Genomic DNA, 57,257 nt, shown 5'->3' on the forward strand with positions numbered 1-57,257 from the left:
GCCATGAAGGTGTCCGCGTACGGCGACCGCCACGCACCGCGTGATCTGTTCGACCTATGGGCGCTGGCGAGGTCGGGTTCCATCGGCGCCGACGCGGCGGAACTCATGCGCGCGGCCACCGGAACGGCTCCCGCGCCGCACATGTTCGCCTCGCTGCCGGACATGGAGTGGGAAGCCCAACTCGCCCACCAGACGGGCAACCTGCCGTCGCCGGAGGAATGCCTCGACGCGGTCCGGACCGCCTTCGCGAAGGCACTCGCCTGGCCGGAGCCGTACGACCCCTTCGCCTGACCGGTTCTGCCCGGCGTCCGCCGGTCCGCCGGTCCGGCCACAGGGTGGATCATGGCACCGTGGAGAAGCGAACGAACAGAGCAGCCGCAGCCGAGCGGACAGCCCCTGAGCCGGACCTGGAGAGGGAGCCGGAGCCGGAGCCGGAACTCCCCACCTACCAACAGAAGTTGCGGGCACGGCTTCTCGACGCTCCCGTGGTACCGGCGCCCGCCCCCTGGGTGCGCGTCGCTTACACCCCCGTCGGCGGACTCCTCGGAATCGGCTTCGCCTCGCATCCCGAGGACGGCCGCGATCTGGTCCTGGTCGTCTCGCACGACGGTCACGGCCTCTTCGACGCCGTCACCGGGGAGAAGATCGCCAGGGACCGCGACCCCGACCCCGACGACGGCGTCCCGGACGCGGTCTCCGATCTGTCCTGCCCCGGTCTCGGGCCGATCAGTGGCACCCGCGTGGCCATCGCGGGCCTGTTCGGCGGAGGGCTCCACACCACCACCGCGGACGGTTGGACCCTGGAGGCCGTCACCCCGGCCTGGCCCAACGACCGGGTCCTGCTCTCCACCGACGGCGGCCTGCCCCACTCCGGCCCGCACGGAGAACAGTGGTGGCACATCTTCCACGCCGACTACTCCGAACTCCGAGCCTCCGGCTTCTCCCCCTCCGGAACAACCATCGCCGTCGCGACGAGCAGCGACATCTCACTGTGGACGCGGGGGGCTGCCCGAGGCTGAGGCCGCGCTGCGGCCCGGGCCGGTCTACTCCACCTCGATGCCGTAGTCCTGGACGAGTTCTTCCAGGCCGCCCCTGTAGCCCTTGCCGCCGAGGACGAACTCCCAGTCCCCGCTGGCCCTTCGGCGGAACGACCCGAGTACCAAGGCGGTCTCGAGCGGTCGCCCGTCGGAGACTTCGAGCCGTCCCAGCTCCGACATCACCGGGTCGAGCAGCCGGATGCACGCATCCGTGAAACCCGAGAGATCCGCGTCCGGGTTGACCTCCGGATCGATGGCCGCCACCAGCACGAACCGATCCGCCTCCGCCGGCAGCCCGTCGAAGGCGACACAGATCGCGGCCTTGTCGGGGGCCGTCGCGGGAAGAGCACGCACAGAGCCGTCGGGGGTCTGCGGATTGTTGAAGAAGACGAAGTGATCGTCGCTGAGGACGCGATTGCCGTGGCAGACGAGCGCACACACGTCCAAGGCGACGTTTCCGGTCCACGACATTCCCAGGACGTTGTAGTCGTCGGGGAGCCGGGTGCTCGGGTCCGGCTGGGCCGGCTGGGCCGGCTGCGGTGATGCTTGCCGACCGCCCTCCCCCTCGCCCAATCGGCCACGCAGTCCGTGACGATGCAGCAGGTCGACGAGTTCGGTGCCCGAGATGAGCTCCAGCGGCTTGCCGTTGGCGAAGGTGTGCGAACCGGGGCCGAACCCCGACGTCGTCACCAGGACGCCTTTGTTGGCGCCGGCGCCCTGCGCGGTCCCGTACAAGTCGCGCACGGCGGTGGGCGGCACCGTGTTGCGATAGCGCTTCACCTGGACGACGATCTTGCCGCCACGGATCGGTGTCGGATCCAGCGCGTCGACGTCCACACCTCCATCGCTTGAACGCTGGGTCGTCACGGCCTGCATTCCCATGGCCCGGAAGAGGTCCGCGACGAGATTCTCGAATTCCACCGGGTCCATGTCGTAAAGATCCGGCTCCTCGTCGCTGCCGTGCGCGACCACGCGGTTTCCGACTTCTTGTGGCCTGCGGCTCGGCCGAACCGGTGTGAGTTGGTCCGGCCTGGTCGATACCTGGCCTCTCAGCGCGCCGGTCAGGCAACTACCGGCATCCACCTGCGCCAAGTGCAGCTCACGGAACGAAGAGCGCGAGGCCATGACCGTGGCAAGGAAGATGTGGCCCGGCCGGCCGGTCGCGGGGTCATGTCCGTCGACGAATCCGTTGAGGGCCACCGACTCCAGCGCGCCCTGTTCGTCCGCGGCGAAGAGCTCGTGCAGGACGAGCAACATGCACTGCGCGAGAACCTCCTTGTACAGGGCCCGACGCTGGCTTTCCGGGCGGGCGGTCTCCTTGTCCTGGTCGGTCCCGGACATGTATCGGACGGACTTGACCGCGGGGACGATGTCGTAGGCGGGCAGCTCCCAGTCGAGCACCAGCTGTCGGGCGGCGGAGTCGTACGCCGCTGCTATCTGTCGCGGGAAGTCTTCGGGCCAGGCCGTCGAGGCGTAGAGAGCGGCGGAGAAGTACTCGACCGCGGAATCGGGATCCCGGCGCCGTACGCCTTCGGATATCGCGGACACTCCGGCGTTGTGCTCACGTACCTCGGTCAGCTGGGCGTCGGCCCATTGCTGGTACTCCCGCTGATACGAATCCAGCTGCCGCCGGCGGTGAGCCTCCGCTGCCTGTGCGGCCTGTAAGTCCCGCTCGAAACGCGCCCGCGCCTCGGCCTGTGCATGGGCCCGGCGACTCGCGGTCCAACCACTGGTCGCCTGATATTGGTCGGCATCCGGCATGGGGACCGGCTGCGCCAACGGACCCGGAGCGAAAGGCTGGACGTCTTCGGCCCGCATGAGTGAGGACGCCCTGAAAGCCGGAGCCTCGCATCCTGCGGCCAGCAGGCTTTGCAGGGTGGCGATTACCGCGTCCAGTTCCTCTGTGCGACGTAACGCCTCCGCCTGCCTGTATTCGCGGTGGCTCTGCGCCGCTCGTCGTTGGTAGGCACGGGCTTGCTGAGCGGCTTGTCTCCGCTGTCTGGCTTCGGCTTCCGACTGGCGCTGCTGCTGCCGTTGTACCTCAGCCCACACGCCGACAAAGCCGGTTGAACGACGACTCATTTGCTGCTGGCCCTCCCCAAGGACGTTGGCAGCCGAAAGACACTTCGGTTGTCCCCACAACCAACTGCCCCAAGACGACTTTAGCCAGCAAATGCCGTCACGCATATGCATTCGTCAAAGGCTGGGATTCGTGCGCGGCGAAGGCCCGACGGGCAGCTTCAGGAACCGATCATCCCTGTGGCCGCGCCCACCGGGTCCGTGTCCGCTTCTCCCTCCGGCCACCAGTCGTTGCGGCCCGGATCGCTGCGGTACGGGTACCAGCGGGCGTCTCTGCCGTAGCGGAGTTGGAGGGAGCCGGGGGTGTTCGTGAGGTGGTTGTGGTGGATGGTCATGCGGGGGAGATCTGCTGCGATGAGGGCGCCCCGGGCTCGGTCGAAGGGGCCTGCCGGGGGGTCCCAGGGGGATTCGAGGACCGCGAGGCCTTCCTCGCCGCCCTGGCGCCAGGCCGCCGCGGCGCGGGCGAGGTCGGCGGGGGTGTGGCCCACCGCCTCGGCGAGCTCGGCGAACTGGCGGCTGAAGCTGCGGCGGCCCGTGAGGCCGGGGTGCGATGCGGCGAGGCGGACCGCGTCGCGCCAGGGGTCGGCGGCGGGGAAGGGGTCCGCGCCGGTGGCGAGGTACGCGTGGGCCCGGCTCGCCGTGTCCGTGGCCAGGAACTCCAGGGACGTGGGGTCCGGGGCGCCGGGGACGGACGGGAGCAGCGGGGGCTCGCCCGGGTGGGCGGGGAGTGGGAGCGGGGGCGGGAGCGGCGGGCGGTACGTCGTGGACAGGACGTCCCTGGCCAGGGTTCCGGGGAGGGCCGCGGCGCTCTCGCCGTGCGTGGTGGCGGCTTGTTCGCGGGCCGCTTGGTGCGCGTTGCGCTGGGCCAGTTCGTCGAGGAGCGCCTGCTCGTCGCCGCCGCGCAGGAGAAGGAGTACGAAGGGGTCGGCGTCGAGGAGTCTGGCCGTCTGGTAGGTGAGCGCCGCCGCGTGCTTGCAGGGGCGGCCGTGGTCCGGGCAGGTGCAGGACGGTACCAAGTCGCCTGGTCCTGGGAGGAGTTGGACCCCGGAGCGTTCCGCCGCGTCCACCAGCGCGTGCGGCATGTCCTTGTCCAGGAGCGCCGCGATGTGCGCCGGTTCCGTGGCCACCGCGTCCAGGAAGTTGTTCCAGTCCTCCGGGGTGAGGGTGCGCATGCGGATCTCGGCACGGTACGGGCGGGGCCTGCTGCCGTGCACGTACGCCACGATGCGGCCCGGTGCGACCGTGATGGTGTCGACGTGCCCCTCACGGGCGTAGGCCCGCCCGCGGGCAAGGCGCCCCGCGTCGAGCGATGTCCCCTCCAGCGCACCGATCCAGGCGTTGCCCCACCAGGAGGTGGCGAACGGGGCATGGGGGTCGGGGTGCTGCGGCAGCGGCGGAAAGACGCGCCCACCGCCGGTGGCGCGACTGAGGGCGACCTTTCCGGGACGGTCGACCCGGCTGCCCGCAGCCTTGCCGGTGCGGGCGGGGCGGCTGGCGGGGTTCCTATCGGTGCGGGCGGGGCGGCTGGCGGGGTTCCCATCGGTGCGGGCGGGGCGGCTGGCGGGGTTCCCATCGGTGCGGGCGGGGCGGCTGGCGGGGTTCCCATCGGTACGGCCTGCGCGGCTGCCGTCTCTCGGCTCGGTACCGCCGGCGCCGACACCACCGCTGCCGCCGCCCTCGCCAGGGCGCCCGCCCCTCACGACACCCTCCGCAATGACACCAGGTCCGCCAGCTCCGCGTCCGAGAGTTCCGTGAATGCCGACTCGCCGCCCTCGCCCAGGACCGCGTCCGCCAACGCCTGCTTCGCCGCGAGGAGTTCGGCGATGCGGTCCTCCACCGTGCCCTCCGTGATCAGGCGGTGGACCTGGACCGGCTGGGTCTGGCCGATGCGGTAGGCGCGGTCCGTGGCCTGCTCCTCCACCGCCGGGTTCCACCAGCGGTCGTAGTGGATGACATGACCCGCCCTGGTGAGGTTCAGGCCCGTGCCCGCCGCCTTGAGGGACAGGAGGAAGACCGGCGCCTCGCCCGACTGGAAGCGGTCCACCATCTCCTCCCTGCGCCGCACCGGCGTACCACCGTGCAGGAGCTGGGTGCCGATGCCGCGTGCGGCGAGGTGTGATTCCAGGAGGCGGGCCATCTCCACGTACTGCGTGAAGACCAAGACCGCGCCGTCCTCCGCCAGGATCGTGTCGAGCAGTTCGTCGAGGAGTTCCAGTTTCCCCGAGCGGGAGCGACCCCCTCGGCCCCCGCGGCCCCCCGCACTCCCGCGCCCCACGATCTCGCCGTCCTTCAAGTACTGCGCCGGGTGGTTGCAGATCTGCTTCAGGGCCATGAGCAGCTTCATGACCAGGCCCCTGCGCGCGATACCCTCGGACGCCTCGATGCGCGCGAGCGTCTCGCGTACGACCGCTTCGTAGAGCGAGGCCTGTTCGCGGGTGAGCGTCACCGGGTGGTCCGTCTCGGTCTTCGGGGGGAGTTCGGGGGCGATTCCCGGGTCGGACTTCTTGCGGCGCAGAAGGAAGGGGCGGACCAGGCGGGCGAGGCGCGCCATCGCCTCGTCATCCTCGCCGCCCTCCACGACACGGGCGTGGCGCGCGCGGAAGGATTTCAGCGGGCCGAGCAGGCCCGGCGTCGTCCAGTCCAGCAGCGCCCAGAGCTCGGAGAGGTTGTTCTCGACGGGGGTGCCGGTGAGCGCCACCCGCGCCGCGGAGGGAATCGTGCGCAGCGCCTTCGCCGTCGCCGCGTGCGGATTCTTGACGTGCTGGGCCTCGTCCGCCACCACCAACCCCCAGGGCTGGGCGGCCAGTTCGGACGCGCTCGTACGCATCGTGCCGTACGTCGTCAGGACGAAGCCGCCCGTCAGGTCACCGTCGAGGCTGCGGCCCGTCCCGTGGAAGCGGCGCACCGGAACTCCGGGCGCGAACCGCTCGATCTCCCGCTGCCAGTTGCCCAGCAGCGAGGCCGGGCAGACCACGAGCGTCGGTTCGGGGCGGGCCCGGTGAAGGTGGAGGGCGATCAGGGTGACGGTCTTGCCGAGGCCCATGTCGTCGGCGAGGCAGCCGCCGAGGCCGAGCGAGGTCATCCGGTCGAGCCAGGCCAGGCCCCTGAGCTGGTAGTCGCGGAGGGTGGCGGCGAGCGCGGGCGGCGGGGCGACGGGGCGGAGGTCGTCGGTCAGGCGCTCGCGGAGGCGGGCCAGGGCGCCGGTCGGGACCGCCTCGACCCGCTCGCCCTCCACCTCCGCCGCACCCGTCAGCGCGACGGACAGCGCGTCCACCGGGTCCAGGAGACCCAGGTCCCGCTTGCGCGCCTTGCGTACGAGTTCGGGGTCGACCAGGACCCACTGGTCACGCAGGCGTACGACCGGGCGGTGCGCCTCCGCCAGGATGTCCATCTCCGCCTCGGTGAGGGGTCCCTCTTCCCCGTCACCCGTTCCGTCACCGGGACCGAGCGCCAACTGCCAGCGGAACTCAAGGAGTTGCTCGGTCTTGAAGAAGTCGAAGTTGTCGGCCGCCGTGCCGGGCGCGGGGCGCACGACGGCGGTCGCCGTGAGGCCGCGCGTCAGCTCGCGGGGCCAGTGCACGGCCACGCCCGCCGCGCCAAGGCGGGTCGCCGCGACGCCGAGGAGTTCGTACAACTCGCTCTCGCTCAGCGGCAGTACGTCGGGAACAGGCCGCTCCAGGAGGCGGGCGAGCGGCTGCCACACGCGGGCCGCGCGCCGCACGGCGAGGAGTGTGTCGATACGGGCGCGGGGGCCGAAGTGATCGGCTCCGGACCAGAGTTGGGCGGCGTCCGCGACGAGGGTGGGGTCGGCGAGGCTGTGCACCTGCACGACGGCCGCCGCCGGGCTCGCCATGCTCTCCTGCGGGCCGTCCATGCCCGCGTGGTCGCCGGACGCCGTATCGGGTACGTCGCCCGAGCCTCCCTCGAACACCTCGTGCGCCTGGAGATCGAGCCGCAGCGACACCCGCACCCCGGCGTCCATCCCGGCCGCGACCTCCGCGGCCCACTCCCGCGCGTGCGGCAGCCGCTGCGGCTCCCGTGCGGCGAAGGGGGCGCCGACCGCGTGCGCCGCGGCGGGCGTGCGCGGCAGGGTGTCCACCACCGCGTCGACGAAGGCCCTGACCAGGGCGAACGGCTCGGGAAGCAGGAGGGGCCTGCTGCCGGGCAGCGGTACGGCGTGGGCCTCCGCGGGCAGCGCGGCGGCGATCCCCCGCAGCTGCGTCACGTCGGCGGCGTCCAGCGGCCCCGCCCGCCACGCGTCCAGGTCACCGCCGGTCAGACCGGGCAGCAGCCTGCCCCGCGCGGCGAGGTGCAGGGCGTGCCGGACGGCGGCGGCCCAGCAGGCCACCGCGGGGTGCACGGGGAGTGCGGGGCGCGCGGGGTGCGGAGGGCGCGCGGGGTGCGCGGGGTGCGCGGGGTGCGCGGGCCCGGCGGCGCGCAGCAGGAGCGCGGCGGCTTCGGCCACGGGCAGGATCAGCGCGGGGACGGTACGCGTACGCACACCCTTGCCGTGCGGGCGTACGACGGCGATCTCACCCTCGTACGCACCGGGCAGCCCGCCGTCGCCGGACAGCTCACCCCCGCCCGGCGACTCACCCCCGCCCGGCAGCTCACCCTCGCCCGGCGACTCGCCCCCGCCCGGCAGCTCACCCCCGCCGGACGACTCGCCCCCGCCCGGCAGCTCACCCCCGCCGGGCCACTCACCCTCACCGGGCAGCCCGCCCTCGCCGACCCCAGATCCGGACTCGGACCCGGACTCGGACTCGGCCCCCGCCCCGCCCCGAGTGCGAGCCCCGCCCCCCGAAAGCCCGGCAGGCAGCCTCCCCTCCGGCGCCCAGAACGCGATCCGCCCCTCCCTCGGCACCTCGGCCGGAAGGAAGACGGCGGCGCAGGAACGCAGGAGCTCGCCGAGCAGCCCCGCGGGAGGCAGGGGCGCGGCGGCGGCATCAGCACGCGCGGCAGCAGCCGTCGTCACGTTCACCACCTCGCTCACCCTCGGTCACTCGCACGTCATTCCCGCACGCCAGCCTAGGCCAGCTGTCCCGGGGCGAAAGCTGGTAGGAAACTTTCCTAACAATAGTTCGCCCAAAGGATTGACGCGCTCATGCCACGCCGACAAGATGCCTGCGAATGGCCTCCGCGCCGCTCACGGCCCCCCACGCCGATCTAGGAGACGGACATGCCGCCCACCCCCCGCGCCATGAAATCCCGCACCGCAAAGACCCGCCTGGCCATCCCCCTGGCAGCAGGCGCGTCCCTCGCCCTCGTCGGCGGGGTCCTCCTCTGGTCCCCGGCCGGCGAGGCCGACGCCACACCGAACGGCACGGACACGAAGGCCGCCTTCACCGCGGTGGCCGCAGGTGACATCGCCGAACAGTGCACCTCGGACGACAGCGACTGCGTCCATCCGAAGACCGCCGCGCTCGTCGAGAAGCTCGACCCGTCCTTCGTCATGACGATGGGCGACAACCAGTACGACGACGCCCGGCTGCGGGACTTCGAGGACTACTACGACACCAGCTGGGGCGCGTTCAAGGACAAGACGCGCCCGGTGCCGGGCAACCACGAGACGTACGACCCGGCGGGCGCCCTCAAGGGCTACAAGTCCTACTTCGGCAGCATCGCGTACCCCAAGGGCGAGAGCTACTACAGCTTCGACCAGGACAACTGGCACTTCATCGCCCTCGACTCCAACAGCTTCGACGACAAGGAGCAGATCGACTGGCTCAAGGCCGACCTCGCCGCCAACTCCAAGAAGTGCGTGGCCGCCTACTGGCACCATCCCCTCTTCTCCTCGGGCGAGCACGGCAACGACCCGGTCAGCAGGCCCGTCTGGAAGCTCCTTTACGCCAACAAGGCCGAGCTGGTCATGAACGGCCACGACCACCACTACGAGCGGTTCGCACCGCAGAACCCGGACGGCAAGGCCGACGCCAACGGCATCGTGGAGCTGCTCGGCGGCATGGGCGGCGCCAACCCGTACAAGATCGAGGAAGTCCAGCCCAACAGCGAGAAGCGGCTCACCAAGAAGTTCGGCGTGGTGAAGCTGGACTTCACCGACACCGGCTTCTCCTGGAACCTCGTCGGCACGGACGGCGCGACGAAGGACAGCAGCCCGTCCTACAAGTGCCGTTGAACCGCCGCGATGTATCTGGCATCCACGGACGCGGTCGCCCAAGCCAAGACCGAGGCTGGGACCGCGCAGACCACTGAGCCCAAGACCAAGCGCGGTCGCGTCGCAGGGCCCGTCATCGCCCTCGGCGCGGTCAGCCTGGTCACCGACATCTCCTCCGAGATGGTCACGGCGGTCCTTCCGCTCTACTTCGTCCTCCAACTCGGCCTGTCGCCGCTCCAGTTCGGATTCCTCGACGGCCTCTACAACGGCGTCACCGCCTTCGTGCGGCTCCTCGGCGGGTACGCCGCCGACCGCGGCGGGCGGCACAAGCTCGTCGCGGGCGGCGGCTACGCCCTCTCCGCGCTCTCCCGGCTCGGCCTGCTCCTCGCGGGCGGCGCCACGGCCGGAATCGGCGCGGCGCTCGCCGCGGACCGCATCGGCAAGGGCGTGCGCACCGCGCCGCGCGACGCGCTGATCTCGCTCAGCAGCCCGCCGGACGCCCTCGGCCGGGCGTTCGGCGTGCACCGCGCGATGGACACCACGGGCGCGCTGCTCGGACCGCTCGCCGCGTTCGCGTTGCTCTGGGCGACGGCGGACGCGTACGACGCCGTGTTCGTGGTCAGCTTCTGCTTCGGGCTGCTCGGAGTGCTGATGCTGGTCACGTTCGTCCCGGGGCGGGAGGGCCTGGCCGGCCCGCCGGAGGAGGGACGCTCGGCGGACGCCGGGGGCGAACGGTCGGCGGACGCCAAGGGGGATCGGTCAACAGGCGCCCGGGACATGGCAGCCCGGAGCAAGGCAGCCCAGGACAAGGCAGTCCGGGGCAAGGTGCTGGACCTGCTCCGTCTCCCCGCCTTCCGGCGCATCCTGGGCGCCGCATCACTCCTCGGCGCGGCCACCATCGGGGACGCCTTCCTCTATCTGCTCCTCCAGCGGCGGCTCGACTTCGCGGTGAGCTGGTTCCCTCTCCTGCCGCTGGGCGCCGCCGCGGTCTATCTGCTGCTCGCGGTGCCCGCCGGGCGCCTGGCCGACCGCGCCGGGCGCCGCGTCCCGTTCCTGGCCGGGCATGCGGCGCTGCTCGGCGGCTACGTCCTGCTGCTCTCCCCCGCCGACGGCTGGGCCCTGCTCATCGGCGTGCTCCTGCTCCTCGGCATCTTCTACGCGGCCACCGACGGCGTCCTGATGGCACTCGCCACGCCGGTGCTTCCGCAGGGGCGCAGGGCCAGCGGCATGGCGGTCCTGCAGACGGGCCAGGCCCTGGCCCGCCTCGTCGCGGCTGCCGGGTTCGGCGCGGCCTGGACGCTGTGGGGCATCGGCCCCGCGCTGACCTGCGCGGCGCTCGCACTGACGGCGGCACTGGCGGGGGCGGCAGCGCTCCTCCCCCGCCGGGAAAGGCAGACACAGACATGAAGCCCCCCACCTCCGAACCCGAACCCCACCTCGCCCCCAAGTCCCTGCGCACCCGGCTCATCGCCGTGTCCGCGGCCGCCGCCGTGCTCGCGACGGTGGCCGTCACCTACACCCTCCACGCGGCCGAACGGACGCAACCGGCCTCCGCCACCTCGGAGTTCGCGCTCGACCGAGGCCACCTCTACTTCCGCGGCACGGAAGGAGCTGCCGCAGGCCGCGTCGCCCGCACCATGTCCACCCCTCTTCCGGGGAAGAGCCCCCGCACCACGGGCGGCCCCTCCTGCGAGCGCTTCTACGCCGCCGCGGACACCGCCCTCTGCCTCCAGCGCCGCCCGGGAATCCCGCCCAAGTCGTACGCCCTCGTCCTGGACCGCCAGTTGCGCGAGAAGCGCCGCATCGCGCTCACCGGCGTCCCCAACCGGGCCCGGGTCTCGGCATCGGGCCGGATGCTGTCCTGGACGATGTTCGCGACGGGCGACTCCTACGCGGGGTCCTCCTTCTCCACCCGCACCTCGATCCTGGACACCCGCACGGGCTACCTGATCAAGAACATGGAGGAGATCCCCCTCACCCTCGACGGCCGCCGCTACCACTCCCCCGACGTCAACTACTGGGGCGTCACCTTCGCCCGCGACGACAACCGCTTCTATGCGACGGTCTCGACGAAGGGGAAGACGTATCTGGTGCGGGGCGACATGAAGAAGTGGGCGGCCCGCACCCTGCGCACGAACGTGGAGTGCCCCTCGCTCTCGCCCGACAACACGCGTCTGGCGTTCAAGAAGCGCGTACGGAAAAGCGGTGCGAACCCCTGGCGCCTCTACGTCCTTGACCTGCGCACCCTGCGCGAGCACCCCCTCGCCGAGACCCGCGGCGTCGACGACCAGGCCGCATGGCTGGACGACAAGACCGTGGCGTACGCCCTGCCGGGCGCCGACGGCAGGAAGCAGGACATCTGGACGACACGGGCCGACGGCGAGGGGAAACCGCACCTGCTGGTACAGGGCGGGGCTTCACCGGCGTCGGTGCGCTGAAGCACCCCGGCGGAAGCAGGCTTCCGTCGGTGCCGAGTTACGCCGGGGCGGGCTCACGTCGCCCCGGCGTAATTCGGGTGCGCGCCACCGCCCGCCTCCCCCAGGATCGGCCCCATGACCACCTCTCAGCGCACCGTCGTGCCCACCCTCTTCCCGCCGCCCGGATACGCCCACGCCGCCCTCGTCGAAGCAGGCACCAAGCTCGCCTTCATGGCGGGCTCCGTGCCGCTCGACCCCGAGGGGAATCTCGTGGGAGAAGGCGATGTGGTGCGCCAGACCGAGCAGGTCATCGCCAACCTCGACGAGGCCCTGCGCGCGATCGGCAGCGATCTGACGCAGGTGGTGGCCAGCACGGTGTACGTGGTGAGCGACGAGCCCGGCCCGCTGGGCAAGGCCTGGGAGGTCGTACGCGCCTCCGACCTGCTCGCGAAGGGCCCGCACACCTCCACGCTGCTCGGCACGACGTGCCTGGGCTACACCGGCCAGCTGGTGGAGATCACCGCCACGGCAGTGGTCCCGGACTGACGCCCTAGCCCACAACCCCCCTCCCCCGGCCCCTGACCCCGCCCCCTAACCCCTGGCCCTGCTGGCGAGCCCCAGCGCGTACTCCGGCCACCACTGCCCCGCCGGCGGCCCGCCCCGGCAGGTCCCGTCGGACTCGCCGGGCCGCTTGATCCACAGGTAGGCGTCGAGCGCGGCGTCACCGGTGGCGGTGGTGGGCGGGATGCCGAGGGCGCGGCCCGGCGGGTTGCACCAGGCCTCGTCGCCGCCGGTGTAGGGGCCGTTGCCGTTGCGGCTGCTGTCCACGACGAAGTGCTTGGCGCCGCCAAGCGCGCCCGCGAGGCGGTGCCCGTACGCCGAACTCGCCGCGTTCGTCTGGTAGTTGGAGACGTTCAGGGCGAAGCCGTCGGCCTTGGCGATCCCGGACCGGCGCAGCGGGTCGAGCAGGCGGTCCACGTCGGGGATCCAGCTGGAATTGCCCGCGTCGAGGTACACCTTGGTGTGCGGGCGCGCCTTGATGCGGTCGACGGCGTAGGCGAGCAGCGCGTACCGCTCGTCGGCGTCGGCCTTCGCGCACCCGGCGATCTTCTGCGCGACGGCGTCCGGTTCGACGACGACGTACGCGGCGCGGTCACCGATGCCCGCGGCGAACTCGTCGACCCACCGCCGGTACGCCGCCGCGTCCGCGGCCCCGCCTCCGGAGTAGTCGCCGCAGTCGCGGTGCGGGATGAAGTAGGCGACGAGCACGGGGGTGTGCCCTGCCGCGGCCGCCGCCTCGGTGGCCGCGCGGACGGCGGGGCCGGGCCCCGGGCCGTGCAGCCAGACGGCTTGGGGGCGCCCCGCGATGCGCTCGATGAGCCGGGCATCGGCGGTCCGCCCCTCGCTCCGCCACGCGGTGACCTGCCGGGCCGCGGGGCTGTCCGGGTCCACCCAGAAGGTGGCGCCGGGAGCGACCGCGGGGTCGTCGTCACGCGGCGCGGCCACGGACACCTCCGCTCCGAAGGACGTCGCCGCCGCGCCGAGCAGCAGCGCGGCGGCCAGGATTCGGGTCAGGACGGGACGGCGACGGCGGCCAGTTGGCCGGAAGGGTGGCTGCGGCACCGGGCGCCTCCAGTTGCTCTGCGCCGGACCGGCCCGGCGCGCTCCCCGGAGTCTGCGGCGGCCCGGCCCGCGTCAAGCCTCGTACACCGCCGATCGGGCGGCAGATCGGCGAAGAATCACTCCGACGGCCGCCCCCAAGTACGTACCTTCGGCAGGGGTTTGGCGTAGCCACCGGCGCGGCTCGTGGTCAGGCCGAGTCCTACGAGCGACTCCGCGAGCTTCACCGCGGCGGCCACGCCGTCGACCACGGGCATGTCGAGTGCGGCGCCGACCTTCTCCTGGAGCCCGGTCATCCCGGCGCAGCCGAGCACCAGGACCTCGGCGCCCGCGTCGCGGGCCCGCTCGGCCGCGGCGAGGAAGGCGCGCACGGTGACCTCGCTGTCCCCGAGGTCGAGGACGCCGAGTCCCGTGCCCACGACCGCCGCGCAGTTCTGTGCGACGCCCGCCGTGTGCAGGCTGTCCTCGATCTGGCCGCGGGCCCGGTCGAGGGTGGTGACGACGCCGTAGCGCCGCCCGAGGAGACAGGCCAGATGTGCCGCGGCCTCGGTGATGTCGACGACGGGCACGTCCAGGAGTTCCCGGGCGCCCTCGCGTCCGTGCTCGCCGAACCCGGCCATGACCACGGCGTCGTACGGCTCCTCGTAGCCGCGCAGGGTGTCGAGTACGGCGGCCGCCGAGAGGTAGCTGTCGAGCCACCCTTCGGCGGACTCCGGTCCCCAGGACGGGGTGAGCCCGGTGATCGTGGTGCCGGGGGCCGCCGCGCCCCGTGCGCCGTGCACGATCTCCTCGGTCATCGCCCGCGTCGTGTTGCAGTTGGTGACGACGATGCGCACTAGCCCTCCACCGCGTCCGTGTCCGTGTCCGTGAGCGCCGCCGCCGCGGTCCGCTCGGCGCGGCACAGCACCGCGTAGAGCAGCGCGGCCGTGGCCGTCCCGATGAACCAGGAGTAGGGCGCGACGTAGTCGAAGAACGGCACGAGCGCGCACACCGCGGCCGCGCCGGCGGTCGGCACGAAGGCGCCGAGCGCCTTCGGGTTGACGCCCCGCTTGTAGTAGTACGGCGATCCCGGCTCGGCCTTGAAGAGCGCTTCGGCGTCGATGCGACCGCGCTTGATCCAGAAGTAGTCGACCGCGATGATCCCGAACAGCGGTCCGAGGAAGGCGCCGAGGCCGCCGAGGAAGTAGTTCACGACGGTCGGGTTGGAGTAGAGGTTCCAGGGCGTGACGAGCAGCGCGGCGACCGTGGAGATGATCCCGCCGATCTTGAAGGTGATCTTCTGCGGCCAGACGTTGGCCAGGTCGTACGCGGGCGAGACGAAGTTGGCCACGATGTTCACGCCCATCGTGGCGACGGCGAAGGTGAGCGCGCCGCCGACGAGCACCCAGGTGTTGCCGATCTCGGCGACGAGTTCGGCGGGGTCGGTGATGGCCTTGCCGAAGACCTCCAGGCTGCCCGCGGTGACGACGACGGAGAGGATCACGAAGGCGGTGGAGTTGATGGGCAGGCCCCAGAAGTTGCCGCGCTTGACGGTGCGGTAGTCGGGGGCGAAGCGCGAGAAGTCGCAGAAGTTGAGCATCAGGGTGCCGTACGTGGCGAGGATGAGCCCGATGGCGCCGAACCACTGCCGCACCTGCTCACCGGTGGAGACCGGGTTGGGGGTGCTGGTGAGCGAGATGGTCCAGCCGGCCTTCCAGAGGATCCAGACGGCGAGGGCGATCATCACGACCCAGATGGCGGGCCCGCAGAAGTCCTGGAACTTCCGTACGGATTCCATGCCCCGGGTCATGATCAGCCCCTGCACGAGCCAGAGGGCGACGAACGAACACCAGCCGAGCGCGTGCAGGCCGAGGAAGGAGTGCTCGGTCCAGGAGTCGAGGCCGGGGAAGGCGGCGATCAGCATGACGTTGACCGCGATGGAGGCCAGATAGGTCTGGATTCCGTACCACATGATGGCGATCACGGCCCTGATCAGGGCGGGGATGTTGGCGCCCCAGACGCCGAAGCTGATGCGGCTGACGACGGGGAACGGCACGCCGTGGCGCTGGCCGATGCGGCCCATCATGTTCATCCCGACATAGATGAGCAGGAAGCCGACGAGGAGCGAGGTGAAGATCTGCCAGACGTTGAGGCCGAGAACGAGCAGCCCGGCCGCGAAGGTGTAGTTGCCGAGGTTGTGGACGTCGGACATCCACAGGGCGAAGAGGTCGAAGACCTTCCACTTGCGTTCGGCGGTGGGAGCGAGGTCTTCGTTGGTGAGGCGGGGGTCGGGCACGAAGTCGGTCGCGGCGCCCGGGGCGTCGGGGCGCTGGGTGAGGGACACGGGGCCTCCTGCGGGGTTCCTGCGAAGGGGGAGGGAGGTGCGGCCTGCATGGGGGGACGAAGGTGCGGCGCCCTTTGGTATACCAAAGTTTGGTATACCAAAGATTCCGTCATGCTCCCGCTCCCGAAGGCGCTCGGCAATGTCCGTACGGTTACGAATCGGTAAATCGATGCGGGGTTCGGCAATGATGGACCCCATGACGACCGTGGAACAGCCGCTGGCCGCCGTACGCGAACGTGTGCTCGCCGAGCTGCGGCAGGAGATCATCGCCGGACGCCTCGGGCCCGGCGACCGCCTGGTCGAACGGGAGCTCGCGGAGCGCCTGGGAGTGTCCAGGGTGCCGGTCCGCGAGGCGATCCGGGCCCTGGTCGCCGAGGGTTTCGTCACCTTCGAGACCCCGCGCAGGACCGTGGTCCGCCGCCTCACGCGCACCGATGTGACCGAACTCTTCGAGCTGCGCGAGGCGTTGGAGGTGTTCGCGGCGGGGCGTGCGGCCGAGCGGGCCACGGACGAGGGTCTCGCGGAGCTCGCCGCCCTGCTCGACAGCGCGGCGGTGGCCACGCGCACGGCGGACGCGGAGGCGATCACGGACATCAACACGCGCTTCCACGACCGCGTCCTCGCGATGGCGGGGAACGGGCTCCTGACCTCCGTCATGGAGCCCGTGGACGGACGCCTCCGGTGGATGACGCGGCGCAACGAGGAGTGGACGCATCTCCTCGCGGAGCACCGGGAGTTGTACGAGGCGGTGGCGTCCGGGGACGCGGAGCGCGCGCGTCGCGTGGCGCTGGCCCATGTGCGGACCAACTACCGCTCGACGGTGCGGCATCTCTTCGGCGACGAGGAGAAGGACTAGTCCCCGAGCGCCGGGCGGGCCGGGAGAGCCGGCCCGCCCGGCGCTCGATGACGAACCCGGCGAAGCCGGTGCCACAACGCCGGCTACGAGGCGCGCAGCCCCCGCATCCGCCCGTACGCGTACACGCATCCCGCGAGCGCCAGGTCCGAGAGCAGCATGAAGCCGATCGAGTACGAGTCCTTGGCGCTGTAGATCGCGCCCATGACCAGCGGCGGGACGAAGCCCCCCAGGCCGCCCATCGCTCCCACGATGCCCGTCACGGAGCCGACCTGGGCCTGTGGTGTCACCTGCGAGACGAGTGCGAAGACGCTGCCGCTCGCCGTGCCGAGCCCGGCCGCCATCACCAGGAAGCAGATCGTGCCGCCGGGGTTCAGGCCCGGCTCGAAGGCCTGCACGATGGCGAAGGCGGCGACGACGGCCAGCGCGACCGAGGTGACCGACGCCGGGTGGACGCGGTCGGAGAGCCAGCCGCCGATCGGCCGGAAGATGACCGTGACCAGCGCGAACCCGGCCGCCTTCGTGCCCGCGTCCGTGGGCGAGAGGTCGTACCAGGTCTTGAGGTACGTGGGCAGGTAGACGCCGAAGGCGACGATGCCGCCGAAGCCGATCGCGTACAGCGCGGAGAGTTCCCACGTCACCCGCAGCCGTCCCGCCTGCCCGAGGCGGGTCGTGAGCGGGCTCGTCGGCACCGGACGGTCGGGGCGGTCGGTGATCAGGAGCGCCGCGAGCACCGCGTAGGCCGCGAGGGCGATCGCCACGACCAGGAACGGCAGATTGTCGCCGTGCTTGGCGATCCGGGGCGTGAAGTAGCCGGAGAGGGCCACGCCTCCCATGCCCATGCCGAAGACGCCGAGCGCGAAGCCGCGGTGCGCGGGCGGGAACCACGAGTTGACCAGCGGGATGCCGATCGCGAACGTCGTGCCGCCCAGGCCGAGCAGGAAGCCGACCGCGAGCATCGCCACGTAGCTGCCCTTGGCCGGAATGATCAGCAGCACCGGCACGATCGTGAGCGCCGAGATCAGCGGGAACATCAGCTTGGCGCCGTAGCGGTCGGTGAGCGCGCCGACCGGCACACGGCCGAGCGAGCCGACGATGACCGGCACGGCGACGAGCAGGGACTGCGCGAACGAGGAGAGGCCGAGCCGCTCCCCGAAGTCGCTGCCGAGCGGCGCGATCAGGTCCCACGCCCAGAAGGTGAGGGTGAACCCGATGGTGGCCACGGCGAGATTGCGGTAGGCGGCCGCCGAGGGCTTGGCCGCCACTGCCGCCGATGCGTTCGTTGTCATGTCAGAGCCGCTCCCAGCGCCACGAAGGCGCAGATCAGTACGAACAAGATGGCGAGCAAAGGCCAGACGAAGCGGAGGTACTTGTCGTAGCCGACTTTGGCGAGCGCGACACCGCCGATGGTCACGGCGGTGGTCGGCACCCACAGATTCATCCAGCCGCTGGCCGCCTGCCAGGCCGTGACGACGACCGAACGGGAGACTCCGGCGAAATCGGCCAGCGGGGCGAGGATCGGCATGGCGAGGGTCGCGTGGCCGGAAGTGGACGGGATCAGGAAGGCGAGCGGCAGGTTCACGACGAAGACGATGACCGCGAAGAGTCCGGAGGACGTCCCCTTCACCACACCCTCGATGGAGTGCAGGACCGTGTCCGTGACCTTCGAATTGTTCATGATCACCGTGACGCCGCGCGCGAGCACGATCACCAGGGCGGGCGAGATGAAGTCGGCAGCGCCCTGGATGATCGTCGAGCTGAGCTTCTGCTCGCCCATCCGCGCCACGCACCCGACGAGCACGGCGGCGACGAGGAAGAGCGCCGCCAGCTGCGGGAAGGACCAGCCGAGTTCGAAGCCGTACGGAGTGGCGTCCGCCTTGCCCGTCAGGGCGCTCGACCAGGGCACCACCGAGAAGATCATGAAGGCGAAGACAAGGGCGACCAGGACGAGCAGGGCCTTGTGCAGGCCCGTCAGCTCCGGCACCTCGCCCGCGTCGGCGGCGGTCTGCTCGCGGTCGCCGGGCAGGAAACCGGTGAGGGAACGTTCCGGGTTCTTCTGTACGCGCTTCGCGTAGCGGATGACGTAGGCGATGGTGACCGCGGTCAGGACGACCCACATCACGAACCGCAGCACGATGCCGTCGCCGAGCGAGATGTCCGCGGCAGAGGACGCCACTCCGGTCGCGAACGGGTTGACCGTCGAGCAGAGCACGCCGATCCCGGCCCCCAGGATGATCGCGCCGACCGCGACCATCCGGTCATAGCCGAGGGCGAGCATCAGGGGCACGATGAGGCCGTAGAAGCCGAGCGTCTCCTCCGCGAACCCCTCGACCGTGCCGAGGACGGCGAAGACGAGCATCACGCCCGCGATCAGCATCGCGCCGCGCTCGCGCAGCCGGTGGGCGAGGCGGCCGATGCCGCGGTCGAGGGCGCCGGTGGCGAAGACGACGGTGATGAACGCGCCGATGGCGAGCACGAACAGGAACACGCCCGCGCTGCCGTACAGCTCACCGGCCATGTCGGGCCCGACGAGGCCCGACTTCTCGTCCTGCACCCCGTACAGGCCGTTGACCGGCGCGAGGAAGAGGTCGTTGAGCCGGTCGACGAAGGTCTGGCCCGAGTCGACACGGTGGTAGCTGCCCTCGACGGGCGCGCCCTTGTCGTTGCGGTCGTACGCGCCGGACGGGATGAGGAAGGCGAGCAGCCAGACGGCCACGGTGACGATCGCGAGGATGGTCAGAGCGCTGGGGAAGGTGAACTTCCCTTTGCGCTGCGGCTCTTCCGTACCAGGGTCGGTCGCGGTGGTGCTCATGCGCGGCTCTCCCCGGAGGTGTCGCGGCTGAAGCCGGCGGCGTACTCGCGCACGAAGGCGGCCATGGCGACGACCGTGTTGCGCAACTCGGAGAAGAGGACGCGTTCGTTGGGGGCGTGCAGGTTGCACATGCTGTCCTGGGCGCCGAAGAGCAGGACCTCGGCGCCGGGTGCCGCCTTCGCCAGACCGTTGACCAGGGGGATGGAGCCGCCGGTCGCCACGTACGAGGCTTCCTCGCCCCAGGCTTCCTTGAGGGCGGCGCGCGCGGCGCGGTAGGCGGGGCCTCCGGTGTCCGCCTCGTAGCCGGGTCCCGTGTCGCCGGGCGTGACGGCGAGGTGGACGCCGAACGGTGTGAGCGAGCGCAGGTGCCCGACCAGCTTGCCCATCGCCTCCTTCGCGTCCTGACGGGGGTGGAAGCGGAGGTTCAACTTGGCGCGCGCGTACGGCACGACGGCCGACGCGGCGTGCTCGACGCCGGGCGCGTCCAGGCCGATCACCGTGATCGCGGGGCCGCTCCACAGCCGTTCGCCCAGGCTGCCGCTGCCGACGAGCGGCACGCCCTCGCGCACACCGGCGAGCGAGCGGAACTCTTCCTCCGTATAGCTCGTGCCGCTCCAGTCCTCGCGCCGCAGCCCCTCGACGGCCACATCTCCGTGTACGTCGTGCAGGGTGGCAAGCGCCTTGATGAGCACGAGCAGCGCGTCGGGCGCCGCGCCCCCGAACTCCCCGCTGTGGCGCGGCTCGTCGAGGGTGCGCACCTCCACGACGACCTCGGACGCGCCGCGCAGGGCGGTGGTGAGGGTGGGGGTGCCGGGGCGGAGGTTGCCGAGGTCGGCGACCACCATGGCGTCACAGGCGAACCGCTCCGGGTCGGTGGGCGGATAGTCGTCGAAGGCGCTGCCGTACTCCTCCTGGCCCTCGATGACGATCTTGATGCCGACGGGCGGCCGGCCGCCGTAGGCCCGCAGCATCCCCAGGTGCACGATGACGTTGGACTTGTCGTCGGCGATACCGCGGGCGCGCAGGCCCCCCTCGATCGGGGTCGGCTCGAAGGGCGGCGACTTCCACAGGCTCTCGTCGCCGGGCGGCTGGACGTCGTAGTGGCCGTAGAGCAGGACGGTCGGCGCCTCGGGGGTCGGCGGCGGAATCTCCCCGTAGATCACGGGCGAGGTGTCCGGCAGGTCGAGCCGCTCGACGTGCGACACCCCCGCCCCGCGCAACAGGTCGACCAGCAGGTCGTGCGCCTCCTGCACCGGTGCGGCCGGGAAGCCGGGGAAGGCGATCGACGGAATCGCGGCGAGCCGTTCGAGGTCGGCGCGCAAGGTGTCCATCAGATCGTCGACGGTGGCTTCGAGCTTCATGGGCTGCACCCCTCGGTCTCGTCCTGCTTTGCGGAGATCAGCCCGAATTATCGGACTACGAGGGGATTGGTTCCCGCGCGGCTCGCCGTACGGGCGGGGATGCCGCACTGCTGCCACACCGCACCCGCGTGCTGCACCGGGCATCGCGACCCCGGCCGTGAACCACCGGGCAGGCATTAAAGTCGGGGCATGGCTTCGGAGACTTCAGGCGGTGGCGGCAGCGGAAACGGGACCGGCGGCGCTCCGGCGGGCGCGAAGGCGGGTGGGGGTACGGGCGGAGGCGCGACCGGAAGCGGAGGTACGGCCGGAGGTGCGGGCGGAGGTTCCGTGCGGACCGATGTCTGGATCTGGTCCGTCCGCCTGGTGAAGACCCGCTCCATGGGCGCGGCGGCCTGCAAGGGCGGTCATGTGCGGGTCAACGGCGAACGCGTGAAGCCCGCTTACGGCGTGCACGTCGGCGACGAGGTACGCCTGCGCCACGCGGACGGCCGTGAACACGTCGTCGTCGTCAAACGCCTCATCCGCAAGCGCGTCGGCGCTCCGGTGGCCGTCGAGTGCTACGTCGACAACAGCCCTCCCCCGCCGCCCCGCGAGGCCGTGGCCCCCGCCGGCGTACGCGACCGGGGAACGGGCCGCCCCACCAAGCGCGACCGCCGGGAGATGGAACGGCTGCGCGGCTTCGAGGGCCCGTAGCGACAGCGGTATCGGCGGCGGCAGCGGCAGCGGCAGCGGCAGCGGCAGCGGCAGCGGCAGCGCTAACGGCGCCGCTGACGGCACCGGCAACGGCTCTGTCCCCGCATCGGGGGCACACCCGGCACCGCCCGGTGGACCCTCGACACGCGGACGGAACTCCCTCCCGGTGTACGGACGTTCACGCCCCGCGTCGCAGGAGGGGCCGGACCAGCCGGATCAGCTCCGTCGTCTTCCCGCGCCGCGCCACGGCGATCCACGTCAGCGGCAGGATGAGGATGACCGGCGTGGCGGCGTTCTCCCCGCCGAGCGCGGTCACGCTCACGATGAACGCACCGACCATCAGCCCGACGAGCGCCGTCGCGGCGACGGAACCGAGCACCGGAATCAGCAGCGCGATCCCACCCAGCACCTCCAGCGCCCCGATGACGTACATCCCCGGATCGCCCCACCCGAGCCTCTCGAAGATCTCCGTGGCCGAGGGGTGCGCGATCATCTTCGGCATCCCGCTGGCGAACACGAAGAACAGACCGAGCAACACCTGAACCGTGCGCAACGCGATACGGACAGAGCGGCGACCGGCGGGGGCGGAGGCATCGGGAGCGGGAGCGGAGGCACCGGGAGCGGGGGTGGTGACGGTGCTGGCGTTCGTGGCGGTGGCGGCGGTGCTGGCGGAGGCGGTCACGATGAACTCCTAGGTGAAGAAGCGCTGTTGTGCTGTCACCGTGATAGACCGCCCCGCCCCGCAGAACTCATCGCCCACCGGCACACCACTTCCGCGCACCGGCCCCGCACCCGCCGCCCCGCGTCAGCGCACCGGCACCCCCTCACCCGAACCGCGTCAGCGCACCGGCACCGGCACCGCCCGTACCCACATCCCGTCCTCCGTCAGATACTTGTCGACCCTCAGCCCCGCCTCCCCCAACGCCTCCTCGAACTGCTCCTTCGTGAGCGGGCGGGAACGGAACGTCTGGGTCCACACGGCGTCCGGGAAGACGTACTCCGCGTGCACCTCGTTCACCCCGTCCCCCACCGGCTCCGCCGACACGATCCGCACCGTGTACCCGCCGGGGTCGACCCGCTCCCTCGGCAGGTTCGTGTGGTAATCCGCGCCCTCCCGCTGGATCAGCACGCAGCCGTCGTCCGTCACATGGCTCCGGCAGGCCCGCAGGATCCCGCGCCGCACCGACATGTCGCCGTTGTGCACCAGGAACGAGGCGAGCATCACCACCTCGAACCGCTCGCCCAGGTCGAGCTTCTCGATGGGGCTCTGGATGGTGCGCACCCTGCCGTCGAGCGCGGCGACCTTCTCCAGCATCTCGGCGGACTCGTCCACCGCCGTGACCCGGAACCCCCGCTCGAGCAGCGGACGCGTCACCCGCCCCGCACCGCTGCCCAGCTCCAGGATGTGCGCCCCCGCAGGCACCGCACCGGCGATGACGTCCGGCTCGTCCCCGACGGACAAGCGCGCGTACAGGTCCACCGCGCAGCCGTCCGGCGTGATCGCTCCGGGGCCCGTCCCCTCGTATCCCTCACGCATCTGTGCAGTCATGACCCGTCAACGAAGCGCTCCGAGGGCCCGTTCCCGCCTCTCCCCATGGCCGCGCGGCCTACAGCGGGAACCAGCCACGCCCCCCATACCAATGGCCGCCCGCTCTGAGGTGGTCCCCCACGGCCCTCTCCACCTTCGTCCGTCTCGGCAGTTCGGCCACGGGGCGGTCGCGGTCGCCGAAGACGAAGGCGACGGGAGTGCCGTCGTCCGGCTCCGGCTCATCTCCCTCCACCAGGCGGAAGCGCTCCTGGAAGCGGACGATGTTCGACTCCGCCGGCAGATAGCGCTTCAGCTGCGGATCGAGCAGCCACGAGTAGCACATGGCTGTCTCATAAGGCTCCTCCGGGAAGTGCCGCGCGAAGAACTCCCGCGCCAGCGATATCGACCGGTCGCACGCCTCCGGCGACAGCGGCCCCCGGAAGTCGGTGATGTGGAGGTCCAGACACGGGTCTCCCCGTCTCGCCGGATGCCCCGCCCGTGCCGCCGCAGCGCCCATCCGCTCCCCCAGCACGGACCGCTGGAACTGCAGCCTCCCCAGCTGATAGAGCTCACCCCGGAAATGCAGGGAGTTCCAGCCCGGGTGCAGCAGTCCGGGACCGCCGCGCGCCCTGCGGTGCACCGCCATGTGCCGCCCGAGGTCCGCGAGCGTACGGCGGGAGATGTCGTCCGGGATGCCGCGGCTCCGGTGATACGCCCGTACGTGGGGCAGCGCCGCCACGAAGACATACACGTAGAAGAACGCTCCCAGCGCGCCCGTCTCCGCCGGCAACGGAGGATATTCGGGGCCCGCGTCGATCTTCCCCATGTCCCGCACCGTCCCGTCGACCATGCGGTCGAGCAGCCAGCGCGCCTCCGGGTCCCCCATCAGCCGCCCGCGCAGGGCCACCAGGTCGTTGATGTCCTCGTGCGGCACCGCGAGGTCGAGCAGCACGTCCGGCAGCTCGTCCGCCGGGGGCAGCACCGCCCCGGCCCGCGGCTCCCCCGCGTCCCCAGCACCACCAGGGCCCTCAGAGCCCTCAGCGCCCTCCAGATCCTTCAGCCACGCGGCGAGCCGCTCGTCCGTCCTCGCCCGGTCCCTCAGTACGTCCAGCACAGCCTTACCCCCGATCGATGCACATCTACGATCTTGGAGCCTCAGCCCCTTCCGGTCCACCACCCACGGGTGGATCCTGGAAGACGGAGACAGGTGGAGACGGGTGGAGACAGGTGGAGACGCAGCGGTAGCGCGGTGCGGAGAGAGGTGACCTCTCATGAAGCGCACGGGCAGTGAACCGGTGACCGCGCGCAGTCCGCTGCGCCTGCGCCTCTGGTTCAGCGCGTGGGGCCTGGCCTGGGCCCTGTTCGGCACCATCGCCTTCGCCCTCGCGGGACGCCCCGGCTGGGCCGTGGCCTGCGGGGTGCTCTGGCTGATCGTCACCGCCGACATGGCGATGATCCTCCGCCACATCCGCCAGGGGCCGCACTACCAGCCGGGCCGGAACATCCCGCCGTACGAACCCCCGAATGCCGGTTAGCGTTCAGCGCCCCGCGTCACCCTCGGCCCCGGCCTCACCGGCATCGCCGTCGTCGAAACGCGCCGCCGCCAGATACTCCGGCTGCGGGTCGAGCGCCGCAGCGAGGCGGAAGTGGCGGCGGGCCTGGTCCGGCCGCGCCGAGCGTTCGTAGGTGCGGGCCAGGGCGAAGTGGGCGAAGGCATTGTCCGGCTCACGCTCCAGCACGATGCTGAACTCAAGCTCCGCGGCACGCAGTTGAGCGGCGGCGAAGAACGCACGGGCCCGCAGCAGCCGCGCCGCCGTGTTCTCGGGGTGGGCCGCGATGACCGTGTCGAGCAGCTTCACGGCGCCTCTGGGGTCCCGCGCGGCAAGGAGCTGCTCCGCCGCACGGAAGTCGATGACATGGGTCTCCGGGGTAATTTCGGGCACGCGTGACTCCTTCCCTCGCTGCACTGGGTCAACGCCCCTCACACGGACGCCTATTCCGTTCACACGGACGTCGTTCCGCCAGGGCGACGGCTCCCCCGGCAGGACAGCCCCCGCCGGGCCCCCGCCGGGCCGCCCCCGGGCCCCCGCCGGGGCCCCGCTAGGCCCCCTGCGCCTGCGCCTGCGCCCGCCGCGCGAGATCCGCCCACACGGCGCCCACACGCTCTTCCAGACCCTCCAGCGGACCATCGTTGTCGATCACGATGTCGGCGATCTCCAGGCGCTTCTCGCGCGTCGCCTGGGCCGCCATCCGCGCGCGGGCGTCCTCCTCGCGCATGCCGCGCAGCCGCACCAGGCGGTCCAGCTGGGTCTCGGGGCTCGCGTCCACGACGACCACCAGGTCGTACAGCGGCGCCAGGCCGTTCTCCGCGAGCAGCGGCACGTCGTGGACGACCACCGCGTCCCGCGAGGCCGCGTCTTCCAGTTCGGCGGAACGGGCGCCGACCAGCGGATGCACGATCGAGTTCAGAACGGCCAGCTTCTCCGGGTCGGCGAAGACGACCGAGCCCAGCTTGGGCCGGTCGAGGGTGCCGTCCGGAGCCAGGATCTCCTGGCCGAAGGCTTCGACGATCGCCGCCAGACCCCCGGTTCCCGGCTCCACCACCTCGCGCGCGATCTTGTCGGCGTCGATCAGCACGGCCCCGGACGCGACGAGGAGACGCGATACTTCACTCTTGCCGGCGCCGATACCGCCGGTCAGGCCCACCTTCAGCATGACCGGCAGCTTAGGGGGTGGCGTCCCGCCGCTCCCTCCGGGCTACGCGCCCGTACCTCCTGGGCTACTCCGGACTAGGCGCCCCTGCCCGCCGCGCGGCTACGAGTCGCCCTCACGAGTCGCCCTCACGCTCCGCGAGGAAGCGCTCGAATTCCTGCCCGATCTCGTCGGCCGACGGGATGTCCACGGGCTCGGCGAGCATGTTGCCGCGCGCGTCGCCGCCGGCCGCGGCGTCGTACTGGTGCTCAAGTCCCTGTACGAGCGCGACCAGTTCCTCGTCGCCCTCCTGGATCTGCCGGTCGATCTCGGTCTGGGTGCGGTGCGCCTCGGTGCGCAGGCCGTGCGCGACGCTCGGCAGCACGAGGCCCGTCGCGGCGGTGATCGCCTCGAGGACCGTCAGGGCGGCGTCCGGGTACGCGGAGCGGGCGATGTAGTGCGGGACGTGCGCGGCGACACCGAGCACGTCGTGGCCCGCCTCCAGGAGGCGGTACTCCGCGAGCGAGGCCGCGCTGCCCGGCACCTGCGCCTCGTCGAAGGGGCTGCGGTGGCCCGGCACCAGGTCGGTGCGGTTCCCGTGCGGCGTCAGGCCCACGGGACGGGTGTGCGGCACGCCCATGGGGATGCCGTGGAAGTTCACCGCGAGGCGCACGCCGAGCCGCTCCACGATCTGCTCGATCGCCGCCGAGAACCGCTCCCACTCGATGTCCGGCTCGGGTCCGGAGAGCAGCAGGAAGGGCGCACCCGTGGCGTCCTGGAGCAGCCGCACGTCGAGCGTGGGCACCTCGTAGTCGGTCCAGCGGTCGCGCCGGAACGTGAGCAGCGGACGGCGCGCGCGGTAGTCGACGAGCCGGTCGTGGTCGAAGCGCGCGACCACCTGACCGGGCAGGCTGTCCGTGAGCTTCTCGACGATCTGGTCGCCGGTCTCACCCGCGTCGATGTAGCCGTCGAAGTGGTAGAGCATGACCAGTCCGGCCGACTCCTGGGCGAGCGCCATGTCTACGACAGCCAGGCCCTTCGGCTCCCATTCGTACAAACCCTGCGGATCAAGCACGGTGACCGCTCCTCGCCCTCTTCGTCGTGACTCGTACAGCAGAACGCCGACAACGACGGTGGCATTCCCTCCCTCATCTCTTCACGGCGCCTTCTTACAACACCCCTGCGGGGCGCCGGAGTTCACCGCGACTTCCGGCCGTACTCACAGCGGCCTGGTCCAGACCTTGACGCGGACATGACCCACCTCTACGTTCATGTGCACACCCAGTGTTCACGTACAAGAACCGGAGGGTCACCCCCATGCGCACCCGACGCACCCTGCTCATCTCCGCGCTCGCCGCGACGGCCGCCACCGGAGGCCTGGCCGCCGCGGCCACCGCATCCCCCGCGCCGGCCGCCGCCGGGACCATCGAGGTCTCCACGGCAGCCGAGCTCAAATCCGCCCTGACCAGCGCCTCCCCCGGCGACACGATCCACCTCGCCGACGGCACCTACACCGGGAACTTCAAGACGAGCACGGCCGCGAGCTCAGGCTCCCGCATCACCCTGACCGGCTCCTCGAAGGCGGTGCTCACGGCGGGCGGCGGATACGGCCTGCACCTGAACGGCGCCTCCTACTGGACGGTCAAGGGAGTGACCGTCACGGGCGGCCAGAAGGGCATCATGATCGACTCCGCGAAGGGGGTCGTCGTGGATTCCGTCACGGTCCACGGCCTCGACATGGAAGGCGTGCACTTCCGGAAGTCCAGCAGCGGCGGCGTCATCAAGAACTCGAAGATCTACGACACCGGCAACGACGGCCGCGGCATGGGAGAGGGCGTCTACGTGGGCACGGCCAACACGCTCTCCGACAAGAGCGACGACGTACAGATCCTCGGCAACACGATCGGCCCGGATGTCGGCGGCGAGGCCGTCGACATCAAGGAAGGCACCACCGGCGGCAAGGTCTCCGGCAACACCTTCGACGGCAAGGGCCTGACGGGGGTCCACTACGACGACTCGTGGATCGACGTGAAGGGCAACAACTACGTCATCGAGAACAACACCGGCAAGAACACCACGAACAACGGCTACGAGACCCACTCCCAGCAGTCCGGCTGGGGCTGCGGCACGGTGTTCCGGGGCAACAAGTCGAACCTCTCCGGCTCTACGGGCGACAAACAACTGGCGATCAATGTCACCAACTTCAGCGGCAGCTGCAAGACGACTGTCTACGCGAGCAACACGGTGACGGCGGGCAAGGGCCTGACGAACATCACGGTCACTCCGTAGCGCCTGGGTAGAGCGCCCCGAAGGGGCGCGGGGAACTGCGTGCCCAGCCCCCGCCGAGCGGACACCCGAAAACAAAGAAGCGGGCCCGCACCTCCGAAGAGGTGCGGGCCCGCAACGTTCAGCCGCTGCTACCGCCTAGAGGCGAGAAGTCAGCTCTGGCCGCCCGCGAGCTTCTCGCGCAGCGCGGCAAGGGCCTCGTCCGACGCCAGGGCGCCGGAGTTGTCGTCCGACTCCGAGGAGTACGAACCGCCGCCGCCACCGCTGCCGCCGGCAGCCGGAGCACCGGTGGAAGCCGGGGCGGCAGCGCCCTCGGCCTCGGCCTGGGCGTCCGCCTCGCGGGACTTGATGACCTGGGCCTGGTGCTGCTCGAAGCGCTGCTGCGCCTCGGCGTACTGGCCCTCCCAAGCCTCGCGCTGGGTCTCGAAGCCCTCGAGCCAGTCGTTCGTCTCGGGGTCGAAGCCCTCGGGGTAGATGTAGTTGCCCTGGTCGTCGTAGGACGCGGCCATGCCGTACAGGGTCGGGTCGAACTCGACGGCCGACGGGTCGGCGCCGAAGGACTCGTTGGCCTGCTTCAGCGACAGCGAGATCCGGCGACGCTCGAGGTCGATGTCGATGACCTTGACGAAGATCTCGTCGTTGACCTGGACGACCTGCTCCGGGATCTCCACGTGGCGCTCGGCCAGCTCGGAGATGTGGACCAGGCCCTCGATGCCCTCGTCGACGCGCACGAACGCACCGAACGGAACGAGCTTGGTGACCTTACCGGGAACGACCTGCCCGATCTGGTGCGTGCGGGCGAACTGCTGCCACGGGTCTTCCTGCGTCGCCTTGAGCGACAGGGACACGCGCTCGCGGTCCATGTCCACGTCGAGAACCTCGACGGTGACTTCCTGGCCGACCTCGACAACCTCGGAGGGGTGGTCGATGTGCTTCCAGGAAAGCTCGGAGACGTGCACGAGACCGTCGACGCCGCCGAGGTCCACGAACGCACCGAAGTTGACGATCGAGGAAACGACGCCGGAGCGGACCTGGCCCTTCTGCAGGGTCGTGAGGAAGGTCTGGCGGACCTCGCTCTGGGTCTGCTCGAGCCAGGCACGGCGGGACAGGACCACGTTGTTGCGGTTCTTGTCCAGCTCGATGATCTTGGCCTCGAGCTCCTTGCCCACGTAGGGCTGGAGGTCGCGGACGCGGCGCATCTCGACGAGGGAGGCCGGAAGGAAGCCACGGAGGCCGATGTCGAGGATGAGACCACCCTTGACGACCTCGATGACGGTACCGGTGACGATGCCGTCTTCTTCCTTGATCTTCTCGATCGTGCCCCAGGCACGCTCGTACTGAGCGCGCTTCTTGGACAGGATCAGACGGCCTTCCTTGTCCTCCTTCTGGAGAACCAGGGCCTCGATCTCGTCACCAACCGCGACGACCTCGTTCGGGTCGACGTCGTGCTTGATGGAGAGCTCGCGGCTCGGGATGACGCCTTCGGTCTTGTAACCGATGTCGAGCAGGACCTCGTCCCGGTCGACCTTCACGATGACGCCGTCGACGATGTCGCCGTCGTTGAAGTACTTGATCGTCTCGTCGATCGCGGCGAGGAAGGCTTCCTCGTTACCGATGTCGTTGACCGCTACCTGCGGAGTGGTGGCGGTGGTCTCGGTGCTGCTCGTCATGTGGGAAAGGGCTCCGGTACGGACAGTGAGTCGTAGGTACTGCTAGCGCCGGAACCGATTTCGCTCTGCAGAAGCCGGACAGCCTTGGAAGCGCCGATTCTGTTTCCGGAGAAACGGAAGGCGCCTCGACAACCGAGGGGACATACAACAGACGCGAGCGCATCCCGCTAGGTCTGAGGACGGCAGGCTCGCAGCGCAACTTGTAGCATACGGGGGCAGCCGGACACGGTCAATGCGCGAAGGCGCACACCCAGGGGCGGACCGCCGCATACCCGGCACAAATGTTGTCGCATGAGGCCACACGGGCCGCACAGCGCCCTGTCGCGACCGCTTTTTGGGCCCTCCCGGCACTGTCCGCTGCGCCGAGCCGCGACCAGCCAGACGGAAGAGTACGACGATGGAGCCGATCATCCAAGAGTCCGAGCTGCCCGAGACGCCCGAACCGGAAGCCACCCGCCGTGACGCCGGTGTGACCGAGAGCAGCCGCGCCAATCGCGGGTGGTGGGACAGGAACGCCGACGACTACCAGATCGAGCACGGCACCTTCCTGGGCGACGACCGTTTCGTGTGGGGTCCCGAAGGGCTCGACGAGGTGGAGGCGGAGCTGCTCGGTCCGCCCGAGGAGCTCGCGGGCAAGGACATCCTGGAGATCGGCGCGGGTGCGGCGCAGTGCTCGCGCTGGCTGGCCTCGCAGGGCGCGCGTCCCGTCGCCCTCGACCTCTCCCACCGGCAGTTGCAGCACGCGCTGCGGATCGGTGGCGGGGTGCCCCTGGTGGAGGCGGACGCGGGGGCGCTGCCGTTCGCCGACGGCAGCTTCGACCTCGCGTGCTCGGCGTACGGGGCGCTGCCGTTCGTCGCCGATCCGGTGCGGGTCCTCAAGGACGTACACCGCGTACTGCGGCCCGGCGGCCGTTTCGTGTTCTCGGTGACGCACCCGATGCGCTGGGCCTTCCCGGACGAGCCGGGGCCCGAGGGTCTGTCCGTGGCGGCCTCCTACTTCGACCGCACTCCTTATGTAGAGCAGGACGACGAGGGAAACGCCGTCTACGTGGAGCACCACCGCACCATCGGTGACCGGGTGCGGGACGTGGTGGCCGGCGGTTTCCGGCTCGTCGATCTGGTGGAGCCGGAGTGGCCCGCCTGGAACACGCAGGAGTGGGGCGGCTGGTCACCGCTGCGCGGAAATCTGATCCCGGGGTCGGCGATCTTCGTCTGCGTACGAGACTGAGTGCGTGATCCGTCTGCGTAGCGAAGCCCTGGACCTGCCCGTACGCGGTGCGCTGCCCGCGCTGCGTTCCGCTCTGGAGGGGCCGGGCGGTGCCGTGCTGTGCGCGCCTCCCGGCACGGGCAAGACGACGCTGGTGCCGCTGGCACTGGCCGGGCTGCTCGGGGACGGTCCCGAGCGCCGTGTGGTGGTCGCCGAGCCGAGGCGCATCGCGGCCAGGGCCGCCGCGCGGCGGATGGCGTGGCTGCTCGGCGAGAAGGTCGGCGAGAGCGTCGGGTACACGGTGCGCGGCGAGCGTGTGGTGGGGCGCCACGCGCGCGTGGAGGTCGTGACGACCGGTGTCCTGTTGCAGCGGTTGCAGCGGGACCAGGAGTTGACCGGCGGCGGCGGTGTCGACGTGGTGATCATCGACGAGTGTCACGAGCGGCATCTCGACGCCGACACCGTGGCGGCGTTCCTGGTCGACGTGCGGGCCGCGCTCCGTCCCGAGCTGCGTCTGGTGGCCGCTTCCGCGACGACGGACGCGCAGGGGTGGTCGCGGATTCTGGGCGACGCTCCGGTGGTGGAGGCGCACGGCACCTCGTATCCGGTCGAGGTCGTCTGGGCGCCGCCCGTGCGTCCGGTGCGACCGCCGCACGGGATGCGGGTGGATCCGGCGCTGCTCACGCATGTGGCGTCGGTGGTGCGGCGGGCGCTGTCCGAGCGGGAGGGCGACGTGCTGTGCTTCCTGCCCGGGGTCGGTGAGATCGCGCGCGTGGCGGGGCAGCTGGGGGACGCGCCCGCTGAGGTGCTCCAGGTGCACGGGCGGGCGCCCGCGGCGGTGCAGGACGCGGTGCTGGCGGGCTCGGCGGACGGCACCCGGCGGGTGGTCCTCGCGACGTCGGTGGCGGAGTCGTCCCTGACGGTGCCGGGGGTGCGGGTGGTCGTCGACGCGGGGCTCGCGCGTGAGCCGCGGGTGGACCACGCGCGCGGGCTGAGCGCGCTGACGACGGTACGGGCTTCGCAGGCGGCGGGGCGGCAGCGGGCCGGTCGTGCGGGGCGTGAGGCGCCGGGGGCCGTATACCGGTGCTGGGCGGAGGCGGAGGACGCCCGTCTGCCGCGCTTTCCGGCGCCGGAGATCAAGCTGGCGGACCTCTCCGCGTTCGCTCTCCAGACGGCCTGCTGGGGTGATCCCGACGCCTCTGGTCTCGCCTTGCTCGATCCGCCGCCGGGCGGCGCGATGGCGGCGGCTCGGAGTGTCCTGGCGGCGGTGGGCGCGGTGGATCCCGGGTCGGGGCGGGTCACGGAGCGGGGCACGCGGATGGCGCGGGTCGGCCTGCACCCCCGCCTGGCGCGGGCCCTGCTCGACGCATCTCCCCTCGTGGGGGCGCGCCGTGCGGCGGAGGTGGTGGCCCTCCTGAGCGAGGAGCCTCCGCGCGAGTACGGGGACGACCTCGCGGCGGCGTGGCGTGCGGCCCGGCGGGGCGGGGACGGGTACGCGGCGCGGTGGCGCACGGAGGTGCGAAGGCTCACCGCTGCCGCTGAGGCCTCGGCGGGTGCGGCGCCTGCGACAGCTCGGGCCCGGGATGTCTCCCACCCGCCCGGCCACAGCCCCGAGGCGGCCGGCAGGAGCGACGAGCACGTCGCCGGGCTCATCGCCGCCCTCGCCTTCCCGGAGCGGGTCGCCCGGGGGCGGGGAGACGGCACGTATCTCATGGTGAACGGGACGCGGGCCGAGGTGCGGCCGGGGTCCGCTCTGACCGGCGCGGAGTGGATCGCCGTGGCCGTGGCCGACCGGCCGGTGGGTGCCGGGCACGCGCGCGTGCTGCTCGGCGGGCACATCGACGGGGATGTCGCGCGCGATGCCGCCGCGCCTCTGTACGGCGAGGGGGACGAGGTCGCCTGGGCCGACGGGGACCTCGTCGCGCGGCACGTCGAGCGGTTGGGGGCGGTGGAGCTGGCGGTGCGGCCCCTCAAGAAGCCCGCCCCCGAACTCGTACGGGAAGGGCTGCTCGCGGGCCTGGAGGAAGAGGGGACCTCGCTCCTCAACTGGTCGCAGGGCGCGCGGGAGCTGCGGGAACGGCTCGCGTTTCTGCACCGGCACCTGGGGGCGCCCTGGCCCGACGTGTCCGAAAGCGCCCTCCACGCGCGCGTGGACGAGTGGTTGGAGCCCGAGCTGTCCAAGGCGCGGCGCCGGGCCGACCTGCGGCGCATCGACGCGGGGCAGGCCCTGAACCGGCTCCTGCCGTGGGCGACCGGCGAGGCCACCCGCCTCGACGCGCTCGCCCCGGAGCGGGTGGCGGTGCCCAGCGGGTCGAGAATCCGGATCGACTACTCCGACCCCGGGCAGCCCGTGCTCGCCGTGAAGCTCCAGGAGATGTTCGGGCTCGCCGAGACCCCCAGGATCGCGGACGGCGGCGTGCCCGTTCTCGTCCATCTGCTGTCCCCCGCCGGACGCCCGGCCGCCGTCACCGCCGATCTCGCGTCCTTCTGGCGGGACGGCTACCGCGCCGTGCGGGCGGAGCTGCGCGGGCGGTATCCGAAGCATCCGTGGCCGGAGGATCCCGCGACGGCCGAGGCGACGCGGTTCACCAACGCGCGGCTCAGGCGTTGACCGGTTCCGGCTCGGGCGCCGCCGTGGCCTCCGGGTCGCCGGGCCTGCGGCTGCGGGCCTCCAGCCACAGGGAGAGGGCGAGCAGGAGCAGGCCGAGGCCGAGGAAGCCCCAGGGGAGATAGGACGTGAGGAGGAGGACCAGGACGCGCTGGGACTTCACCAGGTCGACCGTGCTCTCGATGTAGTCCTCGCGCATCTTCACGTGCCCGGCGAAGACCGTGACCTTGTCGCGGCCGCCCAGGAGCGTGCCGCCGCGCAGCTCGTTCTTCTGGATCTCCTCGCCGTAGACGGGCGCCCCGGTGGTGGGGTCGACCCAGAACTTGCGGACGGTGGTGTACCAGCGTGTGGTGCCGGTCTTGGCGAGGGACTCCGGAGTGATGCCCTTGACCGGCATGGTCTTAGGGAAGGGCACCTTGGTCCAGGGGATGGTCTGCTCGAAGTAGTAGACCTCCACGCCGCGGAACGTCTGCGTGCCCTTGTAGTGGATGGGCCGGGTGATGCGGGCCTGGGCGTCGAAGTACTCGTAGTCGCGCTTCTCGGTCAGGAAGGGCCACTTGAACTCGATGCCCTCGCGCTTGACCGGGTCCCCGTCGACCATCTCGCCGGTCGCGTGCACCGGTTCCTGGCTGTGTGCGTCGAAGATGTAGCGCTCGGGGACCTTGGAGACCATCTTTCCGTCGCCGTCCTGGACGTACGAGAGGGCGTCCCAGACGACGACGTCGCGGTCGGCGCTCTTCTCGATCTTCTCGGAGGCCTCCACGTTGCCCTTGAGCGTCTGCACGATGGTGACCTTGTCGATCTTCTTGGCCCGCATGGTGCCGTAGTCGATGAGGGTCGGGTTCTTCGCCTCGAGGACCGCCTCCTGGTACTGGCTGGGCGGGATCTTGGCGAGGCGCGGGAAGGCGTACCAGCGCATGAGCGGGGACATCGCCGTGAAGAACACGGCGAAGGCGAGCAGGATCAGGCTGGCCTTGCGGCGCATCGCGGCGGCCCTCCCTACGGGTGCTTGGGGACGGTGGTGAGCAGCGGCTCGGGTGATGTCTCGCCGGGCGGGGCGCCCATCGCCGTGATCGTCAGGACAAGGGCGAGGGCGACGGCAAGACCGGTCGCGGCGGCGATGAGAGCGCGCATGCGGATCCTCCCGGCATGAACTGACAGGGCGTCAGGGCTGGGGCACCGTAGCAACGCGGCGGCCAGATGAGAACACGTTGCACACACACGAACGCCCCTGCGCCGGGCGGGCGCAGGGGCGTTGCGTACAGGCCGTGCGTGCGGGCCGTGCGTGCGGGACGCGGGGCGGTTGTGCGGCTAGGCCGCGGGGGCCGCCACCTTCAGTTCGACCGTGAGCGTCGCGCCGCCCTCGGTGGTGATGCGCAGGACGTATGTGCCCGCCGCGTCGTCGGCGTACATCTTGGGGAGCTTGAGCAGGCCGTTCGCGTCCGTCTTGAGGGCCTTGAGGGTGCGGACCGGCTTGCCGTCCGCGTCCTTGAAGTAGGGGCCCTTGTCGTTGGCCGTGGCGTCGGTCGCCGACTTGACCATGGTGGCGGTGGCCGCGACCCGGTCGGCGACCTTCCCCTTGTACGTCGCCTTGACCTCCACCTGGTCGGCGAACTCCTTGCCCGGCTCGCAGGTCAGCGCCTTGTCGCTGGTCCTGGCGAGGGTGTCGGCCTGCCGCGCGGTGACCGTCGCCTTGTAGCCGAGGGCGGGCAGCGAGCGGCCGACGACCGTGGCGCGGACCGTGAACTCGCCGGTCTTCTCGCCCGCCTTGACCACCGGGGCGGTGGCCCTGCCCGTGGCGCTCGTGGTGACGGTCGCGCTGGTCGCGCCGCCCGGGAAGCGCGCGTCGGTGTCACCGACGATCGCGAACTTCACCTTGGCCTTGGCCACGCCCGAGCCCGACGCGGACTCCGTACGCACCGAGACGCGCTCGGCGAAGGCGTCGCCCGCCGTCGCGGAGAGCTTGCCCGTGCCGGCGTCCTCCAGGCTCTTGACCCGGTCGGTGGGCGAGGGGGTGGGGTCGGGGCTCTCGGAGCCGCCGCCGCTCGACGGCGGTGTGGTCGGTTCGCTGCTGCCGCCGCCGTTGCCGGGCTTGTCGTTGCCGGGGCCGGAGGGCTTGTCGCCGCCGGGCCGGGGCTTCGGCGAGGGCGAGGGGGACGCCGGGGGCGTGGGGCTCGGGCTCACGATCGGGTCGTTGCCGTCGCTGCGATCGCCCGGCAGGTCGCCCGTGCCGTCGGGGATCTCGTGCGCACCCCTGCGGAAGGTGTCCATCCACGTCAGGACGAGGTTCAGATAGTCCGTGGAGTGGTTGTAGCTGAGGATCGCCTTGTGCAGATCGGCCTCGACGGCCAGGTCGCGGTCGCTCGCGCAGAGGTAGTGCCCGGCGGCGAGCGCGGCGTCGTAGACGTTCTGGGGGTCCTTCTTGCCGTCTCCGTTGCCGTCCTGCGCCCAGGTCTCCCACGTCGAGGGGATGAACTGCATGGGGCCGACCGCGCGGTCGTGCGTCTTGTCGCCGTCGTACACGCCGTTGTCGGTGTCGGTGATCTTCGCGAAGCCGTTGCCGTTGAGGGCCGGACCGCGGATGTCCCCGATCGATGTGCCGTTCGCGTCCACGCGGCCGCCGCGGGCCTGACCCGACTCGACCTGGCCTATCGCGGCGAGCAACTCCCAGGGGAGGTTGCAGCCCGGCTTGGTGGTGCCCATCGAATCCGCGGCCTTCTTGTACGCGTCGAGGACGGTGGCCGGGATCTCTGACTTGGTGTCGTCACCGCCGCCGGGCGCTCCGGTCGGCGGGACCGGGCTCTTCAGCTCCGGCAGGTCGGTGTAGTAAGGGGAGTTGCCGGTCGCGGAGTCCTCTGCCGGCGGTGCGGCGCCGGAGGCTCCCGCCCGCTCGTCGCGGGGGACGTCCGTCACGCCCGGGGCCTGGGACGCCGCGAGCGCCGCCACCGCCGCGGCGGCCACCGCGGTGGTCACCGCTCCCCTGCGCAACCGCCTGCCGAATACCGCCGCCATGACCGTGGACCCCTCCCCTGGACGACCGTGTGAACTTGTGCCGTCCGCTCTGGTGCCCCGTGGCACTGCTCCCCAGCGGACCGACTCAGGCGACACTACGACAACTTCCGGCGCCCAGACACCCGTTCGTGCCCCATATTTACCGGTTGGCCGGGCGGGATTCACCGGTTGGCCGGGCGGGCCGAACGCATCCGACCCGCTCGGCGGCACACCCCGCCCGAGCCCGGCGCCGTCAGTGCGCCGCGGACTCCCAGTCCGCGCCCACGCCCACCGAGACATCGAGCGGCGCCCGCAGCGACACCGCGCCCGCCATCTCGCGGCGGACGAGCTCCTCCACCTTGGCACGCTCGCCCGACGCGATCTCCAGGACGATTTCGTCGTGGACCTGGAGCAGCATGCGGGATTCGAGCTTCGCCTCGGTCAGCGCACGGTGCACGTTCAGCATGGCGATCTTGACGATGTCCGCGGCCGTGCCCTGGATGGGCGCGTTCAGGGCCATCCGCTCGGCCATCTCGCGGCGCTGGCGGTTGTCGCTGTTGAGGTCGGGGAGATACCGGCGGCGGCCCAGCATCGTCTCCGTGTAACCCGTCGCGCGGGCCTCGTCGACCGCTCGGCGCAGATAGTCGCGCACCCCGCCGAACCGCTCGAAGTAGGTGTCCATCAGCGCACGGGCCTCGCCCGCCTCGATGTTCAGCTGCTGGGAGAGACCGAACGCGGAGAGGCCGTACGCCAGGCCGTACGACATGGCCTTGATCTTGCGGCGCATCTCGGCGTCGACGGCGGAGCCCTCCACGCCGAACACCTGGGAGGCCACGGTCGTGTGCAGGTCCTCGCCCGACTCGAACGCCTCCAGGAGGCCCTCGTCCTCGGAGAGGTGCGCCATCACGCGCAGTTCGATCTGGCTGTAGTCCGCGGTCATCAGGGACTCGAAGCCCTCGCCGACCACGAAGCCGCGGCGGATCGCGCGGCCCTCGTCCGTACGGACCGGGATGTTCTGGAGGTTCGGCTCCGTGGAGGAGAGGCGGCCCGTGGCCGCGACCGTCTGGTTGAACGTGGTGTGGATGCGGCCGTCCGCGGCGATCGACTTGATGAGGCCTTCGACCGTCACGCGCAGCTTCGCCTGCTCGCGGTGGCGCAGCATGATGACCGGCAGTTCGTTCTCGGTCTGGGCAGCGAGCCAGGCCAGGGCGTCCGCGTCCGTGGTGTACCCGGTCTTGGTCTTCTTCGTCTTGGGGAGGTTCAGCTCCCCGAAGAGGACCTCCTGGAGCTGCTTGGGCGAGCCGAGGTTGAACTCGTGCCCGGCCGCGTCGTGCGCCTCCTTCACCGCCTGCTGCACCGCGCCGGCGAACTGCTGCTCCATCGCCTCCAGATGGGCGCGGTCCGCAGCGATGCCGTGCCGCTCCAGGCGGGCCAGGAGGGTGGACGTCGGCAGTTCGATGTCCGTCAGGAGGTCACCGGCGCCGACCTCCTTCAGCTTCTCGCCGAACGCCGTGCCCAGGTCGAGGATGGTGCGGGCCTGCGACATCAGGGCGTCGGCCTCGGCCTGGTCGTCCTCCTCCGTGCCGAAGGCGAGCTGCCCCTCGGCGGCGGACGCGGGGGCCAGCTCCCGGCCGAGGTACTCCAGGGACAGGGCGTCCAGGGCGAAGGAGCGGCGGCCCGGCTTGACCAGGTAGGCGGCGAGGGCGGTGTCCATGGTGACGCCGTCCACGCTCCAGCCGTGCTCCGGGAAGACCCGCATCGTGGCCTTCGCGTTGTGCAGGACCTTGGGCTTCTTCGGGTCGGCGATCCAGGCCGCGAAGGCGTTCTCGTCGGCCTCGTCCAGGCGGGACGGGTCGAACCAGGCCGCCGCTCCCCCGGCCGCCGCGAGGGCGACCTCGGTCACCGAGCCCGTGCCGAGCTGCCAGGTGTCGACCGTGGCCACGCCGAGGACCGCCTTGCCGTGCTCGGCGAGCCACGGGCCGACCTCGCCCGCGCCGAGCACCGAACCGTCCAGCTCCACGCCGGGCTCGGCCGGGGTCTGCTCGGCCTCCTCGGCGCCGGGGTCGACGGCGAGCAGCCGCTCGCGCAGCGAGGGGTTACGGATCTCCAGGGTGTCCAGGACCATGGCGAGGGCCGTGCGGTCGTACGGAGCGCGCTCCAGGTCGCCGACGGCCTTGGGGAGCTCGACGTCGCGGACCATCTCCGTGAGGCGGCGGTTCAGCTTCACCGCGTCGAGGTGGTCGCGGAAGTTCTGTCCGGCCTTGCCCTTGACCTCCTCGGCGCGCTCGACGAGGTCCGCGAAGGAACCGAACTGGTTGATCCACTTCGCGGCGGTCTTCTCGCCGACACCGGGGATGCCGGGGAGGTTGTCCGACGGGTCGCCGCGCAGGGCCGCGAAGTCCGGATACTGGCTCGGCGTGAGGCCGTACTTCTCCTCGACCTTCTCCGGTGTGAAGCGCGTCAGCTCCGAGACGCCCTTCGTGGGGTAGAGCACCGTCACGTGGTCGGTGATCAGCTGGAAGGAGTCGCGGTCGCCGGTGACGATCAGGACGTCGAAGCCGGCCGCCTCCGCCTGCGTGGCGAGCGTGGCGATGACGTCGTCCGCCTCGAAGCCGTCCACCGCGAAGCGCACCGCGTTCATCGCGTCGAGCACCTCGCCGATCAGCTCGACCTGGCCCTTGAACTCGTCCGGGGTCTTGGAGCGGTTCGCCTTGTACTCCGGGAACTCCGTGGAGCGCCACGTCTTGCGCGAGACGTCGAAGGCCACCGCGAAGTGCGTGGGCGCCTCGTCGCGCAGCGTGTTCGCCAGCATCGACGCGAAGCCGTAGATCGCGTTCGTCGGCTGGCCCGTCGCGGTCGTGAAGTTCTCCGCGGGCAGCGCGAAGAACGCCCGGTAGGCCAGGGAGTGCCCGTCCATGAGGAGCAGGCGCGGACGCTGCTCGCCACTCGGCTTCGTCGCGGTCTCGGACTTCTTCTTCGCTGCTTTTTCTGCCACGTCCCCGATCCTGCCACGCCCCACTGACACTCAGGCCCAACCCTTACCCGCGACCGCGCTGTCACTGTCGCGTGGGAGGATCAAAGACGTACCTCACGCACGTGCTCGAAGAGGAGCCGATCATGGCAAGGAAGTCGCCCAAGGGTGATCCCGTCCAGGACGCGCCGCAGGTCGCCGAGGTGCAGCATGCCGCGGCGGGGCTTCCCGCCATCGGGCACACGCTGCGCATCGCCCAGCAGCAGATGGGCGTGCGGCGCACGGCGCTGACCCTGCTCCGGGTCAATCAGAAGGACGGCTTCGACTGCCCCGGCTGCGCGTGGCCCGAGCCGGAGCACCGGCACAAGGCGGAGTTCTGCGAGAACGGCGCGAAGGCGGTCGCCGAGGAGGCCACGCTGCGCCGCGTCACCCCCGACTTCTTCGCCGCGCACCCCGTGTCCGACCTCGCGACCCGCAGCGGGTACTGGCTGGGCCAGCAGGGCCGCCTCACCCACCCGGTGTATCTGGCGGAGGGCGCCGAGCGCTATGAACCCGTTCCCTGGGAGCGGGCCTTCGACATCATCGCCGAGGAACTGGCCGAGCTGGACGGCCCGGACGAGTCCGTTTATTACACCTCGGGCCGTACGAGCAACGAAGCGGCGTTCCTGTACCAGCTGTTCGCCCGCGAGCTCGGCACGAACAACCTGCCCGACTGCTCGAACATGTGCCACGAGTCGTCCGGCTCGGCCCTCACGGAGACCATCGGGATCGGCAAGGGCAGCGTCCTCCTGGAGGACCTCTACAAATCGGATCTGATCATCGTCGCGGGGCAGAACCCGGGCACGAACCACCCGCGCATGCTCTCCGCCCTGGAGAAGGCGAAGAACAACGGCGCGAAGATCATCACGGTCAATCCGCTGCCCGAGGCGGGCCTGGAGCGCTTCAAGAACCCGCAGACCCCGCAGGGCATGCTCAAGGGCACCGCCCTGACCGACCTCTTCCTGCAGATCCGCCTCGGCGGCGACCAGGCCCTCTTCCGGCTCCTGAACAAGCTCATCCTGGAGACGGAGGGTGCGGTCGACGAGGAGTTCGTCCGCGAGCACACCCATGGGTACGAGGCGTTCACCGAGGCCGCACGGACGGCCGACTGGGACGAGACCCTCGCCGCCACGGGCCTCGATCGCGAGCGCATCGAGGAAGCACTCGCCATGGTCCTGGCGTCGAAGCGCACCGTCGTGTGCTGGGCGATGGGCCTGACCCAGCACAAGCACGCGGTGCCGACCATTCGCGAGGTCGTCAACTTCCTCCTGCTGCGAGGCAACATAGGGCGTCCCGGCGCGGGCGTCTGCCCGGTGCGCGGTCACTCGAACGTGCAGGGCGACCGCACGATGGGCATCTTCGAGCGGCCCGCGCCCGCCTTCCTCGACGCCCTGGAGAAGGAGTTCGGCTTCGCGCCGCCGCGCGAGCACGGCCTGGACGTCGTCCGGGCCATCGAGGCGCTGCGCGACGGCAAGGCGAAGGTGTTCTTCGCGATGGGCGGCAATTTCGTGGCGGCCTCGCCCGACACGGAGGTGACGGAGGCGGCGATGCGCAAGGCCCGCCTGACCGTCCACGTGTCGACGAAGCTGAACCGCTCGCATGCCGTCACGGGCGCGCGTGCGCTGATCCTGCCGACGCTCGGCCGCACCGAAAGGGACCTCCAAGGCAGTGGCGAGCAGTTCGTGACCGTCGAGGACTCGATGGGCATGGTGCACGCCTCGCGCGGCCGTCTGGAGCCCGCGAGCCCGCATCTGCTCTCCGAGCCGGCCATCGTGTGCCGCCTCGCCCGCCGCGTCCTTGGCCCCGAATCGGCCACGCCCTGGGAGGAGTTCGAGAAGGACTACGCCACGGTGCGCGACCGCATCGCGCGCGTGATCCCCGGCTTCGAGGACTTCAACGCGCGCGTGGCGAACCCCGCGGGCTTCGCCCTGCCGCACGCCCCGCGCGACGAGCGCCGCTTCCCCACGGCCACCGGAAAGGCGAACTTCACCGCGGCGCCGGTCGAGTTCCCCGCCCTGCCCGAGGGACGGCTGCTGCTCCAGACGCTGCGCTCGCACGATCAGTACAACACCACGATCTACGGCCTCGACGACCGCTACCGCGGCATCAAGAACGGCCGCCGGGTCGTCCTGGTCAACCCCGACGACGCCCGCGAGCTCGGCCTCGCCGACGGGTCGTACGCCGACCTGGTGAGCGAGTGGAAGGACGGCGTCGAGCGACGCGCGCCCGGCTTCCGGATCGTGCACTATCCGACGGCCCGCGGCTGCGCGGCCGCGTACTACCCGGAGACGAACGTCCTGATCCCGCTGGACGCGACGGCCGACACCAGCAACACCCCCGCCAGCAAGTCCGTGGTCGTGCGCCTGGAACAATCAGGGACCGACTGAGCGTTCGCTCAGCGACTGGTGAGGACGACGAACGGAGCCGGGCCCATGGGCGAGCAGCACAGCGTGAAGTTCCCGCAGGAGGTCATCGACGAGTACGCGGCGCTCGGCATCGACCTGCCCGCCCTGTTCTCCGCGGGCGACCTGGGGGTCCGGATGGGCGTCCAGATCGTCGAGGCCTCCGCCGACCGTGTCGTCGGCACGATGCCGGTGGAGGGCAACACCCAGCCGTACGGCCTGCTGCACGGCGGCGCGTCCGCCGTCCTCGCCGAGACCCTCGGCTCGGTCGGCTCGATGCTGCACGGCGGGAGCAAGAAGCTCGCCGTCGGCGTCGACCTGAACTGCACGCACCACCGCGGCGCGCGTTCGGGCCTGGTCACCGGCGTGGCGACGCCCGTGCACCGGGGCCGCTCGACGGCGACGTACGAGATCGTCATCACCGACGAGCAGGACAAGCGGGTGTGCACCGCGCGGCTGACCTGCCTGCTGCGCGACGTGGACCCCAACGGCTCCGCCGCGTAGGCCGGTTGAGGGCGGCGCGCACCCCCGCAGGGTCCGCCGCGACCCCCGCGGGCCGGTCGCGCGCCCCTCGCACGAGGCCGGGCCGCCCCACGCATTGTCGGAGCGTGGGGCGCCGGTCTAGCGTCGGTGCATGAGGCACCGGAATCAGCTCTGTGCGCTCGCCCTCACCGCCGCTCTGGCCACCACCCCCGGCATCACCGGATGCGGTGACTCCGCTCCCCCCGACGACGCCCGCGGCACGTCCCCCTCCCCCGCCACCACACCCCCCGGGGACCTCTGCACGGCCCTGATCACCAAGTGGGGGCGGCAGATCTACGACTCGGGCGAGGAGACCTACGGCGACTACCAGTCGATGGGCCTCTCCAACGGGCAGTACATGATCCTGCGGGACGCCCTCGATCTGGCCCGCGCCGAGCGCGAGCGCCACGGGGCCGCCGCGGGACGGACGTTGCTCGCCCGTGAGGCCCGCGAGCGGTGCGAGAAGCGCTACCGCCACGGTGAGCCGAGCGGCGGGCCGTGGGTGTGAACGCCATCGGCCCCATCGAGCCCGGCGACAACACCTACGAGACGCGCACCGTCGCAGCGGACGAGCCGGCGGCCCGCCCGGCAGGGGCCCGCCCGCTCCTCACCCGGCACCGCAGGACCGCCCTGGCGCTCGCCACGGCCGCGGTCGTGGGCGCCGCCGGGATCAGCCTCTACCTGACCCGTCCCCGGCCCCCGAAGCCGCCGCCACCGCTCTATCCGTCGCAGACCGTGTCCGTGGCGTACGGGGGCGAGATGACGCGTCCGCGGGCCGGCGAGAGCACCTTCAGCTTCACCGTCAGCCTGAGCCAGTCCTCGGGCCCGCCGGTGTCCGTCAGACGGATCGCACAGCCGACAACAGCGCTTTCGGTCACCGCGGCCCCTGATACACCATTCACGGTGAAAACGGGAAGCCCTCGTACGGCACGAATCACGATGCACATTCGCGAATGCGGAAAGGTGCAGCGGAATGCCGGACTCCCTTTCCTGATCGTAACGCTGCGTAATACGCGCGCAATGCAGATACAGAGCTTCATCCTCGGCTCGGAGTACGCAAAAGATCTTTCGGAGGCCCTGACAGCCGCATGCCCCCCGAACACTGATGTCATGAGTAAAACACCCTGACAGTCCTGCAAGTTCTCAGCATGCGGGATGTGCCGAAGATGGCTTATTCCGGCACAACCGCCCCCTGAGTTCCAGCCGGGAATACTCCGTGGCATAACAAGAGCGTCACACCTTTGGCCTGACCACTCCACCTGGAACAAAGCGCGCCTTAGAGTCACGGCCAGTCACCGCGCCCACCGGATTCCTGTCAGTTCGGTTCTGCGCTCGACCCGGCCCACCCAACAGGGGACGGCCGTGCCAGGGGAAAGGACTGATCGTGCGTCAACGTTCGCTCATAGCCATCACCGCTGCACTCACCGCGGGGGCACTCACCCTCACCGCCTGTGGCTCACGCGACGACAAGGACAAGGAAGAAGCCGGGGGCGGCACCACCGTGGTCATCGGCGTCGACGCGCCACTGACCGGCGACTTGTCCGCGCTGGGCCTCGGAATCCGCAACTCCGTGGATCTCGCCGCCAAGCAGGCCAACGAGAAGAAGTACGTCGACGGCATCACCTTCAAGGTGGAGTCCGCCGACGACCAGGGGCAGCCCGCGTCCGGCCAGACCAACGCGACCAAGTTCGTCGCGAACAAGGACATACTCGGCGCCGTCGGCCCCCTGAACTCCTCCGTCGGCGAGTCGATGCAGAAGGTCTTCGACGACGCGAAGCTCGTCCAGGTCTCCCCCGCCAACACCAACCCGGCCATGACCCAGGGCCAGGACTGGAACGGCGGCAAGAAGGTCCGCCCGTACAAGGCCTACTTCCGTACGGCCACCACGGACGCCATCCAGGGCCCGTTCGCCGCGCAGTACCTGTTCAACGAGGCGAAGAAGAAGAAGGTCTTCGTCGTCGACGACAAGAAGACCTACGGCGCCGGCCTGGCCGCCACCTTCAAGAGCGAGTTCACCAAGCTCGGCGGCAAGGTCGCCGGCACCGAGCACGTGAACCCGGACACGAAGGACTTCGGCGCCGTCGCCACCAAGATCAAGAACTCTGACGCGGACGTCGTCTACTACGGCGGCGAGTACCCCGCGGCAGGCCCGCTCAGCAAGCAGATGAAGAAGGCCGGAGCCAAGATCCCGCTCGTCGGCGGCGACGGCATCTACAGCGCCGACTTCGTCAAGCTCGCGGGCGCCGAGGGCAAGGGCGACTACGCCACCTCCGTCGGCCAGCCCGTCGAAGAGCTGCCCTCCGCCAAGGAGTTCATCGCGAACTACAAGAAGGCCGGCTACAAGGAGGCCTACGAGGCCTACGGCGGCTACTCGTACGACTCCGCCTGGGCGATCATCGAAGCGGTCAAGAAGGTCGTCGACGACAACGACGGCAAGGTCCCCGACGACGCCCGCGCCAAGATCGTCGAGGCCATGCAGGACGTCTCGTTCGACGGCGTGACCGGCAAGGTCTCCTTCGACGAGTACGGCGACGCGACCAACAAGCAGCTCACCGTGTACCAGGTCAAGTCCACCGAGGACCCGACCAAGGGCTGGAAGCCGGTCAAGTCCGGCACCTTCACCGGCTGACCCACCCCGCAGTCAACGACACCACCGCGCGGGGCGCTGCCTCCGCAGCGCCCCGCGCGGCGTCGCATCCGTCACCTAAGCCGTACGGCCGGCGAGGCCCCCAGCCATCGCACGCAGGCCGAACGACACCGAAAGACTCGGAGGACCTGCGGTGCACGAACTGCCGCAACAGCTGGTCAACGGCCTGCTACTGGGATCCATGTACGGCCTGATCGCCATCGGCTACACAATGGTCTACGGCATCGTCCAGCTCATCAACTTCGCCCATGGCGAGATCTTCATGGTCGGCGGCTTCGGCGCCCTCACCGTCTGGCTCTGGCTGCCGGGCGGCACCAGCATGTGGCTCGCCCTGCCGCTCATGCTGATAGGCGCCGTCGTCGTCTCCACCCTCATCGCGGTCGGAGCCGAACGCTTCGCCTACCGCCCGTTGCGCGGCGCACCCCGCCTCGCACCCCTCATCACCGCCATCGGCCTCTCCCTCGCGCTGCAGCAGGCCGTCTGGGCCTGGTACCCCAACGCGAAGTCGTCCCGCACCTTCCCCGAGATCCCCGGCGGCTCCATCCACATCGGCTCCGTCACCATCCAGCCCGGCGACATCTTCCTGCTGATCACCGCCCCGATCTGCATGTTCGCCCTCGGCTACTTCGTGATGAAGACCCGCGTCGGACGCGGCATGCAGGCCACCGCACAAGACCCCGACACCGCCAAGCTCATGGGCGTCAACACCGACCGCGTCATCGTCGTCGCCTTCGCGATCGGCGCCGCCTTCGCGGGCATCGCCGCCGTCGCCTACGGCTTCCGCTACGGCGAAGTCCAGTTCCGCATGGGCTTCCTCTGGGGCCTCAAGGCCTTCACCGCCGCCGTACTCGGAGGCATCGGCAACATCTACGGCGCGATGATCGGCGGCCTCGTCCTCGGCGTCGCCGAAGCCATGGCCACCGCCTACATGAACGACATCCCCGGCATGAGCCAGCTCGGCGGGCAGTCCTGGGCCGACGTCTGGGCCTTCGTACTCCTCATCGTCGTACTCCTCGTCAGGCCACAAGGTCTCCTCGGCGAGCGCGTCGCGGACAGGGCGTGACAACCATGACCACACAGAACATCGCGGCCGGCGCGCCCAAGCACGACAACACCCCCACCGGACTCATCGCCGTCCCCGAGGGCCCCGCCCGCGCACTGGCCACCGGCGGCGGCATCCTCACCGTCATCTCCACGTTCATGGCATGGACCTGGACCGCGGCATTCCCCGGCGACCTCACCGTCTACGGCTACCCCGGCGGCCTCCAGGTCCTCGTCCTGATCGCCGGCGCCCTGACGACACTCCTCGGCCTCGCCTCGTACGGCGTCAAGGGCGTCCGCGCCCTCGCCCCCGCCGGAGCCGACGCCGCACTCAAATACGCGGCACTCGCCGCCTTCGCCACCACCTGGTACACGATCATCTCGATCAGCTACCAGCTCGGCGGACTCGCCAACCTGGAACCCGGCGGCTGGGTCGCGGCCATCGCCACCCTCGCCTCCCTCGTCGGCGCACTCGCCCTGCCCTTCGTACGACCGCACACCTACCCGGTCGACCCCGAGGACACCGGTGGCGAGCAGTTCAAGCACCGCGTGCGCAACGGACTGACCGTCTTCAAGGGCGCCTTCGCCGCCGACACCGCGCCCACCCCGCGCAAGCTCCCCAACTACGTCGAGATCCTGATCATCATCGCCGCACTCGCGGTGGGACTCCTCGTCTTCACGTACGGCATCGGCACCGAGTACGACGAACTCTTCATCGGCTTCCTGGTCACCGTGGCGTTCTGCTTCGCCGCCCTGTCCAAGGCCGGCCTCGTCGGCCTGGTCTCCACCTACACCGCCCGGCACCGCCACGTCACCCTCACCGGTGCGTTCGTCGCCGCCGCGGCCTTCCCGTTCACCCAGAGCGACGACCAGTACGCCACCATCGGCGTCTACATCCTGATCTTCGCCACCGTCGCACTCGGCCTGAACATCGTCGTCGGCCTCGCCGGCCTCCTCGACCTCGGATACGTCGCCTTCCTCGGCGTCGGCGCCTACGCGGCATCCATGGTCTCCGGATCGCCGTCCTCGCCCTTCGACGTCCACCTGCCGTTCTGGGGCGCGATCCTCGTCGGCGCCGGCGCGTCGCTCATCTTCGGCGTCCTCATCGGCGCCCCCACCCTGCGGCTGCGCGGCGACTACCTCGCCATCGTCACCCTCGGCTTCGGAGAGATCTTCCGGCTCGTCGCCATGAACTCCGACGGCACCTCGGGCCCCGACATCACCAACGGATCGAACGGCATCTCCTCGATCCCGAACCTGAAGATCCTGGGCTTCGACATGGGCGCCGAGCACACCATCGCCGGCTTCACCATCGGGCGCTTCGCGAACTACTTCTTCCTGATGCTGCTCATCACCCTCGTCGTCGTCCTCGTCTTCAAGCGCAGCGAGGACTCACGCATCGGACGCGCCTGGGTCGCCATCCGCGAGGACGAGACCGCCGCACTCGCCATGGGCATCAACGGCTTCCGCGTCAAGCTCATCGCCTTCGCGCTCGGCGCCTCGCTCGCCGGACTCGCGGGCACCGTACAGGCGCACGTCACCTACACCGTGACACCCGAGCAGTACCAGTTCGCCAACACCGTCCCGCCGAACTCGGCGTTTCTGCTCGCCGCGGTCGTCCTCGGCGGCATGGGCACCATCAGCGGACCCCTCGTCGGCGCGGCCCTGCTCTACCTCATCCCGAGCAAGCTCTCGTTCCTCGGCGACTACCAGCTCTTCGCCTTCGGACTCGCGCTCGTCCTGCTCATGCGCTTCCGCCCCGAGGGCCTGATCCCCAACCGCCGCCGCCAGCTCGAATTCCACGAGGCCGAACTCGCCCCCGGCGACACGCCCTCACCCACAGTCCTCAGCAAGACAGGGGCCTGAGCCATGACCACCGACACCACCACCAGCAAGGACCGCCCCGCCGCCACACCGGCCGGAGAAACGGTCCTGGACGCCCGCGGCGTCACCATGCGCTTCGGCGGCCTCACCGCCGTACGCTCCGTCGACCTCACCGTCAACAGCGGCGAGATCGTCGGCCTCATCGGCCCCAACGGCGCCGGCAAGACCACCTTCTTCAACTGCCTCACCGGCCTCTACATCCCCACCGAGGGCGAGGTCCAGTACAAGGGCAAGGTCCTGCCCAGCAAATCGTTCAAGGTCACCGCGGCCGGTGTGGCCCGCACCTTCCAGAACATCCGTCTCTTCGCCAACATGACGGTCCTGGAAAACGTCCTCGTCGGACGCCACACACGCACCAAGGAAGGCCTCTGGTCCGCCCTCCTGCGCGGCCCCGGCTTCCACAAGGCCGAAGCCAAATCCAGGGAACGCGCCCTGGAACTCCTCGAATTCGTCGGCCTCGCCGAGAAGGCGGACCACCTCTCCCGCAACCTGCCCTACGGCGAACAGCGCAAGCTGGAAATCGCCCGGGCACTCGCGAGCGAACCCGGCCTGCTCCTCCTCGACGAACCGACCGCGGGCATGAACCCGCAGGAGACCCGCGCCACCGAAGAACTCGTCTTCGCCATCCGGGACATGGGCATCGCCGTCCTCGTCATCGAGCACGACATGCGCTTCATCTTCAACCTGTGCGACCGAGTGGCCGTACTCGTCCAGGGCGAAAAACTCGTCGAGGGCGACAGTGAGACCGTCCAGCAGGACGACCGCGTCATCGCCGCCTACCTGGGCGAACCCTTCGAAGGCGCCCCCGGCAACGGCAACACGGACGCCGACGCGACGGGCAACGAGGAGAACAGCCGATGACCGCACTGCTCGAAGTCGAGGACCTCAAGGTCGCCTACGGCAAGATCGAGGCCGTCAAAGGCATCTCCTTCAAGGTCGAGGCCGGCGAGGTCGTCACCCTGATCGGCACGAACGGCGCAGGCAAGACCACCACACTGCGCACGCTCTCCGGACTGCTCAAGCCCGTCGGCGGCTCCATCAAATTCAACGGAAAACCGCTGCGGAAATACCGCGCCGACCAGATCGTCGCGCTCGGCCTCGCCCACTCCCCCGAGGGCCGGCACATCTTCCCGCGCATGACGATCGAGAACAATCTGCGGCTCGGCGCATATCTGCGCAGCGACAAAGCAGCCATCGAAAAGGACATCGCGCGCGCCTACGATCTCTTCCCCATTCTCGGGGAACGCAGAAAGCAGGCGGCGGGCACGCTCTCCGGCGGTGAGCAGCAAATGCTCGCCATGGGACGCGCGCTCATGTCCCAGCCGAAACTGCTCATGCTCGACGAGCCCTCCATGGGCCTTTCGCCGATCATGATGCAGAAGATCATGGCGACCATTTCCGAACTCAAGTCCCAGGGCACGACCATTCTGCTCGTCGAACAGAACGCCCAGGCGGCGCTCTCCCTCGCCGATCACGGTCACGTCATGGAGGTCGGCAAGATCGTCCTGTCCGGCACGGGGACCGATCTGCTGCACGACGAGTCCGTGCGCAAGGCGTACCTCGGCGAGGACTGAGGACTCCGTCCCGGCACACGAGAGAGGCGCGCCAGCAGGTCAAGGGGCGGGGTGTCCGTGTCCGTATCGGCCAGTACGAGGCTGCCCGCCCTCTCTGCGCCCGCCCGCGTCCGGCCGCCGGGCGTCCCGCGGCGCGCCCTGCGCACCCCGCCCCCCCACCCCCCCCCGCCCCCCCCCCCGCCCCGGGGGCGCGGGCCTCTCTCGTACGTGCCTACGCGGGGCTACTGCCCCTTGGCCGCCTTCTTCTCGTCGGCGTCCTCGATGACCGCCTCCGCGACCTGCTGCATCGAAAGGCGCCGGTCCATCGACGTCTTCTGGATCCAGCGGAACGCGGCGGGCTCGGTCAGGCCGTACTCCGTCTGGAGGATCGACTTCGCGCGGTCGACCAGCTTGCGGGTCTCCAGACGCAGGGTGAGGTCGGCGACCTCCTTCTCCAGCGTCTTCAGCTCCGTGAAGCGCGAGACGGCCATCTCGATGGCCGGCACCACGTCGGTCTTGCTGAAGGGCTTCACGAGGTACGCCATCGCGCCGGCGTCCCTGGCCCGCTCGACCAGGTCGCGCTGCGAGAACGCGGTCAGCATGAGTACCGGGGCGATGGACTCCTCGGCGATCTTCTCGGCCGCGGAGATGCCGTCCATGACGGGCATCTTCACGTCCAGGATCACCAGGTCCGGCCTGTGCTCGCGGGCCAGCTCCACGGCTTTCTCGCCGTCGCCGGCCTCGCCGACGACGGTGTAACCCTCCTCCTCGAGCATCTCCTTGAGGTCGAGCCGGATGAGAGCCTCGTCCTCCGCGATGACGACACGGGTCGTCAGCGGGGGCACGTGCGACTTGTCGTCGTCATCGGCTGCGGGCTGGGGCGACTCGGGGGAAGTCACGGGGGCTCCTTGTTGCGGGCAGATACTGCTTCCCATGAGCCTACCTAGCTACGGTATGGTGGATGCGCGGAGGGTCCAGGGAAACCTTGGATTCTGCGAGCCCCGGTAGCCCAATTGGCAGCAGGCAATGGATTCAAAACCCATACAGTGTCGGTTCGAGTCCGACTCGGGGCACTTTTCCTTCAATTCCAAGGTCACGTGAGATTAGATCCGCTTCACGTGAACGTGTGAACGCGCCCGCGTACTCCGGTCCGGGCGCCCGTTCGCCGCCAAGCTCAGTCACATGTACGACATGGGCACACGCAGGCGGGCGCTTTCGCTGATCTCCCAAGGCCGAAGCCTGAACGCGGTCAGCAAGGAAACCGGCATATCGCGCGCCGCGATCCGCTCCTGGCAGACCCGCGTCGAGCCGCTCGACCGGGACCGTGCGGCCCCGTGCCCGCGTTGCTGTGACGCTCCCTCCCTGCCTGAAGACCGCGCCGCGTACTCCTACTTGCTCGGCCTCTACCTCGGTGACGGCTGCATCAGCCCGGGCCGACGAGGCGTCTACTCCATGCGCATCGTGTGCGCTGACAGCTGGCCCGGCTTGATCGAGGCGTGTGAGGCCGCAATCCGCAGCGCGCGCCCGGACAACCGCGTCTGCCGCGTCAAGAAGCAAGGCTGCGTCGCCGTCACATGCTCCAGCAAGCACTGGCCCTGCCTCTTCCCCCAGCACGGCCCCGGCAAGAAGCACGACCGCACCATCGCCCTTGAACCCTGGCAACAGGAGATCGTCGACGCCCACCCCTGGGAGTTCATCCGCGGCCTCATCCACTCCGACGGCTGCCGGATCACCAACTGGACGACCCGCACCATCGGTGGCGAACGCAAGCGCTACGAATATCCCCGGTACTTCTTCACCAACCTGTCCGGCGACATCATCCGGCTCTTCACCGACACCCTGACCACGGTCGGTGTCGACTGGAAGGCCGCGAACCATCGGAACATCTCCGTGGCCCGCAAAGCCTCCGTAGCCCTCATGGACGCCCACGTCGGTGCCAAGTACTGAACGGCTCTCCCGCGTGCGGAGGCGGTTCGGTTACTTGGGGCTGTCGTCCTCGCCGATGTGGTGGATGCGTACGAGGTTGGTGGAGCCCGCGACTCCGGGCGGGGAGCCCGCGGTGATGACCACCACGTCGCCCCGCTCGCAGCGCCCGTACTTCAGGAGCAGCTCGTCGACCTGGTTGACCATGGCGTCGGTGGAGTCGACGTGCGGGCCCAGGAAGGTTTCCACGCCCCAGGTGAGGTTCAGCTGGGAGCGTGTCGCCCGGTCCGGGGTGAAGGCGAGGAGCGGGATGGGTGAGCGGTAGCGCGAGAGGCGGCGGACCGTGTCGCCGGACTGGGTGAAGGCGACGAGGAACTTGGCGCCGAGGAAGTCGCCCATTTCGGCGGCGGCGCGGGCGACGGCGCCGCCCTGGGTGCGGGGCTTGCTGCGTTCGGTCAGCGGCGGGAGTCCCTTGGCGAGGATGTCTTCCTCGGCGGCTTCGACGATGCGGGCCATCGTGCGGACGGTTTCGATGGGGTATTTGCCGACGCTGGTCTCGCCGGAGAGCATCACCGCGTCGGTGCCGTCGATGACGGCGTTGGCGACGTCGGAGGCTTCGGCGCGCGTGGGGCGGGAGTTGTCGATCATCGAGTCGAGCATCTGGGTGGCGACGATGACGGGCTTTGCGTTTCGCTTGGCGAGTTTGATGGCGCGTTTCTGGACGATCGGCACCTGTTCGAGGGGCATTTCGACGCCGAGGTCTCCGCGGGCGACCATGAGGGCGTCGAAGGCGGCGACGATGTCGTCGATGTTGTCGACGGCCTGGGGCTTTTCGACCTTGGCGATGACGGGGAGGCGGCGGCCTTCCTCGTCCATGATGCGGTGCACGTCTTCGATGTCGCGTCCGCTGCGGACGAAGGAGAGGGCGATGACGTCGAATCCTGAACGCAGGGCCCAGCGCAGGTCTGCCTCGTCCTTGTCGGAGAGGGCGGGGACGGAGACGGCGACGCCGGGGAGGTTGAGTCCCTTGTGGTCGGAGACCATGCCGCCTTCGACGACGGTGGTGGTGACGCGGGGGCCGTCGACCGCGGTGACCTCCAGGGTCACTTTGCCGTCGTCGACGAGGATGCGCTCGCCGGGGGTGACGTCGTCGGCGAGTCCGCCGTAGGTGGTGCCGCAGGTCTGCCGGTCGCCTTCGACGCCCTCCTCGACGGTGATGGTGAACTCGTCGCCCCGTTCAAGGAGTACAGGTCCTTCGCTGAAGCGGCCCAGGCGGATCTTCGGGCCTTGAAGGTCGGCGAGGACGCCGACGCTGCGGCCTGTCTCGTCGGAGGCCTTCCGTACACGCTGGTAGCGCTCCTCGTGCTCGGCGTACGTGCCGTGGCTGAGGTTGAAGCGGGCCACGTCCATTCCGGCTTCGACCAGTGCCTTGATCTGGTCGTACGAGTCGGTGGCGGGGCCCAGTGTGCAGACGATTTTTGCTCGGCGCATGTTTCGACCCTAGGGCTTACCGACCGGTAGGGAATTGGCTGGGCATGACTACTCAACAACCTTTGCGTGAAGGGTTATTGACAAGTGTTGAATTGTGCGGGGCGCCGCTCTGATGAGCGATTTACCGGGCGCCCCGCGACGTAAATCCCGCTCTCCGTGACGGCGAACAGGAGTTCCGTGACTACAACAGGAGTTCCGTGACTACAGCTGTGGCGGATTCATCGTGAAGCGCGCGTTGACCTGTGCGTAGACGCGCTGTCGCTGCGGTTCGAGGTCGATGGGGGCCGCCTCGCTCATGTCGGCGGCGCCGCCGTACGCGACGGCGCGCATGGCGGGCGGGGGGCCGCCGTAGCCGAACGGCTGGGAGTTCTCGGCGCCGATGTCGGCGAGTTCGACCAGGGCGGCCAGGCCCGTCCCCAGGGCCTCGGCGTACTCGCGGCCGCGCTGGACCGCTTCCCTGACCGCCTGCTGCCGGGCTTGGCGGTGGGTGGGCGAGCCGGGCCGCAGGGCCCAGTAGGGGCCGTCGACGCGGGTCAGTTCGAGGTCCGCGAGGCGTGTGGTGAGTTCGCCGAGGGCGGTGAAGTCGGTGAGTTCGGCGGTGACGTGGACCCGGCCGTGGTAGGCGCGGATGCGTTCGCCGCGGCCGTGCTTGGTCAGTTCGGGGCTGATGGAGAAGGCGCCGGTCTCCAGTTTTTCGACGGACTCGCCGTAGGTCTTCACGAGGTCGATGACGGTGGCGTTGCGGCGCGTGAGGTCGTTCAGGGCGTCTCGTCGGTCGGTGCCGCGTGCGCTGACGGTGATGCCGATGCGAGCGATCTCGGGGTCGACTTCGAGGTGTGCCTCTCCCTTGACGGCCAGGCGCGGGGCGTCGGGGGTGCCGTAGGGGGCGGCGGTCGTGGGGGTCGTCTCGTCCATGCGGCCACTCTCGCACCGGTGGAGGGCGGCGGACAGTCTTCGGGGCGCGGCACCGGACAGTCATCGGATCGAAACCTGCGGGGTCTGTTGCCGGTGGGGTGGCCGGGGTCAGAATCTACGCGCGTTACATCGATCGACCAAAGGTCCAAGGGGAGTACGAAATGCCGCTGAACCGCCGGAAGTTCCTGGGCAAGTCCGCCGCCGCCACGGGTGTGGCGCTCGCGGGCGGTGTGGCCGCCGCGCCCGCCGTGTCGGCGCACGGGCACGGGAAGCCCGCCAAGCGGAAGAAGCGGTACTCGTTCACCGTCATGGGCACGACTGACCTGCACGGCAATGTCTTCAACTGGGACTACTTCACGGACAAGGAGTTCGACGACAAGGACCACAACGACGTGGGCCTGGCGAAGATCTCCACTCTCGTGAACGAGATCCGCGAGGAGAGAGGCCGCCGCAACACGCTTCTCATCGACGCGGGCGACACCATTCAGGGCACCCAGCTCTCGTACTACTACGCCAAGATCGACCCGATCACCGCGAAGCGCGGCCCGGTCCACCCGATGGCGCAGGCGATGAACCGCATCGGTTACGACGCGGCGGCGCTCGGCAACCATGAATTCAACTACGGCATTCCGGTTCTGCGGAAATTCGAGGAGCAGTGCGAATTCCCGCTGCTCGGCGCGAACGCCCTGGACGCGAAGACGCAGAAGCCCGCTTTCCCGCCGTACTTCATGAAGCGCCTGCGCACCCCGCACGGCCGTGACGTGAAGGTGGCGGTGCTCGGTCTGACCAACCCCGGCATCGCGATCTGGGACAAGGCGAACGTCCAGGGCAAGATGACGTTCCCAGGCCTGGAGGAGCAGGCCGCGAAGTGGGTGCCGAAGCTGCGGTCCATGGGCGCGGACGTCGTGATCGTCTCGGCGCACTCCGGGTCCAGCGGTACGTCCTCGTACGGTGACCAGCTCCCGTACGTCGAGAACGCGGCGGGTCTGGTGGCCGAGCAGGTGCCCGGCATCGACGCGATCCTGGTCGGGCACGCGCACACGGAGATCCCGGAGTACTTCGTCGAGAACAAGGAGACGGGCAAGAAGGTCGTCCTGTCGGAGCCGCTGAAGTGGGGCCAGCGCCTGACGCTCTTCGATTTCGACCTGGTGTGGTCGAAGGGCCGCTGGACGGTGGAGAAGGTCGGCGCGCAGGTCCTCAACTCCAACACGGCGAAGGAGGACCGGAAGATCACCGGGCTGCTCGCCGACGAGCACAAGAAGGTCGTCGCGTACGTCAACCAGGTCATCGGCACGTCGACGCAGGCGATGAGCACGGCCGAAGGCCCGTACAAGGATGTCGCGATCATCGACCTGATCAGCCATGTCCAGGCGGAGACGGTCAAGGAGGCGCTCAAGGGCGGTCAGTACGCCGCGCTGCCCGTGCTCTCGCAGGCCTCGTGCTTCTCGCGGACGGCGGCGATTCCGGCGGGCGAGGTGACGATCAAGGACGCGGCGGGTCTCTACCCCTTCGAGAACACCCTTGAGGCGCGGCTCATCACGGGGGCGCAGCTCAAGGAGTACCTGGAGTTCTCGGCGCGCTACTACGTGCGGACGGCGGCCGGCGCTCCGGTGGATCCGGCGAAGCTGACGAACGCGGACAACATCCCGGACTACAACTACGACGCGCTGTACGGCGTGACGTACGAGATCGACATCGCCAAGCCCGCGGGGTCCCGTATCGCGAAGTTGAGCTTCGACGGCAAGGACATCGACCCGAAGGCCGAGTTCGTGCTGGCGGTCAACAACTACCGGGCGAGCGGCGGCGGCAACTTCCCGCATGTGGCCGCCGCCAAGCAGCTGTGGGCGAACTCGGACGAGATCCGCAACACGATCATTCAGTGGGTGCAGGCGAAGGGGACGGTCGATCCGGCGCAGTTCGCGTCGGTGGACTGGAAGCTGACGCGGGACGGCACGCCCGTCTTCTAGGCCTTCGGGACCGCGGGGTCTTGGGGCCCCGCGGTCAGTTCTTGAGGCGGACGAGGTTGCTGCGCTGTTCGCCGATCGTGCCGGCGGTGGTGGGGCGGGGGCGGGGGTCCTGGAGGCCGAAGCTGGTGAAGGCCGTGCGCTGCGGGAGGGGGTAGGGGGAGGTGCCCGTCAGGGTGTTGAGGATGCTGGCGCTGCGCCAGGCGGCGAGGCCCAGGTCGGGGGCGCCGACGCCGTGGGTGTGGCGTTCGGCGTTCTGTACGTAGATGTTGCTGCCGCTGCCGGTGACGGAGGGGTCGAGGACCAGGCGGTACTGCTCGTCGATGCGGGGGCGCTCCGAGGAGTCGCGGCGCATGTACGGGTCGAGTCCCGCGAGGAGCTGGTCGAGGGGGCGTTCGCGGTAGCCGGTGGCGAGGACGACGGCGTCCGTGGTGAGGCGGGAGCGGGTGCCTTGCTGGAGGTGTTCCAGGTGGAGTTCCACGCGGGTGGTGCCGACGCGGCCCGCGGTGCGTACGGAGACGCCGGGGGTGAGGACGGCGTCGGGCCAGCCGCCGTGCAGGGTGCGTTGGTAGAGCTCGTCGTGGATGGCGGCGATGGTGTCGGCGTCGATGCCTTTGTGGAGCTGCCACTGGTGGGGGACGAGGCCGTCGCGTACGGATTCGGGCAGGGAGTGGAAGTAGCGGGTGTAGTCCGGGGTGAAGTGTTCCAGGCCGAGCTTGGAGTACTCCATGGGTGCGAAGGCTTCGGTGCGGGCCAGCCAGTGGATCTTCTCGGTGCCGGTCGGGCGGTGCTTGAGCAGGTCGAGGAAGACCTCGGCTCCTGACTGGCCCGAGCCGATGACGGTGATGTGGTCGGAGGCGAGCAGTCGCTCGCGGTGCAGGAGATAGTCCGCGGCGTGGATGACGGGGACCGTGGGGGCGTCCGCGAGGGGTTTGAGGGGGTCGGGGACGTAGGGCGCGGTGCCGACGCCGACGACGATGTTCTTCGTGTACGTCCGGCCGAGCGCCTCTGCTTCTCCGTCGGCGTCGAGCTGGGTGAAGTCGACTTCGAAGAGGTCCCGTTCGGGGTTCCAGCGCACCGCGTCGACCTGGTGCCCGAAGTGCAGCGCGGGGAGGTTCTCGCTGACCCAGCGGCAGTACGCGTCGTACTCGGCGCGCTGGATGTGGAACCTCTCGGCGAAGTAGAAGGGGAAGAGCCGCTCGCGGGATTTGAGGTAGCTGAGGAAGGACCAGGGGCTCGCCGGGTCGGCGAGGGTCACCAGGTCGGCGAGGAAGGGCACTTGGAGGCTGGCGCCGTCGATGAGGAGCCCCGGGTGCCAGTGGAAGCCGGGCCGCTGTTCGTAGAAGGCGGCGTCGAGTCCGGTGAGGGGCTGGGCGAGGGCGGCGAGGGAGAGGTTGGAGGGGCCGATGCCGATGCCGACCAGGTCCCGGGGGTCCTCGGGGGTGGTGAGCGGCGGGGCGGGCTTGTCGTTCTGGCCGGTCATCGGGGGGTGGTTCCTTCCACGAGCTTCAGGAGCTCGGCGAGGTCGCCGGGCCGGGTGTGGGGGTTGAGCAGGGTGGCCTTGAGCCAGCGGCGGCCGTCGATTTTGGCCCGGCCGAGCACGGCGCGGCCCTG

The 57,257-nt window shown here is 70.3% G+C and carries 48 protein-coding genes and 1 tRNA gene (2 of these 49 running past the window's edge); 24 read left to right on the top strand and 25 right to left on the bottom strand.

Annotation, left to right across the window (positions count from 1 at the left end; genetic code table 11):
• Positions 1 to 291: the final stretch of a nucleotidyl transferase AbiEii/AbiGii toxin family protein gene (locus ABZ906_RS14275; RefSeq protein ID WP_361381826.1), read on the top strand. It extends 501 nt beyond the left edge of the window; the window shows 291 of its 792 coding nt (coding positions 502-792); its start codon lies beyond the left edge, outside the window; its stop codon occupies positions 289 to 291.
• A 116-nt stretch (positions 292 to 407) separates the two neighbouring features.
• Positions 408 to 1,019, top strand: a complete 612-nt coding sequence (locus ABZ906_RS14280; RefSeq protein ID WP_361383152.1) for a hypothetical protein — start codon at positions 408 to 410, stop codon at positions 1,017 to 1,019.
• Positions 1,020 to 1,043: 24 nt separating this feature from the next.
• Here the strand turns inward: ABZ906_RS14280 and ABZ906_RS14285 are convergent, their stop codons facing one another.
• From ABZ906_RS14285 to ABZ906_RS14295, 3 genes are all read right to left on the bottom strand, one after another.
• The gene (locus tag ABZ906_RS14285; RefSeq protein ID WP_361383155.1) at positions 1,044 to 3,119 is read right to left on the bottom strand and encodes a restriction endonuclease; all 2,076 of its coding nucleotides are present in this window, start codon (positions 3,117 to 3,119) and stop codon (positions 1,044 to 1,046) included.
• Positions 3,120 to 3,277: 158 nt separating this feature from the next.
• Positions 3,278 to 4,507, bottom strand: a complete 1,230-nt coding sequence (locus ABZ906_RS14290) for an SWIM zinc finger family protein (protein WP_361383158.1) — start codon at positions 4,505 to 4,507, stop codon at positions 3,278 to 3,280.
• A gap of 305 nt (positions 4,508 to 4,812) precedes the next feature.
• Entirely contained in the window at positions 4,813 to 8,091 is a 3,279-nt protein-coding gene (locus tag ABZ906_RS14295; RefSeq protein WP_361381829.1) for a DEAD/DEAH box helicase, read from the bottom strand.
• A gap of 204 nt (positions 8,092 to 8,295) precedes the next feature.
• On the opposite strand from ABZ906_RS14295, the gene ABZ906_RS14300 reads away from it, so the two are divergent.
• The 4 genes from ABZ906_RS14300 to ABZ906_RS14315 all read left to right on the top strand — a co-directional run bounded on the left by ABZ906_RS14300 (position 8,296) and on the right by ABZ906_RS14315 (position 12,194).
• Positions 8,296 to 9,252 carry a metallophosphoesterase gene (locus tag ABZ906_RS14300; protein ID WP_361381832.1) on the top strand — a complete coding sequence of 319 codons (957 nt, stop codon included), beginning with the start codon at positions 8,296 to 8,298 and terminating at the stop codon, positions 9,250 to 9,252.
• 9 nt (positions 9,253 to 9,261) lie between these two features.
• Positions 9,262 to 10,638 (top strand): MFS transporter, encoded by a 1,377-nt coding sequence (locus ABZ906_RS14305; RefSeq protein WP_361381835.1) that lies wholly within the window; start codon positions 9,262 to 9,264, stop codon positions 10,636 to 10,638.
• Positions 10,635 to 11,669, top strand: coding sequence for a hypothetical protein (locus tag ABZ906_RS14310; protein WP_361381838.1), 1,035 nt, complete (start codon positions 10,635 to 10,637; stop codon positions 11,667 to 11,669). Before ABZ906_RS14305 ends, ABZ906_RS14310 begins: the two co-directional genes overlap by 4 nt.
• 114 nt (positions 11,670 to 11,783) lie before the next feature.
• Positions 11,784 to 12,194 (top strand): RidA family protein, encoded by a 411-nt coding sequence (locus tag ABZ906_RS14315; RefSeq protein WP_361188526.1) that lies wholly within the window; start codon positions 11,784 to 11,786, stop codon positions 12,192 to 12,194.
• Positions 12,195 to 12,239: 45 nt separating this feature from the next.
• Here ABZ906_RS14315 and ABZ906_RS14320 read toward each other — a convergent pair whose 3' ends face one another.
• The 3 genes from ABZ906_RS14320 to ABZ906_RS14330 all read right to left on the bottom strand — a co-directional run bounded on the left by ABZ906_RS14320 (position 12,240) and on the right by ABZ906_RS14330 (position 15,591).
• Positions 12,240 to 13,160 (bottom strand): glycoside hydrolase family 6 protein, encoded by a 921-nt coding sequence (locus tag ABZ906_RS14320; RefSeq protein ID WP_361383161.1) that lies wholly within the window; start codon positions 13,158 to 13,160, stop codon positions 12,240 to 12,242.
• A gap of 227 nt (positions 13,161 to 13,387) precedes the next feature.
• Positions 13,388 to 14,104 carry an aspartate/glutamate racemase family protein gene (locus ABZ906_RS14325; protein ID WP_361381841.1) on the bottom strand — a complete coding sequence of 239 codons (717 nt, stop codon included), beginning with the start codon at positions 14,102 to 14,104 and terminating at the stop codon, positions 13,388 to 13,390.
• On the bottom strand, positions 14,104 to 15,591 hold the full coding sequence (locus tag ABZ906_RS14330) for an NCS1 family nucleobase:cation symporter-1 (RefSeq protein WP_361381844.1): 1,488 nt from the start codon (positions 15,589 to 15,591) through the stop codon (positions 14,104 to 14,106). The genes ABZ906_RS14325 and ABZ906_RS14330 overlap by 1 nt, the downstream gene beginning before the upstream one ends.
• Positions 15,592 to 15,787: 196 nt before the next feature.
• On the opposite strand from ABZ906_RS14330, the gene ABZ906_RS14335 reads away from it, so the two are divergent.
• Positions 15,788 to 16,447 carry a GntR family transcriptional regulator gene (locus ABZ906_RS14335; protein ID WP_361188535.1) on the top strand — a complete coding sequence of 220 codons (660 nt, stop codon included), beginning with the start codon at positions 15,788 to 15,790 and terminating at the stop codon, positions 16,445 to 16,447.
• A gap of 83 nt (positions 16,448 to 16,530) precedes the next feature.
• Here ABZ906_RS14335 and ABZ906_RS14340 read toward each other — a convergent pair whose 3' ends face one another.
• Genes ABZ906_RS14340 through ABZ906_RS14350 form a run of 3 tightly spaced genes read right to left on the bottom strand, consistent with a single transcriptional unit; the run spans position 16,531 to position 20,617 of the window.
• The gene (locus tag ABZ906_RS14340; RefSeq protein WP_361188538.1) at positions 16,531 to 17,733 is read right to left on the bottom strand and encodes an MFS transporter; all 1,203 of its coding nucleotides are present in this window, start codon (positions 17,731 to 17,733) and stop codon (positions 16,531 to 16,533) included.
• Positions 17,730 to 19,256, bottom strand: coding sequence for a Na+/H+ antiporter NhaC family protein (locus ABZ906_RS14345; RefSeq protein ID WP_361381847.1), 1,527 nt, complete (start codon positions 19,254 to 19,256; stop codon positions 17,730 to 17,732). Before ABZ906_RS14345 ends, ABZ906_RS14340 begins: the two co-directional genes overlap by 4 nt.
• Positions 19,253 to 20,617, bottom strand: coding sequence for a M20/M25/M40 family metallo-hydrolase (locus tag ABZ906_RS14350; RefSeq protein WP_361381850.1), 1,365 nt, complete (start codon positions 20,615 to 20,617; stop codon positions 19,253 to 19,255). The genes ABZ906_RS14345 and ABZ906_RS14350 overlap by 4 nt, the downstream gene beginning before the upstream one ends.
• A gap of 189 nt (positions 20,618 to 20,806) precedes the next feature.
• Here ABZ906_RS14350 and ABZ906_RS14355 point away from each other — a divergent pair, with 189 nt between their 5' ends.
• Entirely contained in the window at positions 20,807 to 21,310 is a 504-nt protein-coding gene (locus ABZ906_RS14355) for an RNA-binding S4 domain-containing protein (protein WP_361381853.1), read from the top strand.
• Positions 21,311 to 21,488: 178 nt separating this feature from the next.
• On the opposite strand, the gene ABZ906_RS14360 is transcribed toward ABZ906_RS14355, so the two are convergent.
• The 3 genes from ABZ906_RS14360 to ABZ906_RS14370 all read right to left on the bottom strand — a co-directional run bounded on the left by ABZ906_RS14360 (position 21,489) and on the right by ABZ906_RS14370 (position 23,820).
• The gene (locus ABZ906_RS14360) at positions 21,489 to 21,992 is read right to left on the bottom strand and encodes a DoxX family protein (RefSeq protein WP_361188547.1); all 504 of its coding nucleotides are present in this window, start codon (positions 21,990 to 21,992) and stop codon (positions 21,489 to 21,491) included.
• A 156-nt stretch (positions 21,993 to 22,148) separates the two neighbouring features.
• Entirely contained in the window at positions 22,149 to 22,859 is a 711-nt protein-coding gene (locus tag ABZ906_RS14365; RefSeq protein ID WP_361381856.1) for a class I SAM-dependent methyltransferase, read from the bottom strand.
• 58 nt (positions 22,860 to 22,917) lie between these two features.
• Positions 22,918 to 23,820 (bottom strand): acyltransferase domain-containing protein, encoded by a 903-nt coding sequence (locus tag ABZ906_RS14370; protein ID WP_361383164.1) that lies wholly within the window; start codon positions 23,818 to 23,820, stop codon positions 22,918 to 22,920.
• A gap of 289 nt (positions 23,821 to 24,109) precedes the next feature.
• On the opposite strand from ABZ906_RS14370, the gene ABZ906_RS14375 reads away from it, so the two are divergent.
• Positions 24,110 to 24,373, top strand: coding sequence for a DUF6343 family protein (locus ABZ906_RS14375; protein ID WP_361188551.1), 264 nt, complete (start codon positions 24,110 to 24,112; stop codon positions 24,371 to 24,373).
• Positions 24,374 to 24,376: 3 nt separating this feature from the next.
• On the opposite strand, the gene ABZ906_RS14380 is transcribed toward ABZ906_RS14375, so the two are convergent.
• The 3 genes from ABZ906_RS14380 to ABZ906_RS14390 form a co-directional block, all read right to left on the bottom strand.
• A complete protein-coding gene (locus tag ABZ906_RS14380; RefSeq protein WP_361188553.1) occupies positions 24,377 to 24,781 on the bottom strand; it encodes a tetratricopeptide repeat protein in 405 nt (134 codons plus the stop codon).
• Between the two features lie 157 nt (positions 24,782 to 24,938).
• Positions 24,939 to 25,553 (bottom strand): dephospho-CoA kinase, encoded by a 615-nt coding sequence (gene coaE, locus ABZ906_RS14385; protein WP_361381859.1) that lies wholly within the window; start codon positions 25,551 to 25,553, stop codon positions 24,939 to 24,941.
• 112 nt (positions 25,554 to 25,665) lie between these two features.
• Positions 25,666 to 26,604, bottom strand: a complete 939-nt coding sequence (locus tag ABZ906_RS14390; RefSeq protein WP_361188558.1) for a PAC2 family protein — start codon at positions 26,602 to 26,604, stop codon at positions 25,666 to 25,668.
• Positions 26,605 to 26,846: 242 nt separating this feature from the next.
• On the opposite strand from ABZ906_RS14390, the gene ABZ906_RS14395 reads away from it, so the two are divergent.
• Complete coding sequence (locus ABZ906_RS14395; protein ID WP_361381862.1) at positions 26,847 to 27,818, top strand: right-handed parallel beta-helix repeat-containing protein; 972 nt, start codon at positions 26,847 to 26,849, stop codon at positions 27,816 to 27,818.
• A 149-nt stretch (positions 27,819 to 27,967) separates the two neighbouring features.
• Here ABZ906_RS14395 and rpsA read toward each other — a convergent pair whose 3' ends face one another.
• Positions 27,968 to 29,485: a 30S ribosomal protein S1 gene (rpsA, locus tag ABZ906_RS14400; protein ID WP_361188563.1), complete on the bottom strand. Its 1,518-nt coding sequence runs from the start codon at positions 29,483 to 29,485 to the stop codon at positions 27,968 to 27,970.
• Between the two features lie 397 nt (positions 29,486 to 29,882).
• Between rpsA and ABZ906_RS14405 the strand changes: the two genes are divergently transcribed.
• Both ABZ906_RS14405 and hrpB read left to right on the top strand, forming a co-directional pair.
• A complete protein-coding gene (locus ABZ906_RS14405) occupies positions 29,883 to 30,713 on the top strand; it encodes a class I SAM-dependent methyltransferase (RefSeq protein ID WP_361188566.1) in 831 nt (276 codons plus the stop codon).
• Between the two features lie 4 nt (positions 30,714 to 30,717).
• A complete protein-coding gene (gene hrpB / locus ABZ906_RS14410) occupies positions 30,718 to 33,303 on the top strand; it encodes an ATP-dependent helicase HrpB (protein WP_361381865.1) in 2,586 nt (861 codons plus the stop codon).
• Here the strand turns inward: hrpB and ABZ906_RS14415 are convergent.
• From ABZ906_RS14415 to polA, 4 genes are all read right to left on the bottom strand, one after another.
• On the bottom strand, positions 33,293 to 34,285 hold the full coding sequence (locus ABZ906_RS14415; RefSeq protein WP_361188571.1) for a DUF3068 domain-containing protein: 993 nt from the start codon (positions 34,283 to 34,285) through the stop codon (positions 33,293 to 33,295). The two genes, hrpB and ABZ906_RS14415, sit on opposite strands and share 11 nt — an antisense overlap.
• 14 nt (positions 34,286 to 34,299) lie before the next feature.
• Positions 34,300 to 34,434, bottom strand: coding sequence for an SPW_0924 family protein (locus ABZ906_RS14420; RefSeq protein ID WP_160504431.1), 135 nt, complete (start codon positions 34,432 to 34,434; stop codon positions 34,300 to 34,302).
• Between the two features lie 177 nt (positions 34,435 to 34,611).
• Positions 34,612 to 36,312: a lytic transglycosylase domain-containing protein gene (locus ABZ906_RS14425; RefSeq protein WP_361381868.1), complete on the bottom strand. Its 1,701-nt coding sequence runs from the start codon at positions 36,310 to 36,312 to the stop codon at positions 34,612 to 34,614.
• 232 nt (positions 36,313 to 36,544) lie between these two features.
• Positions 36,545 to 39,286 (bottom strand): DNA polymerase I, encoded by a 2,742-nt coding sequence (gene polA, locus ABZ906_RS14430; protein WP_361381871.1) that lies wholly within the window; start codon positions 39,284 to 39,286, stop codon positions 36,545 to 36,547.
• Positions 39,287 to 39,408: 122 nt separating this feature from the next.
• Here polA and ABZ906_RS14435 point away from each other — a divergent pair, with 122 nt between their 5' ends.
• The 9 genes from ABZ906_RS14435 to ABZ906_RS14475 all read left to right on the top strand — a co-directional run bounded on the left by ABZ906_RS14435 (position 39,409) and on the right by ABZ906_RS14475 (position 49,371).
• Entirely contained in the window at positions 39,409 to 41,688 is a 2,280-nt protein-coding gene (locus ABZ906_RS14435; protein WP_361381874.1) for an FdhF/YdeP family oxidoreductase, read from the top strand.
• Between the two features lie 45 nt (positions 41,689 to 41,733).
• The gene (locus ABZ906_RS14440; protein WP_361381877.1) at positions 41,734 to 42,207 is read left to right on the top strand and encodes a hotdog fold thioesterase; all 474 of its coding nucleotides are present in this window, start codon (positions 41,734 to 41,736) and stop codon (positions 42,205 to 42,207) included.
• A gap of 130 nt (positions 42,208 to 42,337) precedes the next feature.
• On the top strand, positions 42,338 to 42,733 hold the full coding sequence (locus ABZ906_RS14445) for a hypothetical protein (RefSeq protein WP_361188586.1): 396 nt from the start codon (positions 42,338 to 42,340) through the stop codon (positions 42,731 to 42,733).
• Complete coding sequence (locus tag ABZ906_RS14450; protein WP_361381880.1) at positions 42,724 to 43,353, top strand: Tat pathway signal sequence domain protein; 630 nt, start codon at positions 42,724 to 42,726, stop codon at positions 43,351 to 43,353. The genes ABZ906_RS14445 and ABZ906_RS14450 overlap by 10 nt, the downstream gene beginning before the upstream one ends.
• Positions 43,354 to 43,609: 256 nt before the next feature.
• The gene (locus ABZ906_RS14455; RefSeq protein WP_361188590.1) at positions 43,610 to 44,854 is read left to right on the top strand and encodes a branched-chain amino acid ABC transporter substrate-binding protein; all 1,245 of its coding nucleotides are present in this window, start codon (positions 43,610 to 43,612) and stop codon (positions 44,852 to 44,854) included.
• Between the two features lie 151 nt (positions 44,855 to 45,005).
• Positions 45,006 to 45,935, top strand: coding sequence for a branched-chain amino acid ABC transporter permease (locus tag ABZ906_RS14460; RefSeq protein WP_361188592.1), 930 nt, complete (start codon positions 45,006 to 45,008; stop codon positions 45,933 to 45,935).
• 5 nt (positions 45,936 to 45,940) lie between these two features.
• Entirely contained in the window at positions 45,941 to 47,779 is a 1,839-nt protein-coding gene (locus ABZ906_RS14465; RefSeq protein ID WP_361381883.1) for a branched-chain amino acid ABC transporter permease, read from the top strand.
• Positions 47,780 to 47,782: 3 nt separating this feature from the next.
• Positions 47,783 to 48,658 (top strand): ABC transporter ATP-binding protein, encoded by an 876-nt coding sequence (locus ABZ906_RS14470; RefSeq protein WP_361188598.1) that lies wholly within the window; start codon positions 47,783 to 47,785, stop codon positions 48,656 to 48,658.
• Positions 48,655 to 49,371 carry an ABC transporter ATP-binding protein gene (locus tag ABZ906_RS14475; RefSeq protein ID WP_361188599.1) on the top strand — a complete coding sequence of 239 codons (717 nt, stop codon included), beginning with the start codon at positions 48,655 to 48,657 and terminating at the stop codon, positions 49,369 to 49,371. The genes ABZ906_RS14470 and ABZ906_RS14475 overlap by 4 nt, the downstream gene beginning before the upstream one ends.
• A gap of 221 nt (positions 49,372 to 49,592) precedes the next feature.
• Here the strand turns inward: ABZ906_RS14475 and ABZ906_RS14480 are convergent, their stop codons facing one another.
• Entirely contained in the window at positions 49,593 to 50,249 is a 657-nt protein-coding gene (locus ABZ906_RS14480; RefSeq protein WP_361188602.1) for a response regulator, read from the bottom strand.
• A 99-nt stretch (positions 50,250 to 50,348) separates the two neighbouring features.
• On the opposite strand from ABZ906_RS14480, the gene ABZ906_RS14485 reads away from it, so the two are divergent.
• Together ABZ906_RS14485 and ABZ906_RS14490 are read left to right on the top strand one after the other, a co-directional pair.
• Positions 50,349 to 50,423 (top strand) — tRNA-Leu (locus ABZ906_RS14485).
• A gap of 109 nt (positions 50,424 to 50,532) precedes the next feature.
• Positions 50,533 to 51,297 (top strand): transcriptional regulator, encoded by a 765-nt coding sequence (locus ABZ906_RS14490; RefSeq protein WP_361188604.1) that lies wholly within the window; start codon positions 50,533 to 50,535, stop codon positions 51,295 to 51,297.
• Between the two features lie 30 nt (positions 51,298 to 51,327).
• Here ABZ906_RS14490 and pyk read toward each other — a convergent pair whose 3' ends face one another.
• Entirely contained in the window at positions 51,328 to 52,764 is a 1,437-nt protein-coding gene (pyk, locus tag ABZ906_RS14495; protein WP_361188607.1) for a pyruvate kinase, read from the bottom strand.
• 201 nt (positions 52,765 to 52,965) lie between these two features.
• Complete coding sequence (locus ABZ906_RS14500) at positions 52,966 to 53,679, bottom strand: SIMPL domain-containing protein (RefSeq protein WP_361381886.1); 714 nt, start codon at positions 53,677 to 53,679, stop codon at positions 52,966 to 52,968.
• Positions 53,680 to 53,840: 161 nt separating this feature from the next.
• Here ABZ906_RS14500 and ABZ906_RS14505 point away from each other — a divergent pair, with 161 nt between their 5' ends.
• On the top strand, positions 53,841 to 55,646 hold the full coding sequence (locus ABZ906_RS14505) for a 5'-nucleotidase C-terminal domain-containing protein (protein WP_361381889.1): 1,806 nt from the start codon (positions 53,841 to 53,843) through the stop codon (positions 55,644 to 55,646).
• A gap of 34 nt (positions 55,647 to 55,680) precedes the next feature.
• Here the strand turns inward: ABZ906_RS14505 and ABZ906_RS14510 are convergent, their stop codons facing one another.
• Positions 55,681 to 57,126, bottom strand: a complete 1,446-nt coding sequence (locus tag ABZ906_RS14510) for a SidA/IucD/PvdA family monooxygenase (RefSeq protein WP_361188614.1) — start codon at positions 57,124 to 57,126, stop codon at positions 55,681 to 55,683.
• Positions 57,123 to 57,257, bottom strand: partial view of an aminotransferase class V-fold PLP-dependent enzyme gene (locus ABZ906_RS14515; protein WP_361381892.1) — the 3' end only. Its footprint extends 1,257 nt past the window's final position; 135 of the gene's 1,392 nt are visible here — the last part of the coding sequence; its start codon lies beyond the right edge, outside the window; its stop codon occupies positions 57,123 to 57,125. Before ABZ906_RS14515 ends, ABZ906_RS14510 begins: the two co-directional genes overlap by 4 nt.

It is taken from the genome of Streptomyces sp. NPDC046925, from assembly GCF_040644915.1.
In the GTDB taxonomy this organism is placed as follows: Bacteria; Actinomycetota; Actinomycetes; order Streptomycetales; family Streptomycetaceae; genus Streptomyces.

Excerpts from the sequence above, each read along its gene's own strand:
- ABZ906_RS14365 (WP_361381856.1), bottom strand. The coding sequence starts at position 22,859 with ATGACTGCACAGATGCGTGAGGGATACGAGGGGACGGGCCCCGGAGCG.
- ABZ906_RS14350 (WP_361381850.1), bottom strand. The coding sequence starts at position 20,617 with ATGAAGCTCGAAGCCACCGTCGACGATCTGATGGACACCTTGCGCGCC.
- ABZ906_RS14470 (WP_361188598.1), top strand. The coding sequence starts at position 47,783 with ATGACCACCGACACCACCACCAGCAAGGACCGCCCCGCCGCCACACCG.
- ABZ906_RS14315 (WP_361188526.1), top strand. The coding sequence starts at position 11,784 with ATGACCACCTCTCAGCGCACCGTCGTGCCCACCCTCTTCCCGCCGCCC.
- ABZ906_RS14465 (WP_361381883.1), top strand. The coding sequence starts at position 45,941 with ATGACCACACAGAACATCGCGGCCGGCGCGCCCAAGCACGACAACACC.
- ABZ906_RS14345 (WP_361381847.1), bottom strand. The coding sequence starts at position 19,256 with ATGAGCACCACCGCGACCGACCCTGGTACGGAAGAGCCGCAGCGCAAA.
- ABZ906_RS14505 (WP_361381889.1), top strand. The coding sequence starts at position 53,841 with ATGCCGCTGAACCGCCGGAAGTTCCTGGGCAAGTCCGCCGCCGCCACG.
- ABZ906_RS14355 (WP_361381853.1), top strand. The coding sequence starts at position 20,807 with ATGGCTTCGGAGACTTCAGGCGGTGGCGGCAGCGGAAACGGGACCGGC.
- ABZ906_RS14395 (WP_361381862.1), top strand. The coding sequence starts at position 26,847 with ATGCGCACCCGACGCACCCTGCTCATCTCCGCGCTCGCCGCGACGGCC.
- ABZ906_RS14305 (WP_361381835.1), top strand. The coding sequence starts at position 9,262 with ATGTATCTGGCATCCACGGACGCGGTCGCCCAAGCCAAGACCGAGGCT.
- ABZ906_RS14500 (WP_361381886.1), bottom strand. The coding sequence starts at position 53,679 with ATGGACGAGACGACCCCCACGACCGCCGCCCCCTACGGCACCCCCGAC.
- ABZ906_RS14425 (WP_361381868.1), bottom strand. The coding sequence starts at position 36,312 with ATGGCGGCGGTATTCGGCAGGCGGTTGCGCAGGGGAGCGGTGACCACC.
- ABZ906_RS14310 (WP_361381838.1), top strand. The coding sequence starts at position 10,635 with ATGAAGCCCCCCACCTCCGAACCCGAACCCCACCTCGCCCCCAAGTCC.
- ABZ906_RS14285 (WP_361383155.1), bottom strand. The coding sequence starts at position 3,119 with ATGAGTCGTCGTTCAACCGGCTTTGTCGGCGTGTGGGCTGAGGTACAA.
- ABZ906_RS14475 (WP_361188599.1), top strand. The coding sequence starts at position 48,655 with ATGACCGCACTGCTCGAAGTCGAGGACCTCAAGGTCGCCTACGGCAAG.
- ABZ906_RS14420 (WP_160504431.1), bottom strand. The coding sequence starts at position 34,434 with ATGCGCGCTCTCATCGCCGCCGCGACCGGTCTTGCCGTCGCCCTCGCC.
- ABZ906_RS14510 (WP_361188614.1), bottom strand. The coding sequence starts at position 57,126 with ATGACCGGCCAGAACGACAAGCCCGCCCCGCCGCTCACCACCCCCGAG.
- ABZ906_RS14445 (WP_361188586.1), top strand. The coding sequence starts at position 42,338 with ATGAGGCACCGGAATCAGCTCTGTGCGCTCGCCCTCACCGCCGCTCTG.
- ABZ906_RS14340 (WP_361188538.1), bottom strand. The coding sequence starts at position 17,733 with ATGACAACGAACGCATCGGCGGCAGTGGCGGCCAAGCCCTCGGCGGCC.
- ABZ906_RS14490 (WP_361188604.1), top strand. The coding sequence starts at position 50,533 with ATGTACGACATGGGCACACGCAGGCGGGCGCTTTCGCTGATCTCCCAA.
- ABZ906_RS14375 (WP_361188551.1), top strand. The coding sequence starts at position 24,110 with ATGAAGCGCACGGGCAGTGAACCGGTGACCGCGCGCAGTCCGCTGCGC.
- ABZ906_RS14300 (WP_361381832.1), top strand. The coding sequence starts at position 8,296 with ATGCCGCCCACCCCCCGCGCCATGAAATCCCGCACCGCAAAGACCCGC.
- ABZ906_RS14405 (WP_361188566.1), top strand. The coding sequence starts at position 29,883 with ATGGAGCCGATCATCCAAGAGTCCGAGCTGCCCGAGACGCCCGAACCG.
- pyk (WP_361188607.1), bottom strand. The coding sequence starts at position 52,764 with ATGCGCCGAGCAAAAATCGTCTGCACACTGGGCCCCGCCACCGACTCG.
- coaE (WP_361381859.1), bottom strand. The coding sequence starts at position 25,553 with ATGCTGAAGGTGGGCCTGACCGGCGGTATCGGCGCCGGCAAGAGTGAA.
- ABZ906_RS14435 (WP_361381874.1), top strand. The coding sequence starts at position 39,409 with ATGGCAAGGAAGTCGCCCAAGGGTGATCCCGTCCAGGACGCGCCGCAG.
- ABZ906_RS14335 (WP_361188535.1), top strand. The coding sequence starts at position 15,788 with ATGACGACCGTGGAACAGCCGCTGGCCGCCGTACGCGAACGTGTGCTC.
- rpsA (WP_361188563.1), bottom strand. The coding sequence starts at position 29,485 with ATGACGAGCAGCACCGAGACCACCGCCACCACTCCGCAGGTAGCGGTC.
- ABZ906_RS14440 (WP_361381877.1), top strand. The coding sequence starts at position 41,734 with ATGGGCGAGCAGCACAGCGTGAAGTTCCCGCAGGAGGTCATCGACGAG.
- ABZ906_RS14415 (WP_361188571.1), bottom strand. The coding sequence starts at position 34,285 with ATGCGCCGCAAGGCCAGCCTGATCCTGCTCGCCTTCGCCGTGTTCTTC.